Source organism: Photorhabdus sp. RM96S, from assembly GCF_042879335.1.
In the GTDB taxonomy this organism is placed as follows: domain Bacteria; phylum Pseudomonadota; class Gammaproteobacteria; order Enterobacterales; family Enterobacteriaceae; genus Photorhabdus; species Photorhabdus kayaii.
The window spans coordinates 1-57,671 of record NZ_JBHFKT010000011.1 but is presented as its reverse complement, the minus strand read 5'-3'; the positions used below and the strand labels follow the sequence as shown (position 1 = coordinate 57,671).

Below are 57,671 nucleotides of genomic sequence, written 5' to 3'. Positions count from 1 at the left end.
GCTTTCACTTTAATACAAGGTGTTACACTATTTTTAAGTTTAACTTAAATAAAATCGTAAGATTTGAAAAATATTAACATTTGGCATTCTGCTTCTTAATAGAAGATGTATTATCTCGTTAGATTTTTTAATTCCTCAATCTATAATTTATTTTAAACTATGTATAAAAATACAAACCATACAAAAAAAATCAATAAATTAATAATCTAATTTTCAATATCGTGATTCACGTCATAATTAATTAATCACACATAAATACCATAAATTCAAATATGATATTACCAATTAGAATTACACTCCAGACAATATATTTAATCTTAATAATCAATGTTATACATTAAATAATTAGATCTATATACAAAATGCAGTTTTCACGCCCGATGAAAGTCTCTATAACTTTATCTCACATTTCTTCTTATTTTGGAAAAAAATGGTTTTTCGGTTCACTCGCTTGCTTCGAGTTCTAGAACTCAAATTAGCCAGCTCTATACCCTATGGATTTCAAGATGCATTGCGACGACAAGGGAGCGAATCCCCGGGAGCATAGATAACTATGTGACCGGGGTGAGTGAGTGCAGCCGACAAAAAAACAGACCTTGAAATAACAATCATAAAAATACCGTGTGGATCACACTTTAAGTAATAAAGCATCCTTTCCAACGAAAAGTACCAGTCAACCTTCCGAAAATCTATTCAAGAAATGCCGTTCTAAAGCTTCAATTAAGAAACACAAAACAAACATTAAATTAACATCTATGTGCCAATATTGATTATCTTATATCAAGACAGGCGCTTTTTATGACGACTGTGAGGTAGACATGAAACCAGAAGATTTTCGCGCCGACAAAAAACGTCCTTTCACCAGTGAAGAGTACCTGAAAAGCCTTCAAGATGGCCGCGAAATTTACATTTATGGCGAACGCGTAAAAGATGTCACTACACATCCCGCATTCCGCAATTCTGCTGCTTCAATCGGTCAGTTGTACGATGCCCTGCATGCCCCTGAAACCCATGATACCTTGTGCTGGAATACCGATACCGGCAACGGCGGGTACACTCACAAATTCTTCCGCTTTGCTAGCAGTGCGGATGAGCTGCGCCAACAACGTGATGCTATCGCTGAATGGTCACGTCAAACCTATGGCTGGATGGGCCGTTCGCCTGACTATAAAGCGGCCTTCGGTAACGTACTCGGCGCATTTCCTGAATATTATGGTCAGTTTGCTGATAACGCCCGTACCTGGTACAAACGTATTCAGGAAACAGGCGTTTACTTTAACCATGCCATTGTCAATCCACCAATCGATCGCCATAAACCCGCCGATCAGACACGTGATGTCTATATTAAGCTAGAAAAAGAAACTGATGCCGGTATTATCGTCAGCGGCGCAAAAGTGGTAGCAACTAATTCAGCCCTGACTCACTATAACTTTATCGGTTTTGGCTCCGCGCAAGTAATGGGGGATAACCCTGATTTCGCCCTGATGTTTGTCGCGCCAATGGACGCGGAAGGCGTGAAATTGATCTCCCGTGGCTCCTATGAATTGGTAGCAGGCGCAACAGGTTCCCCATTCGATTATCCCTTATCCAGCCGTTTCGATGAAAACGATGCAATTCTGGTGATGGATAAGGTCCTTATCCCTTGGGAAAATGTCCTGATTTACCGCGACTTTGACCGTGCACGCAACTGGGCCGTCCAAGCGGGTTTCACTAGTCTGTTCCCATTACAGGCTTGTGTACGGCTGGCGGTGAAATTGGATTTTATTACCGCTCTGCTACAAAGGAGCTTGGAATGCACTGGCGTGATAGAATTCCGTGGTGTTCAGGCTAACCTGGGTGAAGTGGTTGCCTGGCGTAACCTGTTTTGGTCACTGAGTGATGCAATGTGGGCAGAAGCCAAACCGTGGAAAGGCGGCGCTTATCTGCCAGATACTCAGGCAATACAGACTTATCGCGTTATGGCACCAATGGCCTACACGAAAATTAAAAATATTATTGAAAGTAACGTTACCAGCGGCCTAATTTATTTGCCATCCAGTGTACGTGATATGAATAACCCAGAAATTGATAAATATCTCGCCCGGTATGTTCGGGGTTCCAACGGTATCGATCACGTTGAACGCATTAAGATTTTAAAACTGATGTGGGATGCCATTGGTAGTGAATTTGGTGGTCGTCACGAATTGTACGAAATCAACTATGCCGGAAGTCAGGATGAAATTCGGATGCAATGTCTGCGCCATGCTCATGGCTCTGGCAATATGAAAAAAATGATGGATATGGTTGATCGCTGCCTTGCTGATTATGATCAGCATGGCTGGCGTAGGCCACATTTACACAACAATAGCGATATTAACCAGTTAGATACGCTGCTGAAATAATCGGTAGCAGGAGGCCAATATGTCTGTAGAAAATGAACATCGCCTGCGTTTCAGAGATGCGATGGCGAGCCTATCAGCAGCGGTGAATATCGTCACCACCGATGGTCATGCCGGATGCTGTGGCATCACTGCCACCGCAGTATGCTCAATCACCGATACGCCACCCACGCTGATGGTATGCATTAACCGCAGCAGTGCTATGAATACAGTTTTTCAGGAAAATGGCCGCCTGTGTGTCAATATTTTAAACCATGAACAAGAATTGATGGCACGGCACTTTGCCGGTATGACCGGAGTCAGCATGGAAGAGCGTTTTCGCTGGAATATCTGGCAGACAGGGCCATTAGGCCAACCGGTGTTAACCGGCACCCTCGCCAGCCTTGAAGGTGAAATTGAACAGGTGCAAGAAGTGGGAACGCATAACGTGTATCTGGTTCAGATTAAACATATCACGGTGAGCGAACAGGGCCACGGCCTCATCTATTTCAAGCGTAATTTCCGTCCAGTTATGTTGGAAATTGAAGCCGCCACAGTTTAACTGCTTCTCCATCAGGCAGTGATTGTTCTTCCACTATTCAGGCCCCAAACGGCCTGAATAGCGTTTTTTATCAACACTTCCATTAAGCTTCTGATTATTTTTGATATTCACTTAATGAATATACTATTAAATTCAATACTAATATCTTTATATTAGTGTGATCGCCCACCAAGAACATATTTTAACCATATAATAATCTACTGTCCTCCGATCACTTGAATAAAGTACATAAAAAAACCACTTTAGCGACAGATCATGTCACTGAACGTCACTGTACATTTCCGAGTGTATTTCAACCAATAATGCTAATCAGAGGCAATCAATTATGAATAAACCCGCATCCATCGGTTTATTACAACAACCCAAGCCGTTCTTTATGATTTTCTTCGTCGAGCTTTGGGAACGATTCGGCTACTACGGTGTACAAGGCGTTCTTGCTGTCTATTTTGTACAAAAATTGGGATTTTCCCAGGAACAAGCGTTTATTACCTTCGGTGCATTTGCCGCGTTAGTTTATGGTTTGATCTCGATTGGCGGTTATGTAGGTGACCACTTACTGGGAACCAAACGAACCATTGTGTTGGGTGCCATAGTCCTGGCAATTGGCTACTTTATGACAGGTCTTTCTATCCTACACCCTGATTTAATTTTCTACGCATTGGGAACGATTGCCGTTGGTAACGGCCTGTTCAAAGCTAACCCAGCCAGCCTGCTGTCTAAATGCTATCCACCCAAAGATCCTCGTCTGGATGGCGCTTTTACGCTGTTTTACATGTCAATCAACCTCGGCTCGCTGTTCTCACTCGCTCTCGCTCCTGTTATTGCGGAAAAATTTAGTTATGCCGTTACCTACAATATTTGTGGTATTGGTCTGATTATTGCTTTGTTAGTCTATATTTTCTGTCGCAATACGGTACGTCATATTGGTTCTGAACCTGACCATCAACGAATCAACTATAAAAACCTATCCATGGTATTAGCAGGAAGTGTTGTGATGGTTTACGTCTGTGCATGGCTGATGCACAACGTGAAAATAGCCAATATTGTGCTGATTACTCTATCTGCTATCGTGGTATTTATCTTCTTCCGTGAAGCATTAAAGCAGGATAAAGCTGGCCGTAACAAAATGTTTGTTGCTTTCATTTTGATGCTTCAAGCTATTGTGTTCTTCATTCTGTATGCTCAGATGCCAACTTCTCTCAATTTCTTTGCCATCCATAACGTTCATCATCAGTTGCTTGGTTTTGACATTAATCCGGTCAGTTTCCAGGCGCTTAACCCATTCTGGATCGTTGTTGCCAGCCCGATACTCGCCGCCTTATATACTCACTGGGGTGCTAAAGGTAAAGACCTCACAATGCCAGCTAAGTTTGCAGTTGGTATGTTCCTGTGCTCTTTAGGTTTCCTCACTGCCGCCGCTGCCGGTTTGTGGTTTGCAGATGAACAAGGTTTGACCTCCCCTTGGTTTATTGTTCTGGTTTATTTCTTCCAAAGCATCGGTGAATTGATGATCAGCGCATTGGGCCTGGCAATGATTGCGGCCCTTGTTCCTCAGTACTTGATGGGTTTTATTCTAGGGATGTGGTATTTAACTCAAGCAACTTCCTCCTTACTCGGCGGCTATGTCGCAGCCCTTACCGCCGCACCGAAAGGTATTACTGACCCATTGCAAACATTACCAATTTATACCAGCGTATTTGGCAAAATTGGGATTGCTACCTTCATTGTCGCTATCATCATGTCGGTCACCGTGCCGTGGCTAAACCGTATGATGAATGAAAAACAAAAAATATGATTTGATCCAAAATAAAAAATCTCGCCAAAGGAGAAAATACCGCTCGTGTGATTTGCTCCCACCACTCAATCACCAGTGATAGTGGGGGCATCTTCATGACTGTAGAAAACTGGGCACCCATTATAGGTGGCATATACCCGTCATCTTTCAAGTTGCCTCTTTGTTGGCTGCACTCACTCACCCCGGTCACATCGTTATCTATGCTCCCGGGGACTCGCTCCCTTGCCGTCGCGATACATCTTGAAATCTATAGGGTATAGGTATATTTTGCTGATTTACTTGTTGCTCAATATGCTGCACCACATAGGCGGCATCCTGATCGATCCCCAGAAAACGTCCAGAACCCCATGTATATAACCACGGCAAACCAATAAATGTAACATCAGGATCGATAGTAATACCACGGTCATGTTTGGGATAACCATTGGCTTGAAAAATATCTAAATCAATCCATGAATAATCTGGTTTAAAACCAATACACCAAATCACTGACGTGATATTTTCTTTTACTAAATCAATGTGTGTGATTTCCTGCTCAGGCTGCCAAACAGGTTGATATACCGATGCAGGTTCGTCGGTTGCAATCTTGTTTTTCTCTAAATATTCATCAATCGAGGCATTAATGCGATTATAAGTGGTATCGGCAAGGTCCAGGTTTTCTGATAAATTTGGTTTAAACCAGAATTGACCCTCTTTGAAGTCATCAAAATGTCCAAACAGTTGCATACCTTCTAAGGCAAATTTACGCAGGTCAATATCACGCCCGCCGTCACGCCCTGTGACATAGTGGTTGGTACTGTTACGTACTTTTTCACTATAACGATGATGTTTGACAGTCGTTTCGTAATAACCCATATCAAACAGCCATTTCACTACATCTTTGCCGCGATAGAAGCGAGCACAACGTGGTGCATTGCCTGTCGATAAATAGACTTTTTTGCCTGCCAGATGCAAATCTTCGGCAATCTGTGCACCGGATTGCCCTGACCCGACCACCAGCACCGCACCTTTAGGTAGTTGATCTACATTTAAATATTCTTCCGAATGCAACACTTTCACATGTTTAGGCAAAGAGTCGCTTAGTTTTGGATAAATCGGGGTGTGATACCCGCCTGCTGCAACGACAAGCTGTTTGGCTGTGGTTGTACCGTGATTGGTTTCAATGACAAACTCATGCGCTGCCACTTTTTTCACATGTTTTACCTGAATATTTAAAATGGCGGGAGGATTAATCTTTTCAATAAATTCGTCAAGATATGCCACAATTTCAGGTTTTTTCATAAAGCCATCAGGATCGTTCCCCTGATAAGGATGTTCAGGTAGTAGACACTGCCAGTTCGGTGTCACCAAAGTAAAATTGTCCCAACGTTTATGGCGCCAGCTATGGGTCAACTCGGATTCTTTTTCCAATACCACATGGTCAATGCCCGCTTTTTGCAAATAGTGACTGATACATAAACCAGCCTGACCGCCACCAACAATCACCACATCATAATTTGGCTGTAATATTTGATTTTGGATACTTAACATGGAATATCCCTCTCATTGATTCTTCATTTCAATAACTTCAATTTGATCTTCTGGATTTAACCCGAAGAATTTGGCTTGGCGTTTGATTATCGCCAGATTGTCCACGGCCGAACTACAGAAAAAGCCATAACGTGCCAGTACTCTTTCTGAGGCGGCATGCAGACCATTTTCAACTTGATGCAAGAACTGCATACTTGGGTAACGCTGACCAATGGACAGATATTCATAAATCACCGTTGAGGGGGAGTAATATTGAATCAGCTCCCCATTAGGCCATTTCACAGTAAAATTCACACTGGGCATAACATCGACTCCTGCTGATTTTTAGGTTTAATCTGTACGGATTGAGCCTGTAACTTTTTTAACGCATCGGCATAACAAAAACCGGTAAATACTTGGCGGTTAAAATCCCAAAATATGTCGTGCCGCTGTTGCTGTTGCACGGCAACCACTCCACTGACATTGGTTTCACCAATCACCGCGCAGGCAATGCCCTGACGGTGAAACAGCTCGATTATTTCTTCACATTCATTTGCATCGGCAGTCAGTAAAAAACCAAAACTGGGGAAGATTTGTAGCCATTTAAACCAACCCACATTTTCAGGTTTAGGAATAGCATCTAAGTCGATGTGTGCCCCCAATGCCGTAGCTTCGAGCAGCATCAATAAACTGCCTAAAATGCCGGCATTGCTAATATCACGGGCGGCATGAGCCAGATTTGCCTCCGCCAATTGCGGCAACAAGGCAATTTGTGACTGTAAAATACGGTCAGGCACACGCTCAAAGCATTTCCAATAAGTGGTATTGGGGTGGAATTGCCCTTTTAGATTTAAAGCGATCAGAATTTTTTGTTGTGGTTTGACATGCAACACCGAGAGCAGTTTTCGTGCTATGCCTTGAATCGCAACTGATAAAGTGGGCTGATAAACTACCCCAATACTGGTATGTCCGCCGACCAATAGCACACCATAAGCACGACAAGCATCCTGCATGCCTTGCATTAACAATTGGGCATGTTCGCTACTGGCATGCCAAAAACTGTTCACCACTGACAATGCCCGACCACCCATTGCGGCAATATCACTAATATTCGCCATGACCGCTGACCATCCGGCAAAATAAGGATGATTGGCAACAAAGCTTGGTAACATGCCTTCACAGGCGTGCAATACATATTGACCATTTAGCGATACTGCTGCCGTGTCATCTCCGGGATAGGCATATAAGCTATCCAATGAATCCACATGGCAAGTTGTGTTAATTGAAACATGGTGAGCAATCGCCTGCTTGGACTGCATAGCAGGTGTATGTTTTAACATTTCGAGTAATTGATTGAGTTCCATCATCGCGTCTCCTTTTGCATATAGGCTTGCATGGGGACATGCGGTAATGGATAGTTTTCAATCTGTGCCTGCATCAGCACATGTGGAATGTTGGCAATGGTCAACTGACGTAAACTATCCCAACACAACCGTTGGAAATAGTGTTCATTTTGACTTTGCACGGTGGCTAAAAAAGTACGGCATCCCAAGTTTTTGGCGGTCGATACCGCAGTATTGATTAACGCTTTACCAATGATATGGCGACGTCGATATAAAGGTTCTACGCATAAACGCCCGCCATACCACGTCTGTTCGCCATCCGGGAAAATCCGTACTGCGCCAATCACTCGATCATGCTCACCAAACATTTTCTCAATGGCAACAATGCCTAATGCTTTAACATCGTATTCGTCACGATCTTCTTGCAAGATTTTCTGTTCATCGCGAAAGGTCACTTCACGCAAACGATAATATTGGCGACGCTCCCAATCTTCCGACACAATTTTGATGGCAATGTCATCGCTAACAAATTGTTTCAGCCCTGCATTTAGCTCAAGCAGCCAGGGATAGTGAGAAAGTTCCATATCACATTCTCCTTATTCATACGCTTTCAGCGAAGAGCAAGCGCCACATTTGGCACAGCCGGCTTGAGTATTTTCCGAGTTCAAACCATGTTGCTTGAGTTGTTGTCCAATTTTCGGATAGAGCGACTGCATAAAAGTGTGATCAGGTTTAGGATGGTGCTCTAATGGTGTACCTCGAATCGGCACAAACGGCACCACAAATGGATACACCCCAATTTCAGTCAGTTTGGCGGTCATCTCTACGATTTCCAGTTCGGTATCGCCCAAACCTGCCAAAATGTAGGTGCTGACCTGTCCTCGACCGAACACCGCAACGGCTGTCTCAAATGCCGCAAAATATTTTTCCAATGATACTTCGGCTTTGCCCGGCATCATTTTCTGCCGTACACGCTCGCTTACCGCCTCAAGGTGCATGCCAATCGACACCGCTCCTGCATCTTTTAAACGTTGAAACCAGGCAAAATCATCAGGGGGTTCGCACTGTACCTGTATTGGCAAATCTACTTGCGCCTTAATCGCTTTAACTGAGTCATATAAAATTTTGGCGCCACGATCTCCCGTATTTGGCGTACCTGTGGTGATCACCATTTGTTTGACGCCATCCAGCTCAACGGCTGCTTTCGCTACCTCAGCCAATTGTTCCGGGCGTTTACGGATCAAGGTTCGACCCTCTTTTAAAGACTGATCAATTGAGCAAAATTGGCAGGCAGTTGCTTTGTCCTTCATACGAATGCAATGCTGTAATACCGTTGTCGCCAACACATCACGGCTATGTAAGGTCGCAATTTGTTCATAGGCAATGCCTTCTGCGGTTTTTAAATCATAAAAACGTGGTCGTGCTGGTGCAGTTAAGGTCGCCACGGGAATCCGGTTTTTAAAGACAATTACCTTGTCAGAGTGCGGTTCAGGCTTTGCGGTGTAGGGAGAATCTTGTGCTGCAAGGTTCAGCACAGGAATCATCATGGTCTGCCCGTCAAGGCTCAGTGCCTTATGATCGCTTGGCCCTGCGCCGCCTTTACGGGATAAGCCAAAATTGCCTTCCCATTTCAGACCATTACATTGCAAATCGGTTAATAATTGCAAATTGGTTAATCGTTGTTTGGTTAATCGTTGTATTGCAGACATCTTTAACCCCCTATCGATTGGGTTTACATCAATATGGTTTCGGCATGTTCTTGATTAAATTTTGTGAGCTTTTCGAGATGACTTTGAGCTGATGTTTCAACTTTCAGTTCGTGTAATACATGTGTTGGACGACGATCAATGAATAAGCTGAGTAATTCAGGTCGGCTGTAATGTCCAATCGAGTCCATCATGCGTTTACGTTTATCAATCAGGCTAAAGTCCAGATCGGCGATGCAATAACCTTCACCTTGTGTGATCGGTTCAGCCAGGAGTTTGCCTTCGGGAGAAACGATGGCGGCAAAACATCCTCCTGAAATTGGGCCGATATCACAGCCAGTATCCTGCATAATCTGCTGTTGCTGTTCGGGATGCAGCCATGCGGTGGCATTGATCACAAAGCAGCCAGACTCTAAAGCATGATGTTGAATGGTTGCGCGGATTTGATCGGCAAAGACTTGCCCTACCAATGAACCAGGAAACATGGCAGCATGGATTTGTTCGCCATCTGCCATTAAGGCAAAACGTGCCAACGGGTTGTAATGTTCCCAACATGCCAGCGAACCAATGCGTCCCACCGCAGAATTAATGGCACGTAAACCACTGCCGTCGCCTTGTCCCCATACCATTCGTTCATGGTAAGTTGGGGTAATTTTGCGGCGATGCTGAATGATTGAACCGTCGGCATTAAATAGCAGTTGCGCGTTATAAATCGTACTGCCCGCACGTTCATTAATACCAATCGATACCACCATGTTGGCTTCAAGGCAGGCTTGACCAATCGCTAAGGTTGCTTCGGAAGGTACAACCACCGATTCATTTAATAGCTTTAAATGTTCTTTACCCATAGCAAATGGCGGTTGTACAAAGGAGAAATAAGGGTAATAAGGCACGACGGTTTCAGGAAAGACGGCGAATTGCACTCCCTGTTTTCCAAGCTCTAAAATAATGTCACAGATTTTTTTTACTGTTGCGGCTTGACTGTAAAGCACAGGACTACATTGTACTGCGGCTGCTTTAATTATTCGGTTCATAACCTTATTCCCTCATAGTTTATGTTTACTTAGACAGTCCAGGTATCAATGATCAGGGCATTGTCGCGACGCATCAGTAGTTTTAAATCCATCACATCCAGTGGATTAATTGGACGGATGCCTGGAATGAGCGCTTTTTCGGTTTGCCCATACAACGTTTGTAACGCAAAACGGCAGGCATAGACTTCGCCACCTTCTTCCATAAAGGCTTTCAACTGATTGTTGACGGCTAAATGACCCGGAAAAGCTTCCGCCCCTAAAGTTGGAAAACCGCGTTGTACACCCAACTGCACGCCTGGGCCGTAAAGCAAAATTTTGGTTTCAAAGCCTTTGCGCAACAAACGTTTTGCCTGTAACACATTGATCAAGCCAATTGATCCTTCAAATGCAACAGTATGGAAAGTCACCAATGCCTTTTCACCTGGTTGGGCTTTGACGTCCTCAAACACTTTTTCTTCATAATCAACAAGAAAATCGCCGTCTTTATATTGCTCGATATCAATCTTTGGCATAACCAACTCCTAGTTCAATGTTATTTGGGAATGAACCAACATGTAGTCTAGTCTGACTGTATTAATGCGAGAGCTGTGCCAAGTTATATTTTGGCGTGGAAGTTAATTCTTATCACATTGAAAAATAGCATTTAATTTTTATAAAAATATTTCCTATGGAGATAAATTGAACTATTAGGGAATTAGGATTTTTCGTATTATTATGAAATTTCATAGCTTAAATTATGAAATTTCATATACCCTATGGATTTAAAGATGCATCGCGACGGCCAGGGAGTGAATCCTAGGGAGCATAGGTAACTATGTGACCGGGGTGAGTGAGTGCAGCCAACAAAGAGGCAACTTGAAAGATGACGGGTATAGTATGAATACGACTGACTTTATCTCGGATTGGGTAGTTTATGAAGACTCGATTCGCCCGTTGGTATTTGAACACACGTCACAGGCATTAATTGTGCTAGATCCACATCAAAACCAGTTTATTGATGTGAATATTAGCGCCACCCAATTATTACAATATGAACGTCATGAAATTATTCAAAAAACGGTGACTTCCATTTTTGGTCATTTCAGACAACTGCCGTACCTTGTGGTATTTACCGAGGAAGCTTTGACAAAAGGTCGGGCCTGGAACAATCAGTTGTATATCTTTGATAAAAACGGTGAAAAAATCCAATTGGATATTACTTCTGTTTCATTGTCCTATAAAAATAAAACCTTGCTGATATGGTCGCTGGTGGATGTCAAAGATTTAGAACTGCGCCAACTCAATAAAAATACCGATAAAGCCATTCGTACAGGTTTAAAAGAATCGCAAGCCTTACAAGAGCTATTTATTGACTCTGACACAGGCAAGCATTTATTGCTGAGTTCAGTCGGTGACGGTATTTACAGTATTAACAAACAAGGTTTGTGTACCTTTATTAATCCTGTCGGGGCTAAAATGTTGGGGCTGCAACCTGAAGATGTATTGAGTGACAATATCCATAAGGTTCATCACCATACCCATGAAAATGGCGAACCTTATCCTGAAGAAGAGTGCCCGATTTATGCAGCGGTGCATGACGGTATTGTGCATGAAGGGGTTCAGGAAATTTTTTGGCGTCGTGATGGTAGTTGCTTTCCAGTGGAATTCACCAGTACCCCAGTGATTCGTGACAGTGAAATTATTGGCGCGGTAGTGGTGTTCCGTGATATTACCGATCGGCTGAATACTGAAAGGCAATTGACCCATGCCCTTGAAGAACTACAAGATTTAAAAAGTCGACTGGAACAGCAAAATGAATATCTGCAAGAGGAAATTTTACATGAAAATCAATATGATGAAATTATTGGCAGGAGTGTATCCATTTTACAGATTATTGAAAAAATCAAGGTGGTTGCTTCAACCGATGCCAATGTGATGATTTATGGTGAATCAGGTACAGGCAAGGAGCTGATTGCTCGTGCTATTCACCAATCCAGTCACCGTAAACAGCAACCACTTATTCGGGTCAATTGTGCTGCCATTCCTTCGGAACTGTTTGAAAGTGAATTTTTCGGACATGTTAAAGGTGCATTTACTGGGGCTGTGCGTGACCGTGCCGGGCGTTTTGAATTGGCGGATCAGGGCACACTGTTTTTAGATGAAATTGGTGAAATTCCTATCGAGCTACAAAGTAAATTGCTGCGTGTATTGCAGGAAGGGACCTTTGAACGAGTCGGTGAAGAAAAAACGCGACATGTGGATGTGCGGATTATTGCCGCCACCAACCGCAATTTAAAAGAAGAAGTTAAATACAAACGCTTTCGTGAAGACCTGTATTTCCGTTTAAATGTATTTCCGATTTATTCACCGGCTTTACGTGACCGTAAAGAAGATATTCCACTTTTGGTTACGCATTTTACTAAGTTGATTTGTGACAAGCGTAAAATTAATTATCTCCCATTTTCACAAAGGCATATTTTAGAATTACTGCAATATGACTGGCCTGGCAATATTCGTGAATTGCAAAATGTCATTGAACGCGCCCTAATTATAGCGAAACAAGGCACTGTTTCCTTTAAATACTTGCTAGAACAAGATCAACAGCAAAATGAAACTACGCATCAGAATATTCACAATAAACTTCAACAAATTGAAATCGTGCTGACCATGCAGCAACTGAAAGACTTGGAAATTAAAAACTTCTCTCTTGCCGTTAAACAATGCAAAGGGAAAATTTTTGGTGATGATGGTGCAGCAAAATTATTGGGAATAAACCCAACGACATTGATCTCACGCTTAAAGAAATTGGGTATTGATTATTAAAAAGCTTATCTTGAGTTTGGAAAATACGTTTTATATGTATTAGCACCTTATTTACTAGCGGCAAAAACCCGTAAAAAACTGCGGACTCAATGCGGGCGGGGATATAAGGGGGAGCTAACCCGGTGTTTTCTGTGATTCTACATACGCCTTTAGTGTCTCGATGGTCGCACCGTCTGCACCACAGGCGAAACGAAATAAGAGTGTGATTATAGCCCCCACTATCAGACTGCTTTCGCAGAACGGTTTTTTGAATTTTAAGTGAGAATTTGAATTTTTTTACATTTGTTATGCGCTCGTTGCAAATACTGTTTTACTGAACTGGCAGAAACCTGAAGTTGATCCGCTATTTCGCTATAACGTAGACCTTGTAGCTGTGCCAGCAAAAAAGCGCTTTTTACTTGAACTGGCAATTTATCAAGAGTGATATCGAGTTTTTCAAGCTGTTCAAATGTGGCGATGCTGCTTTCAGCAGAAGGCATAGTCATTTCTGGTGTCGAGTTTATATACTTTAAATAGTTCTCTTCGGTCTTTCTTCGACGGTAATAGTTGGCAACCAGACAGCGGGCCACGGTCGCCAGAAAAGGCCGTGGTTGGCGGATGTCTGACAAATTTGAACTTGACAGAACGTTCAGGAAAGTGTCCTGAGTGAGATCCTCAGCATGGCACGGGCAAGGGATTTTATGACGTAGCCAGTTATATAACCAGTCATGATGTTCAAAATAAAACTGTTGAGCATAATGATTAAATTCAGAATTAAGTTTAGGCATATCTTTGGTGTTGGTATTATGATTTCCAACAATTTGGCTATATGAAAATGATTATTATTTTCATATGACCATCATCTGTCAAGCTGTTGGCCTTAAGTGAGTTCCCTTACGGCATTTTGCCGCAACCGGATGGGTTTTTAAAATCGAGAAAAAGCGCAAGTGTGTCATGAAAAAACAGATAAAACTTTAATCATTAAAGGTAAAAGGCAGTGATTAGGTTTTTTCAAAGCGGGTAGAAAATTCGATATTACACTGAAATTGAGCGAGAAAATTAATAATGTTTTCAACCGGGTAATAAACTTTCCTATAAACCGATTACATCATCAATCATGAAAAATCGGAGTAATAAAATCCGTAAATAAATGATTTAAACGAATATTAATCGGGTTACTTTCAGCGTTGTTATGTCGTGTTTATTATGCAAAACCAACATCTTAAATACGCCGGTTTAAATTTTTCACACTGATTTAATCATTCCAATAGCATTGTTTTTCTACGGTTCGATTTAAACCATTTCTCTTTTATGTTTTTAATATGATTTCATGATAAAATTAACTCATATTGTTGTTTTATAAGCAATTTAATCGTTGTTTTAACATTTAAATATCCGTTTAATCGTTATAACCTTGCTGTCTGATTAATCTGCCAGATTTTTACCATCGTTGATGCAATAAAGCATTTTCATCTATTCCTGTCTAACAACAGCTATCAGCAATTTTTCTTTATAAGGAAATCGACTGATCATCCAGTCGGCAATATTGCTTTATAATTTAATTTAGTGGTCGCCTAAGCAACCACCTTTAAAATGGAATGGCAATTACATAAAATCGTAAATAGTATCTTTTTATCCGTTTTCATGCTGATTACAGTAATCATTTCGTCTATTACCGAACAAGTTGTATATTAGTATTGAGATGTTCGTTGCCAATCCCTATTTTGGAGAAATTCAAACAGACATAAATAATAACCGAACAGCAAATCCGATCAGCACCAGTCCCATCACCCGCTCGAACCAATACCCTTTCCGTATGAATTTATTACGAATCACTATATTAGAAAAAATAACACTGACCAATACAAACCATACCGCATTGACCACACACATCCACACCCCATAAAACATTTGTATTGGGATAGGTGTATTGCTACTCACTACAGTCGTGAAAACTGCCAAAAAGAACAACGTCGCCTTAGGATTAAGGGCGTTTGTCATAAACCCCATCAGAAATGCTTTCCATCTACTCTGTGAAGCTTGAACAATTCCCTCACTCTCTAAGACAGCCACATCGGTAGGCTTACTCCTGATAAATTTGATACCGAGCCATATGATGTAAGTTCCCCCAACAAGTTTTGCTAATTCCATTAACCACGGAGTGGTATGCAGCAATGCACTAACCCCCACTAGTGTATAGATGACGTGTACTGATATTCCCGCTCCGATACCCACTGCCGTACACATCCCAGCCCAGCGACCAAACCTCACACTTTGTCGTATGGTAACCGCGAAATCTGGCCCCGGAGCTACCACTGCCAGAAAATGAATCACCGCCAGTCCTAGAAATTCCCCCCAATAGTTATGCAACATATTAACTCCAGAATGACAGCGGGTTTGCTGCTCCGCGGTAGCCAATAAAACATGACAAACTCAAACGTAGATCGTCTACACCAGCAGTCACGGCGTGCATACATTGAGAGTTAAAGATCAAAAGATCACCCACATCCGGTTGGATTTCTAGTGCTGGTTTACCAAGTTATCACCAGTCAGTACCGGACTGGACAGATAAATGCGTTCCGTCATATTCTATTTTCGGGGTATAGTAAAATATATCTAATGGTATTTGATAAAGATATTAAGTTCAAGCACTAGAGAAATAGGTATTGATTTCTGCGGAATTTATAAAATCTGCTTTTTTGTCGGCGGAAAAAAATAATAACTCTGACAGTGTACACATGGAAATATCAATTAACATTTCTTACTACAAGATATAGAGTAAGAAAAAAATATATATAAATAAGTGTGTTAAAAGGATAGTTAAATCATGTGACGTAAAAAAACCTAAATAAGATGAACCATACGATAAAATAATAAGAGTCTTAATTTAACAGGTATCCATTCTGACGACAACATACCTTTTTCAATTAAAGAAATGACTATTTTATCAATCAAGGTAATTATTGTTAAATAAAACTAATAACTTATTCAACTAAATAAGTGTGATTTTTCAGAAGAGCAGTTAGTCGCGATATTTCAGCGTCAGGGCGAGAAATAAACCTGGAGAGCTGAATGGTCAGCAGTCTGAGTTCCCTCAAACAGAGGGAACTATCAGGTGAGAAATCAGAACTTTTGTGAGACGCTGAATTTAATGTTACGTCCAATCCCGGAAACCGATTCACTGAGATATGGGTGATAATCCCGATTAAACAGGTTATTTACTGTTACACGAGCTTCAAAACCTTGCCAGAAATTGGGTTGCCAACTGGCGAATAAACCATGCAGTGCATAACCTTTGCTTTTGGGTATTGACCAAAGTCTTGCCATTGGATCGCCATCTTTAGGCGATCTGTCTTGTTTACGGACAAAATCTCCGGTCCAGCCTATTGCCATCTGCCATTGAGGGATTTTTATACCTAACATGGCGCGGGCGGAGGTGGGTGGAATTTCCGCAATCCAGGTTTTATTACCCCAAGGATTGCGAGGTGAAGCATCTCTCTGACCACGGATAGTCGAATAAGAAAGTTTTCCGAACAAGGAATTGCTGTCGTAGAAAGTCTCGATTTCCAGTCCTTGAATGGTATATCCCGGTAAATTACGGTAGTTGGATAAAGGCTTTCCGCAATCCGGTGATTTACACACTATTCCGCGACGGGTAAATATTTCATCCTTGCCTCTATTACGGAATAAAGTCGTACGGATTTGCAAACTATCTTGGTCCGCCAGCAGGCTATTGAAATTCAGAATCGCACCGAAGCGTAAACCAGTTATTCTTTCTACATCCAAGTTACGGCTGGTGGCAGTGACACTTGCCTTGGCATATTGCATTTCATACTGTTCATCCACCAACGGAGCGCGCCATGTCCGGCTGATATCTGAAAATAGTGACAGGTTTTGTGTTGCTTTCCACATGATACCAAAATGAGGAGACCAGCCGGTATAGGTGACATTGCTGTAATCATGACCTACATTTGGTGAGTTATCATTGTAGATTGCCGCGATATTGGGTTTGCCAATATTGGTGATATGGTCATAGCGAACACCGGGTGTCACAGTAACACTGCCTATAACCATTGCATCCTGCAAATAGAAACTACTCGTTTTTTGCTCGCCTGAAGGCATATAGGTTGGCTGAAAATAACCATGATTATATTCAGGTTTTTTGTCTTTACTTCTATCATGGATAAGGGTATTACGTTGATTTTTATGCCAACGAACTCCAGCTAATAATGTGTGTTCTATCGGTCCGGTTATAAAAGTACTTTCATTATTTATATCTACTAGGTTATCCACATAGTCGATCCAGCTTTCATTTCCCAATGAGCCAAGAAAACCGCTGTGAGCTTTTTCAGAGCGTTTATCATGCTGTTCTGTTTTCGAATAGGCATAGGTTGCTGTCAGGTTAAGTAACGGATTGTCTTCTGGCGCAATATTCCATTTGGCTGTGTAATTTTGGTCTGTTTGATCACGATAAACCAATTTCCGGCGCCAGGCTTCATTCCAACCATATTTTTCAACATCGGCTTCTGACGGAACGGCTATCTCATCACGTTTTGCTGCCCACGGCTGCCAACCATCAGAATCAGAACGCATAGCGGAAAGTGTCAATGTATTAGCATCGTTCAGGTAAAAATTCGTTTTCAATAAATAGGATGCCTGATCACTTTTAGAGAAAACAAAGCGGGTACCATCCGGTCGTTTAATATTGCCGCCATCTCGTTTGCTCATATATAACAGACCGTCAGCAAAGCCTTCTATTGTCCGGCCATAAACTGCGCTGCTATAAATATTTTGGCGATCATTAGTGTGATAACTGTATTTCAACAATCCACCAAAATCTTCTCCCGGCCGTAATAAATCACTGGCATCTTTGGTGACAACTTTAACTGTTCCGCCAAATCCGCCATTACCATCAAGTAGATTATGTGGGCCTTTATCGACATCGATTCGCTTGATTAATTCGGGCTCAATAAAGATAGAGCCTTGGCGATATTTTTCGAAGCCTTTCGGTGCGTCATCTAAGGTGATTTTAACGTCTTCTGTATCACCCATTCCCCAGATATTCAGAGTTTGGCCGCCTGGACGAGGCGATCCTGACATAGAAACGCCGGGAAGTTGATCGAGCAGCTCGGCAATATTATCTGCTTGGGTACGTTCAATATCCTCTTTTTTCAATACGGAGCTTCCGGCACTGACGCTATTATTCAATCCGCCAATAACAGAAAGTGTAGAAAGTGTGATGACTTTCTCTGATTTTTCCGGTTTTTCTTTTGATTTTTGCTCTTCATTTTCCTGTGCAGCCAGATAACCTGGCAGGCCCGTACTCAGCATAATTATGCTTGATAAAGCATAATGAAGAGGGCGATTAATTGGCTGTGTAGTCGCTGTAGTTGAGGTTTTTTGTTTTTTCATTGTTATAAGCATCCTTGGAATGTCGTTAAATAGAAAAGTTGCACTTATAAGATAGGTCACTTAACGCAAGGAATCGGGCAGTAAAAAGTTAATAACGGTATTAATTATTTTGTTGATCAAGATATTTTCAAATCTGAGCTAAAAGCGTCTGTTAACAGTAACTCTTGATGTTGTTACTAGATTGCTCTTGAGTCTATTTTTATGTATGTTTATACAGTCATTGTTGATAGGCTAAAGCAGAATGCGAAAGATTATTCATATTGATATGGGAACAGTGTACTGAACTGATAGAAAGTTTATATCTGGAATTAGAAAAACGATTGGGTAACGTTAAACCTGATCTGCGGATTGCCCGTCAGGGGGTTAAACTGAAATTTGATGATTTTCAACTCACCACTCAGGAGCATGTTCATCCATTATTGGATAAACAGGATTTACTGCAATTGGCCCAGAAAACATGGATATCTCGCCGGGAAGGGCGTGGCGTTCGTTTAGTGGGTTTGCACGTGACTTTGCAGGACCCAGAAATTGAGCGGCAACTCTTGCTTGAATGGTAATTCCCCTGCCATCACATCGAGGCAGGGGAGAGCTGATTAAGCCTTTTCAGGAATAGCTTTCAGAATTGCAGTCAGCAGTTGCCAATATTGCCCGACACTCTTGATGTGCACTTGTTCGTCAGGAGAGTGAGCGCCCGTAATGGTTGGCCCGATAGATACCATGTCCATATCAGGATAAGGTTTCTTGAATAGGCCACATTCCAGCCCTGCATGGATCACCATAATATTGGGTGTCTTATCGAATAACTGTTGATAAGTTTCACTGACTAAGTGCATTACAGGAGAACTTGCATCTGGCTGCCAGCCGGGATAATCACCTTTAGCGGAAATCTCAGCATTCGACAGTTGAGCTAGTGAAGAGAGCATACCTATGACATAGGACTTGCCGCTGTCGATGAGCGAACGGATTAAGCAAATGATATTCACCTTATCTTGTTCCATTGCAACAACGCCCACGTTTAGCGAAGTTTCTACTACACCTTTGATGACATCACTCAAACGGATAACGCCATTAGGGGTACTGTTTAGCAATGAGATAAAACGGCTTTGGCAGTCATCAGTTAATGCCTGAATGTCGGTTTCGACCTCTTCCAATAATACAGTCAGGTTTTTCTCAACGATGGCATACTCATTTTTCAGTATATCCAAGTACTTATCTTTCAGTTGGATAAGCTGTGCTGCTTTATCGGCGGGGATGGCAACAATAACATGGCCTTCTCGTGGAATGGCATTACGCAGCGTACCGCCTTGGAAGTCGAGCAGTTTTAGCCCCAATTCCTGAGTATGGGCGGCAAGGAAGCGAGCCAGTAGTTTGTTGGCATTACCCAGTCCTAAATGAATATCACAACCGGAATGCCCGCCCTTTAGCCCTTTGATTATCAGTTTTAGTGTCTTGTAGTGAGCCGGAACAGCTTCACGAGTCAATGCTAAAGTGGTGGTAAAATCGATACCTCCAGCACAACCCATGTAGATTTCCCCTTCTTCCTCTGAATCGGTATTGATTAAGATATCAGCTTGAAGCCAGCCCGGTTGCAAGCCAAAAGCACCATCCATTCCGGCTTCTTCCGTCATGGTCAATAAAACTTCTAGCGGGCCATGTTTTACATTGTCATCAGCCAGTACAGCCAACGCTGATGCCAGGCCAATACCGTTATCAGCCCCCAGAGTTGTACCTTGGGCAGTAACCCATTCACCATCAACATAAGGACGGATAGGATCTTTAGTGAAATCGTGCACTGTATCGTTGTTTTTCTGTGGCACCATATCAAGATGTGCTTGCAGAACAACTGCTTTACGATTTTCCAACCCTTTACTGGCTGGCTTTCTGATCAGAATATTGCCAACTTGATCACGTTCAACGTGCAACTCTTTTTCTTGCGCCCATTGAACAATGTGGGTTGCCAGCGCTTCTTCATGGTAAGAAGGGTGAGGAATAGAGCAGATTTTGGCAAAGATGTCCCATAGAGGTTGAGGGGATAATTGTGATAGTTCTGATTGTGATAGTTCTGACACGACGAATCTCCTATGACTGCATCTCAATTAAGTTTCTATATGATGAGCGCTTAACGCCATGATGTTATTGGACTCAGAATACCACTTTACTTTTGTTAAGAATAATACGATTCATCGATTCCCTGTTTCCGCTAGTTTTTACAGACCTAAGTCACTATAATTCGCGCAACTTTTTTTGCGAGATGCTTTTCTAAAGTATTCTTAAGTTATCGGGATCAATTCTTATGAGCGAAAAATATGTCGTAACTTGGGATATGTTGCAAATACATGCCCGTAAATTGGCACAACGTTTACTTCCTGTCGAACAGTGGAAAGGCATCATTGCTGTGAGTCGTGGTGGCCTTGTCCCTGGAGCGCTTCTGGCGCGTGAATTGGGTATCCGTCATGTAGATACAGTCTGTATTTCCAGCTATGACCATAATAATCAACGTGAGCTGAAAGTTCTGAAAAAAGCAGAAGGCGATGGTGAAGGTTTTATCGTTGTGGATGATCTGGTTGATACTGGAGGTACTGCTCAGGCCATCCGTGAAATATATCCAAAAGCCCATTTTGTGACTATTTTTGCAAAGCCGGAAGGCCAACCGCTGGTTGATGATTATATTGTTGATATTCCTCAAGATACTTGGATCGAGCAGCCTTGGGATATGAGTGTAGTATTCGTTCCACCAATTTGTGAAGGTAAATAACATCAGCATTAGTTATGGCAAATCGGAACCTTTCAGAATCACTTTTTAAGCCAAGACAAAAACATCAGGAAACCTCCACGCTGGTAAAGCACCGCGATCCTCGGTTAATTGCGGGTAATTACAGTACGTTGGATGGTAATAGTCATGGTAGCTGGTATCGTATGATTAACCGGCTGATGTGGATTTGGCGAGAAATTGATCCGTTTGAAATAGAAGAAGTGTTGTGCCGGATTGCCATGACAAACGCGCAGCGCAGTGATGATAATTTACTGGATACGGTGATTGGGTATCGTAAAGGTAACTGGGTTTTTGAGTGGTCACATCAGGCGATGTTGTGGCAACAGAGAGCGTTGCAGGCAGAGCAGACCCCAGAAGCTGGCAATTTCTGGTTGAAAGCGGCTAATTTGTATAGCATCGCTGGTTATCCCCATCTTAAGGGTGATGAGTTGTCTCAGCAGGCCGTCATTTTAGCCAATAAAGCTTATGAAAATGCAGCTCGTTGTTCTGGCTATCAGTTGAGAAAAATAGAGTTCAAACTCAAGGAAGGTGGTTGTGTGACTGGCTTCCTTCATCTGCCTCAGCAACTGCAAAGTCCTTCTCCAACTATTTTGGTTTGTGGCAGTTTGGATAATTTGCAAAGCGATTATTATCGGCTATTCCGTGATTATCTGGCGCCGCTTGGATTTGTGATGTTAACTGTAGATATGCCCTCGATTGGTCACTCTTCACGTCTGAGGCTGACACAGGATACTTGTATTCTCCATCAACAAATCATCCATCAACTGGATGAAATTCCCTGGATTGACCACACCAGGATTGGCCTATTTGGTTTTCGCTTTGGTGCCAATATTGCCGTCCGGTTGGCCTATTTGGAATCTAAACGTATCAAGGGTGTTGCAACTCTTGGCGCTATCGTTCATGAGTGGCTCACTAGCGTTGAGCGTCAACAAAATTCACCTTCGATGTATCTTGATATGTTTGCTAGCAGACTGGGTATTTATAATGTGGATGAAAAGGCGTTTCGTCTCGAACTCGGCTGTTATTCCCTTAAAAAACAAGGTTTGTTAGGTCGGCGTTGTTCCGTTCCCATGTTAGCGGGTTATTGGCAGAATGATATTTTCAGCCCGAAAGAAGAATCTAAGCTGATAGCAATGTCATCAATGGATAGTAAATTACTGGCTATTCCGACAACGCCTGTTTATAACAGTTTCAATAAGGCGTTATGGGAGATGAGTCAATGGTTGAAAAATAAAGTCTGTTGATGAAATGTCCGTTACTTGTTGATTATTAACTGCTTTATTTTATAAAGATTTCATGCGCTTTCGGATAAAGTGGACAGCATTAATTTGTTCTAAGCTCCTATATTTTTCAATTTAACATTATGATGCCTGTTGGCATAACGCTTCTCTCCTGTTAAAACTGAGCACTGTTTTTTTAATTTAAATCTAATGGCAAAAATATGATGAATAGCAGCCAAACATTGGTTGTGAAACTGGGGACGAGTGTACTGACAGGCGGCTCTCGTCGCCTGAATCGAGCTCATATTGTAGAACTGGTAAGACAATGTGCTCAGCAACATGAAAAAGGTCATCGCATTATTATTGTGACTTCCGGTGCTATTGCGGCAGGGAGGGAACATTTGGGCTATCCGGATCTACCTGCAACGATTGCATCCAAGCAATTGCTGGCGGCGGTCGGTCAAAGTCGGTTGATTCAGTTGTGGGAGCAGCTCTTTTCTATTTATGGTATCCATGTTGGGCAAATGTTATTGACCCGGGCGGATTTAGAAGATCGCGAACGTTTTTTAAATGCCAGAGATACCTTACAGGCTTTGCTCGATAATCGCATTGTGCCTGTAATTAATGAGAATGATGCCGTTGCGACAGCGGAAATTAAAGTTGGTGATAATGATAATTTATCTGCACTAGTGGCAATTCTGGCGGGAGCCGATAAATTGTTATTGCTGACGGATATTGAAGGGCTATATACCGCTGATCCGCGTAGCAATCCAGACGCAAAACTTATCCCGGAAATTTATGACATCAGCGATGAATTACGTATGGTTGCTGGTGATAGCATTTCCGGTTTAGGGACGGGAGGAATGGCAACTAAGCTTCAAGCTGCGGGGATTGCAGGTCGCGCTGGTATTGATGTCATTATTGCCGCGGGTAATAAACCAGATGTCATCTCTGATGTCATTGAAGGTAATCCAATAGGTACTCGCTTTCATGGGTTGGAAAGCCCGATGGAAAATCGCAAGCGTTGGATTTTTGGCGCACCTCCGGCGGGTGAAATTATTGTAGATCATGGCGCTGAAACAGCAATCTGCGAAAAAGGCAGCTCTTTATTACCGAAAGGGATTAAAAATATTAAAGGTGATTTCTCCCGTGGAGAGGTTATCTGCATTCGTAGTCTGTCTGGTAAAGATTTGGCGCATGGTGTTTGCCGTTATAACAGTGATGCTCTACGTTTAATTGCAGGCCACCATTCACAACAGATAAGCCAAATCCTCGGTTATGAATATGGTGCTGTTGCGGTTCATCGTGACGACATGATCGTAAGTTAAGGATTTATAATGTTAGAACAAATGGGAAAGGCTGCCAGGGAAGCTGCATGGCAACTGGTACAGCTAAGTACAAAACAGAAAAATCAGGCATTAATTCGCATTGCAGATTTACTGGAGCAGGAAAGTGCAATCATTCTTGAAGCTAATCAGCTTGATATGATTCAGGCCCGTGAACAGGGCATGAGCGAAGCATTGTTGGATCGTCTATTATTGACGCCGGAACGTTTGACCGCGATAGCTCACGATGTTCGTCAGGTATGCGGTTTATCTGACCCGGTAGGGGAAGTCATTGATGGCAGTTTGCTTGACAGTGGCTTGAGATTGGAGCGTCGCCGTGTACCGCTGGGTGTGGTCGGGGTGATTTATGAAGCACGTCCTAATGTCACCATCGATGTTGCATCTCTGTGTTTGAAAACCGGTAATGCGGTTATTTTGCGTGGAGGTAAAGAGACACATAACACCAATCAAGCGACAGTGAAAGTCATTCAGCAGGCACTTGAACAGAGTGGATTACCTACCGCAGCCGTGCAGGCGATAGATAAACCGGACCGTGAGTTAGTTATTCAGCTACTAAAAATGGATCGCTATGTGGATATGTTGATTCCACGTGGTGGGGCAGGGTTGCATAAGCTGTGCCGTGAGCAATCGACCATTCCAGTTATTACGGGTGGAATTGGCGTTTGTCATACCTTTGTCGATGAAAGTGCTGATTTTGCTAAGGCATTAACTGTAATCACTAATGCTAAGGTACAACGGCCAAGTGCCTGTAATGCTTTGGAAACATTGTTGGTACATCATAAGATTGCGGCTGATTTTCTGCCTGCATTGAGCAAGAGCATGGAAGAGCAGGGAATTACTCTGCATGCGAGTAAATCAGCAATGGTGTTTTTGAAAGATGGACCTGCTAAGGTCGTGGATGTTACAGAAGCAGATTACCGTGATGAGTGGTTATCTCTGGATATGAATGTGGAAATTGTTAGTGATATGGGGCAGGCAATTGATCATATTCGTACATATGGTACGTCCCATTCTGATGCTATTTTGACTCAATCTTTGCACAATGCTGACTATTTTGTTCGTCAGGTTGATTCTGCCGCAGTTTATGTGAATGCTAGCACTCGTTTTACTGATGGCGGCCAGTTTGGCTTGGGAGCGGAAGTTGCCGTTAGTACGCAAAAACTGCATTCCCGTGGTCCAATGGGATTAGATGCGCTGACTACGTATAAATGGATTGGTTATGGAGATGATTTAATCCGTAAGTAATGTGTTTACTGTTACCCCAGAAGCGTGTCTGGTTATATTGAAGTTTCGGTAAGATCATGCTTTTGGGGTAGCTTTTACCGTATATATTAACTTTTAATTTTACGTTGATGTAAAGTTCTGGTTACTATAGGCGTTAATATATTTTTAACGATGAAATTTATCAAGGATATCAGGCAGTGAACCAAATATTGTTTATTGTAGGTGCACGTGGAGCAGGAAAAACGACGGTTGGAAAATTATTAGCCAATGAATTATCGTACACATTTATTGACACTGATCACTATATCCAACAAACCAGTAACATGACCATTGCGGATATTGTTAACCAGCAAGGATGGCAACAATTTCGGCAATTAGAAAGTCAAGCTTTACAACAAGTTACTCAAAGCAATCGCGTTATTTCTACCGGTGGAGGGATCATTCTTTCCGCTGAAAATCGCCAATATATGCGACAAAATGGCACGGTGATTTATCTTCAAGCTTCAGCGAGCATTTTGGCTGAGCGATTAATTCAGCAACCAGAAAGTACCCAACGTCCTAGTTTGACGGGAAAATCTATTGTTGAAGAAATGGAAGAAGTGCTTGCCGCCAGAGAAAATCTCTATTGTGAATGTGCGAACCATATTATTAATGCGCACCTTTCACCGGAAAAAATTACAACTTATGTGAAAGAGATTATGTTCTCTGGAATAGTTTCCTGACACTATTTTGGTATTTTTTATAGAGAAATAAGAGTATTACAGTGTCGAATAATAAATAGTATCTTCTATTTATTTTTTCAAATGGGTTGAGATACGAATATGTTGTTTAAATTTCTAAGGCTTGTTTTTCGTTTGATGTTTCGTTTAACAGTAGAAGGAGATATTAAACAATTTAACCACCCAAAATGCCTTATCACGCCTAATCATGTCTCTTTTCTTGATGGTGTTTTGCTAACACTTTTTTTGCCGGTTAAGCCAGTATTTGCTGTCTATTCCAACATTGCAAATCGTGGTTTTATGAAACTGGTAAGTCGCTATGTTGAAATAGTTCCCTTAGACCCAATAAATCCAATGGCTGTCAGGATACTGGTTAAGGAAATAGAAAAAGGGCGGCCAATAGTTGTTTTTCCTGAGGGAAGAATTACTGTGACTGGTTCTTTGATGAAAATCTATGATGGGGCAGCTTTTATTGCGGCGATATCCGAAGCCGTTGTGGTTCCTGTTCGTTTTGAAGGGTTAGAAAGAACCCTATTCAGCCGATTAAAGGGTATTTTCAAACTTCACCTTTTTCCGAAGGTGACAATGAAAATCCTGCCTGCGACACAATTGCTGATGCCGAATGCGTCTAGTTCGGAGCAACGACGTCGTTTAGCCGGTGAGCGTTTGCATGAAATAATGATGAATGCCCGAATGGCGACCCGACCGCAAGAAACAATATTTGAATCTTTACTGGTTGCACGAAAACAATTTGGTCGTTTTAAGCCCTGTATTGAAGATGTTTCTTTTAAAGAAGACAGTTATAACAGTCTGCTTAAAAAAGTACTGGCGGCCAGTCGTATTTTGCAGCGTTTTACCTGCCAGGGGGAACGGATTGGTTTTCTTTTACCTAATGCCACTATTATGGTAGCTGCGATATTCGGGGCATCTTTGAGAGGAAGAATACCGGCTTTACTAAACTATACAACCGACAGTCATGGATTGAAGAATGCGCTAGCGGTTGCCAGTATTAAAACTATCGTGACTTCCCGGCAATTTCTGAAAAAGGAGCGATTAACACATTTATCCGAGCAGGTTACCGAGGTTAACTGGGTTTATCTTGAGGATTTGGAAAGTACAGTGACTTTGCTGGATAAATTATGGATCTTGTGGCACCTCTTTTTTCCGAAGCAAGCGATGGTGGCACAAAAACCCGATGATGATGCTTTGGTGCTATTTACGTCCGGTTCAGACGCTGTATCAAAAGGTGTCGTTCACAGTCACGCTAGTTTGTTAGCCAATGTGGAACAGATAAAAACCATTACTGATTTCAATCCACTTGACCGTTTTATGTCTTCTCTACCGCTATTTCATGCATTTGGGTTGACTGTTGGCTTATTCACTCCATTGTTGTCTGGTAGCCGAATATTCCTCTACCCAAATCCATTGCATTATCGGGTAGTACCAGAACTGGTATATGAATGTAACTGTACCGTATTATTGGGTACATCTACTTTCCTGGAGAATTATGCCTATTCTGCTCATCCGTATGACTTTGCGCGTCTTCGTTGTGTTATAGCCGGTGTTGAAAAGCTCACTGAAAATACTAAACAGATTTGGCAAGACAAATTTGGCATTCGCATTTTAGAAGGATATGGCATGACAGAGTGTGCGCCTGTCATTGCATTGAATGTGCCGATGATGGCTAAGGTCGGTACTGTTGGGCGGATTTTGCCGGCAATGGAATCCCGTTTGATTCCGGTAGCAGGAATTAAGACGGGGGGACGTTTGCAACTACGTGGCCCGAATATGATGAAGGGGTATCTGAGAGTTGGAGATCCAAATCATTTAGAACCACCAGCGGCAAAAGATGAGTATGGGAATATTCAGTTTAATTGGTTCGATACTGGAGATATTGTTTCAATTGATGAACAGGGATTTTGTACTATCCTCGGTCAGGGGAAACATTTTGTTAAACAGGAAGAAATCGTGTTATTGGAAAGTGAAGCTGAATAGGAACAATAATCGTGAATGCATCTTCCGTTGCTCAACCGCTATTAACCCGCGGTATGAAAGCTGTATTGGTGTCGCAGTTTTTTTCGGCTTTTGCCGATAATGCGTTGTTGTTTGCGATCCTGGCGCAATTGAAAGCCCAGTTTTATCCTGACTGGAGTCAGCCGATATTACAGATAGTGTTTGTCTTGGCATATATCCTATTGGCGCCTTTTGTGGGACAAATTGCTGATCGTTTCCCGAAAAATCGTGTGATGTTGTTTGCTAATAGCCTAAAGTTGTTGGGCGCGTTTACTATTTGCTTGGGATATGATCCATTTCTGGGTTATGCCTTGGTGGGCGTGGGGGCTGCATCATATTCACCGGCTAAATATGGAATCTTGGTTGAATTGACCGATGGTGATCGTTTAGTAAAGGCTAATGGTTTGATGGAAGCTTCAACGATAATTGCCATTCTTACGGGCTCTGTTGCTGGCGGTTTTTTGTCTGATTGGAATTTGGCTGTCGCACTGCTTGCTTGTGCACTGATGTATGGTATCGCTGTTGTCGCTAATTTCTTTATCCCTCGATTATCGGCGGTGCGTCAGGATAAAGGCTGGAATCTGAAAAAGGTGCTGACAGACTTTGCTTCATCCTGTTGTATTCTTTGGCATAACAAAGGAGCTCGATTTTCTTTAATTGGCACGAGTTTGTTCTGGGGTGCGGGTATAACATTGAGATTCCTATTGGTCTTATGGGTACCGGTTGTTCTGGGAGTTTCTGACAATAGCACGCCGACAATACTTAATGTGATGGTTGCTGTCGGCATTATTATTGGTGCAGGTATTGCTGCCCGTTTCATCACCCTTAAAACAGTCCACCGTTGTATGCCTGCTGGTGTTTTAATCGGCGTGATGGTGGTCATTTTTGCTGTTCAGCAAAGTATTTGGGCTTCCTACGTCTTATTAATCATTCTCGGTATTTTTGGCGGTTTGTTTATTGTTCCACTGAATGCATTATTGCAGGAAAGTGGCAGACAAACGACTGGGGCCGGTTATGCAATTGCAGTCCAGAATTTGGGTGAGAATATCGCCATGTTATTGATGCTTGGCTTGTATTCATTGGTTATTAAAATAGGCGTCCCGGTTGTTACAACAGGGATAGGCTTTGGTACTCTGTTGGCGTTGACAATCACGAGTTTGTGGATTTGGAACCGGTTTCAAAGAAATGGATCTTTTACCGGATAAAGAGAGTGTTATGAGTGAAAAAATTCTGACTCAGCTTAGTATTGAACTGGGGGAGAAGCTGAGACAGCAAAAACTGTGGGTGACCTGTGCTGAATCTTGCACCGGTGGCTGGTTGGCGAAAACAATTTCAGATATTGCCGGTAGCTCTGCTTATTTTGACCGAAGCTTTGTGACATACAGTAATAAAGCTAAGCATCAGATGCTTGGTGTGTCAGAAGCTGTTTTACAGCAACATGGGGCTGTCAGTGAACAGGTTGTGAGAGAAATGGCCGTAGGGGCACTGAAAGCCGCGCAGGCAGATCTGGCGGTTTCGGTCAGTGGCATTGCCGGGCCTGATGGCGGCAGCGAAGAAAAACCTGTTGGTACAGTGTGGTTTGGGTTTGCATATCTAACGGTAAATGGGGTAGAAGTTGTATCCCGCCGTTGTTGTTTTAATGGTGATCGAAATGAAGTACGCCTTCAAGCTGTCATTTATTCTCTGAAAACATTGTTATCAGAGATTATATACCCTATGGATTTCAAGATGGATAGCGACGGCAAGGGAGTGAATCCCCGGGAGCATAGGTAACGATGTGACCGAGGTGAGCGAGTGCAGCCAACAAAGAGGCAACTTGAAAGATAACGGGTATAAAAAATTAACTTGATGCTGTATGATTATACAGTATAATTGTAGGCAACATTTCAGTATTAAAAATTATTCATCGGCAGTGAGAGAGCCCTTTCATTGCTTACGAGGGAGTAAAAATGGCTATTGATGAAAATAAACAAAAAGCACTAGCAGCGGCACTAGGCCAAATTGAAAAACAGTTTGGTAAAGGTTCCATCATGCGTTTGGGCGAAGACCGTTCAATGGACGTTGAAACTATCTCCACGGGTTCATTGTCACTGGATATTGCATTAGGTGCTGGTGGCCTGCCGATGGGGCGTATTGTTGAAATCTATGGCCCGGAATCTTCTGGTAAGACAACGCTGACATTACAGGTGATTGCTGCGGCACAACGTGAAGGTAAAACCTGTGCGTTTATTGATGCTGAACACGCTCTTGATCCTATCTATGCTAAGAAGTTGGGTGTTGATATTGATAACCTGTTGTGTTCTCAACCCGATACGGGGGAACAGGCTCTTGAGATCTGTGATGCGTTGACACGTTCCGGCGCTGTTGATGTCATTATCGTAGACTCCGTTGCTGCCTTAACACCAAAAGCCGAAATTGAAGGGGAAATTGGCGATTCTCATATGGGGCTGGCAGCTCGAATGATGAGTCAGGCAATGCGCAAACTGGCCGGTAACTTGAAAAGCTCCAATACGTTGTTGATCTTTATCAACCAGATTCGTATGAAAATTGGTGTCATGTTTGGTAACCCTGAAACTACCACCGGTGGTAACGCGCTGAAATTCTATGCTTCTGTTCGTCTGGATATTCGCCGCATTGGTTCTGTGAAAAATGGCGAAGAGGTCGTTGGTAGCGAGACCCGTGTTAAGGTGGTAAAAAACAAAGTGGCAGCGCCATTTAAGCAAGCAGAATTCCAGATTATGTATGGCGAAGGCATTAACACTTATGGTGAATTAATCGATTTAGGTGTGAAGCATAAATTGGTGGAAAAAGCAGGCGCATGGTACAGCTATAATGGCGATAAAATTGGTCAAGGCAAAGCGAATGCGACCATCTACCTGAAAGAACATCCTGAAGTTGCTACTGAACTGGATAAAAAATTACGTGAAATGCTGTTGCACAATGCCGGAGAATTCAATAGTGCTGCTTCTGATTATGAAGCCAATGAAAACGAAGAGATGAATAACGAAGAATTCTAATCTAATAATATCGGTAGTCTCTATTCTTGTATTCAAAGCTGTAAAAGTTTTGTCATCAAACTTATACCGCGTTAATAATGACGCGGTTTCTTCTCTCCGAAAGCGAGTATTATCCATATTATGCGATCATGCTTTCAGAAAATACCTAGACGATTTACAATGCTGCCAGCGAATGGATGTATATGGGATTTTATACCTTATGGATTTCAAGATGCATCGCGACGGCAAGGGGGTGAGAGAGTGCAGCCAACAAAGAGGCAACTTGAAAGATAACGGGTATATACCCTATGGATTTCAAGATGCATCGCGGCGGCAAGGGAGCGAATCCCCGGGAGCATAGATAACTATGTGACCGGGGTGAGAGAGTGCAGCCAACAAAGAGGCAACTTGAAAGATGACGGGTATACTTCTAATAGAAGAACTTTTATCTTATCCCCACTTTGTTTATTCGTGAGTTGAAAATAGGTGATGGAATATCCCACCTAACCAATTCATAAATCTGTTTTTTCCAGCTTGATTTTGGGACAATTATGAGCAAAAGCACCGCTGAGATCCGTCAAGCGTTTCTCGACTTTTTTCATACTAAAGGGCATCAAGTCGTACCAAGTAGTTCTTTGGTGCCAAATAATGACCCAACACTGCTGTTTACCAACGCAGGGATGAACCAGTTTAAGGATGTCTTTCTTGGACAGGACAAAAGATCTTACTCCCGAGCAACAACTGCTCAGCGCTGTGTTCGTGCTGGTGGTAAACATAATGATTTAGAAAATGTAGGTTATACCGCACGCCATCATACTTTCTTTGAGATGCTGGGTAATTTTAGTTTTGGCGACTATTTCAAACATGATGCTATTAGTTATGCTTGGGAACTTCTGACGGGTAAAGATTGGTTTAATTTGCCTAAAGAAAAATTATGGGTGACTGTCTATCAGACAGATAATGAAGCCTATGATATCTGGAAGAATGAAGTCGGAATACCAGCAGAAAGAATTATCCGCATTGGTGATAACAAAGGTGCACCTTATGCATCGGATAACTTCTGGCAAATGGGTGATACTGGTCCTTGTGGCCCTTGCACTGAAATTTTTTATGATCATGGTGAGCATATCTGGGGTGGGCCGCCAGGAAGCCCGGAGGAAGATGGTGACAGATATATTGAAATCTGGAATATCGTCTTTATGCAGTTCAATCGTCATGCCGATGGCACGATGGAGCCGTTGCCAAAACCATCCGTAGATACGGGGATGGGGCTGGAGCGTATCACTGCTGTATTGCAGCACGTCAATTCTAATTATGAGATTGATCTGTTCCGTGATTTGATTACAGTTGTTGCTAATGTCACTGGTGCTACAGATGATCTGAGTAATAAATCTCTGCGGGTTATTGCTGATCACATTCGTTCATGTGCATTTTTGATTTGTGATGGTGTTGTTCCTTCTAATGAAAACCGTGGTTATGTTCTGCGTCGTATTATCCGCCGAGCTATCCGTCACGGTAACATGTTGGGGGCTAAAGATACCTTCTTCTATAAACTGGTTGCGCCATTGCTAGAAGTGATGGGCGCGGCGGGAGAAGAGCTTAAACGCCAGCAAGCAGTTGTTGAGCAGATCTTGAAAACAGAAGAAGAGCAGTTTGCTCGTACGCTGGAACGTGGTCTTCAATTATTAGACGATGAACTCGCAAAACTGTCCGGTGATATTCTGGATGGCGAAACGGCTTTCCGTTTGTATGATACCTATGGTTTCCCTGTGGATTTAACCGCTGATGTTTGCCGTGAGCGTAATATTAGCGTTGATGAAGCGGGATTTGCAGTGGCAATGGAAAATCAGCGTCGTCGAGCCCGTGAATCAAGTGGTTTCGGTACTAATTATAATGAATTGATCAAAGTTGATGAACGCAGCGATTTCTCTGGTTACGATCATAACGAACAGCAGGCAACAGTAACTGCTATCTTCCGTAATGGTGAATCAGTGAATCAAATTCAAGCAGGTGAAGAAGCGATTGTTATACTGGATAAGACCGCTTTTTATGCTGAATCCGGTGGACAAGTTGGTGACTCGGGTATTCTGAGTAATACCAATTGTGCTTTTTGTGTTATTGATACACAAAAATATGGTCAGGCTATTGGTCATATTGGTAAGCTTGAAAAAGGTATCTTAAGTGTAAACCATAACATCAATGCGGTTATTGATATTGAACGTCGTGATGCCATTCGTTTGAATCACTCAGCAACCCATCTGTTACATGCTGCATTACGTCAAATTTTGGGTGAGCACGTATCACAGAAAGGCTCTCTGGTTAACGATAAATACCTTCGCTTTGATTTTTCTCACTTTGAAGCGATGAAACCAGAACAGATCCGTCAGGTTGAAGATTTGGTTAATGCCGAAGTTCGTCAAAATTCACCTGTTGTTACTGAATTGATGGATCTGGAAACAGCAAAAGCTAAAGGTGCAATGGCACTGTTTGGTGAAAAATACGAAGAGCAAGTCCGTGTACTGTCAATGGGGGATTTTTCCACTGAATTATGTGGAGGGACTCACGCAAATCGTACCGGCGATATTGGCTTGTTCCGTATTATTGCTGAATCTGGAACGGCTGCGGGTATCCGTAGGATCGAAGCAATTACAGGTAAAAAAGCGTTGGAATCTGTACATCAACAGGTTGATTTACTTCAGGATATTGCTCAATTGGTGAAAAGTGATATTCATAGCCTGAGTGAAAAAGTGCGGGTGACACTGGATAGAACCAAAGCGTTGGAAAAAGAGCTTCAACAGCTTAAAGATCAACAGGCTGCACAAGAGAGCTCTTCTTTAGCAAGCAAAGCGAAAGAAGTGAAGGGTGTGAAGTTGTTGGTCAGTCAGTTAAGCAATACAGAGCCTAAGATGTTGAGAACGATGGTTGATGATCTGAAAAATCAACTAGGTTCAGCAATTATTGTGCTTTCCGCTATAAGTGATGATAAAGTCAGCTTAATTGTTGGGGTCACAAAGGATCTGACGGCTCAAATAAAAGCAGGTGAGTTAATTTCTTCTGTAGCTCAGCAAATCGGTGGTAAAGGCGGTGGTCGCCCTGATATGGCCCAAGCAGGTGGTTCTGATATTGAAGCGTTACCTTCTGCTTTGGATAGCGTGGAAGAGTGGGTAGTATCGCGGCTATAAGCGGTATTACCTGAGTTTAGAGGGCACCATAGAGCTGTTTTTATGGTGCCTTGAAATCTTGTTGTGAAATTGTTAAAAGGTTAAGCGCATATTTATTTATTTTGGCTAAACTATATAGATAGGAAATGCGCTTAAAATTGCTTATACTTTAAGCATATACCATTGTTTTACGTTTTCACGGTGTTTGATGGATAATAGCGGGGAAACCGAAAGACCCGACTCTTTTAAATTTTCAAGGAGCAAAGAATGCTTATTCTGACTCGTCGAGTTGGTGAAACGCTCATGATAGGCGATGAGGTAACAGTTACAGTACTAGGGGTTAAAGGTAACCAAGTTCGTATTGGTGTAAATGCCCCTAAAGAAGTTTCTGTTCACCGTGAAGAAATTTATCAGCGGATTCAGGCCGAAAAATCTCAGCCAACAACTTATTGACTCTAAGTTGGCGTCCTATTTCTGTCGAACCGGGCGCCATTTTTGAGGAATCTCACCTCTGTTGGTATTTTTTGTCGTGCTAATTTCTTAAACTCTTGTCTATTTTCCCATCTTTTTTGTTTTTCTATCGTAAGAACAGAGTGTTCCTACCATGTTATTGTGGCGAATAATGATTTGCATGCACTTTAATTGAAGGTGTAATAGTTTGCTGCTGATAAAGTACACTTTTTGGTTTCAAACTACACATCTTGTGTGTGAAGTGTTCAAACAAACACAGGTTTAGAAAAATTGTTTGACTTATAAGTCTGGGAAAGTAATATGTGCGCCACGCAGTGACGAGGAGCTTAAACGAAAGTTCTGAGTCGCGATTCGAAAGAAAGCGTACGGTGAGATGGCCGAGAGGCTGAAGGCGCTCCCCTGCTAAGGGAGTATGCGGTCAAAAGCTGCATCGAGGGTTCGAATCCCTCTCTCACCGCCATTTAAACCACGCATCCATAGCTCAGCTGGATAGAGTACTCGGCTACGAACCGAGCGGTCGGAGGTTCGAATCCTTCTGGATGCGCCATATTTAACCTTAAGATGAAGTCATCTGAGGTGCTATTTAGGTAATCGAAGCAACTACTGCCTTTTGCCCGAGTGAAAAACTGAACACGCATCCATAGCTCAGCTGGATAGAGTACTCGGCTACGAACCGAGCGGTCGGAGGTTCGAATCCTTCTGGATGCGCCAATTTAACCTTGAGATGAAACCATCCGAGGCAGCATTTAGGTAATCGAAGCAACTGCTATCTTTTACCAGAGTAAAAAACTGAACATGCATCCATAGCTCAGCTGGATAGAGTACTCGGCTACGAACCGAGCGGTCGGAGGTTCGAATCCTTCTGGATGCGCCATACCAAGCCCTGCTTAAACAGCAGGGCTTTTTCTTTTCTACCCTGTATTGCCGGTAACCAACCTGCCCTCGGTATGACGCTGAAATATTTTTGCTTATCTATCTAATCAGCGACAATTTGGCTTGTTTAAGATAAAGTAAACCCTTATAAAAATTCTTCTAAAACACTACGGGAGGTCGAATTGATCCCGGACGTATCAAAGGCTCTATCATGGCTAGAGGCGCATCCGACAATTTTAAAGGGAATTCGTCGCGGTGTTGAACGTGAAACATTGCGTATCACTTCAGATGGTAGTTTAGCCATAACAGAACATCCTAAAACACTTGGTGCAGCGCTTACGCATAAATGGATTACTACTGATTTTGCTGAGTCATTGTTGGAATTCATAACACCAGTTGGTGATGATATAAAATATACGATTTCTTTTCTTGGCGATATTCATCGTCACACGGCGCGTGTGCTGGACAAAGAAAAAATGTGGCCATTAAGTATGCCATGCTTTATTGATGCGGAAGAGAACATCACTTTGGCTCAATATGGTGCATCGAATGTTGGTCGCTATAAGACCTTATACCGTGAAGGTCTGAAAAATCGTTATGGCGCGTTGATGCAGACCATATCCGGGGTTCATTATAATTTTTCATTGCCAATTGAGTTTTGGCGTGCCTGGGCTGGTGTTGAAGATGCAGAGAGTGGTAAAGAACAGATCTCTAATGGTTATTTCCGCTTGATCCGTAACTATTATCGCTTTGGATGGGTGATCCCATATTTGTTTGGTGCTTCTCCGGCAATTTGTTCCTCGTTCTTACGTGGAAGAGAGACTTCTTTTCTTTTTGAACGGACAGAAGATGGAACTTGTTATCTGCCTTATGCGACTTCACTAAGAATGAGTAATTTGGGGTACACCAATAAATCACAGAGCGATCTGAATATTACGTTTAATAACCTACATACTTATATTGAAGGGCTGAAAAAAGCGATTCACAAGCCATCTGACGAGTTTGCTAAGTTGGGCACTAAGCAAGGTGATAAATATATTCAGCTCAATACCAACGTCTTACAAATTGAAAATGAATTGTATGCGCCAATCCGACCTAAGCGTGTCACTAGAGGGAATGAATCGCCTTCTGATGCTTTGTTGCGTGGGGGCGTGGAATATATCGAAGTTCGTTCATTGGATATTAATCCATTTGCTGCGATTGGTGTCAATGAGACACAAATTCGTTTTCTTGACCTATTCTTAATATGGTGTGTGCTTGCCGAAGCGCCGGAAATGGGCAGTGATGAATTAGAGTGTTGCCGTAAGAATTGGGATAGAGTGATCCTTGAAGGGCGTAAACCAGAGCAAAAGATTGGCTTGGGTTGTGGAAGTGTGGAAGAACCGCTAGTAAAAGTTGGCAAAAAGTTATTTAGTGACTTGAAACGGGTTGCCGCAATATTGGATAGTTGTTCTGGCACACAGTATCAAAAGGTTTGCGAAGAATTAATTGCTATGTTTGATGATTCATCACTGACTTTATCGGCCCGTGTGCTGGAAAAAGTGAAGAGCCAGGGCATTGGTGGTTTTGGACTGGAACTAGCAGATGAATACCGCCAGCAACTGATCAATGAGAAATATGAGGTTATTAGCGACGAGCAGTTCGCTATAGAACGCAGGGCCTCCGTAGAGCGACAAGACGCATTGGAACGTGAGGATACGATGAGTTTTGATGAGTATCTGAAACATCTGAAACAACAAATAGGATACTAGAAAAAAATGGCCACAAGTAAAAGTGGCCAAATGGGATTTTCTAGAGAATAGGGATAATAATTACGCGTCTTTCATTCTTTACGACCGGTGGCAGATGAAAAAGTTTCATTTGCTTGAAGAAAAATCTGAATTTTTTGTGGAGATAAAGAAATGCCTTTACTGGATAGTTTTACTGTTGACCATACTCGTATGAATGCGCCAGCCGTAAGAGTTGCTAAGACTATGAAAACGCCTCATGGCGACACCATCACAGTTTTTGACTTACGTTTCTGTATACCCAATAAACAGGTTATGCCTGAAAAGGGTATTCATACACTTGAGCATTTGTTCGCTGGTTTTATGCGCAATCACCTCAATGGTGAGGGTGTTGAAATTATTGATATATCGCCAATGGGATGTCGAACAGGTTTTTATATGAGCTTGATTGGCGCCCCGGCGGAAATACGCGTTGCAGACGCATGGAAAGCGGCTATGGCTGATGTCTTGAAAGTGAAAGATCAGAGCCAGATCCCAGAACTAAATATTTATCAATGTGGTACTTATCACATGCATTCACTGACAGAAGCTCAGGATATTGCCCGTCATATTCTTGATTCAGACGTCCTCGTTAATAAGAATGACGAGTTGGCATTGCCAGAAGAAAAACTGACCGAATTGAAAGTGTAGTTCCATAGCAGTGATAATATTTCGGGTTCCTGAGATGAAGTATTAACAGGAATTTGCCGTTGGAGGTGTGCCTCCAGCGGCGTCAATTTTCCGTCTCGATTTAAAGGGCTTGTGCTTTTTGCTCAGGAAATTGGCTAATGGGAGTGACTCGAACTTGTTTAATGACATTATCGTTGACTGAAAGTACTTCAAAATTATATTTGCCGATTTGCACTTGTACATTAAGTGCGGGTATTTCTCCTAATTCTTCAAGCACCATACCATTAACCGTTCGTGGCCCATCAACAGGCAATGCCCAGTTAAAGGCTTTATTTAATTCGCGGATATTGGCGGTCCCGTCAATCAAAATAGTCCCATCGCTTTGTGGTGAAACTTCTTCTGCCAGAGAAGGAGACATTGATGTGGTAAAATCACCGACAATCTCTTCGAGAATATCTTCAACAGTGACCAGACCTTGAATATCACCGTATTCATCAACGATGAGCCCGGCTTTCTCCTTATTACGTTGGAAATTGACTAACTGGATATTAAGTGGTGTGCTGACGGGGACATAATAGATTTTATCTGCTGCTTTAATCAGGTTTCTTTTGGTGAACTCTTTTTTTTCTGTCATCAGTCGGTAAGCTTCACGCACACGAAGCATGCCAATAGCATCATCAAGTGAATCACGGTAAAGCACGATCCGACCATGAGGTGAATGAGTTAATTGCCGTATGATGGATTTCCAGTCATCATTAATATCAATGCCAATAATTTCATTACGGGGAACCATAATGTCGCCGATTGTGACTTTTTCCAGATCTAAAATTGAAGTTAGCATAGCCTGATTTTGCTGTGATAGCTTGGCATTTGATTCATTCACAATAGTGCGAAGTTCATCTTTACTCATTGCGTGACTAGAGCCAGTAGGTTGTTTGATACCAAGGCAACGCATTAACAATAAAGTAATTTTATTTAGCACCCAGACCAACGGCAGCATGATTTTCTGTAACGGGCGGAGCAAAAAACTACTCGGAAAAGCGACTCTTTCAGGATAGAGGGCGGCTATCGTTTTTGGCATAACTTCAGAAAATATCAGTACGATAAACGTCAGAATACCGGTTGCAATAGCGACTCCGGCATCACCGTAAAGACGCATACCAATGATAGTAGCGAGTGCTGAAGCAAGAATATTAACCAGATTATTGCCGATGAGAATCAGACTGATGAGCTGCTCAGGATGACGAAGTAATGCTTCAACTCTGCGGGCAGAGTGGTTCCCTTGCTTTGCCAGATGACGTAAGCGATAACGATTCATTGTCATCATACCAGTCTCGGAGGCGGAGAAATAAGCTGAGACAATGACCATGATGATTAAAATAATCAGTAATGTGCTTGTTGAGACATGCTCCAAAACAGAATTCCTTCCAAGTATTGATTGAACATCATACTCCTAGTAAATCATGATTTCCTGCAATAATCGATTACCGAAATAGGCGAGTGTCAGGGTAAATGCGCCGATCAGGTTAAACCAGATAACGCGTTTACCGCGCCATCCATCATGGTAGTGACCCCATAATAAAACAATGTAAACAAACCATGCGATAATAGACAAAATTGCTTTATGGATGTTTTCGCTACTGAAAATATTATCCATGTAGAGGATGCCGGTGCAGAGCGTCAACGTTAGCAATATTACGCCAAGCTGAGTGATATGAAACATTTTGCGTTCAATGAACATTAATGGGGGCATATCTGGCGTAAAAGTGAGTTTTTTATTTTTAAGCTGATGATCCAACCACCCAAGCTGTAATGCATATAATGCCGCGATAAGTAAAGTCGCATAACCAAGAAGTGCCAACCCAATATGGATAGATAATTCAAAGCTCGCCTCTAGATGGGTAATGAATTCACCTGGCATAAGACTCGCTAAAACCAAATTTATCATGGAAAAACTGTAAACAATGGGTAGCAGGAACCAAGCACGGCCGTGAGAAGCGACAATTGTCATTATGATACAAGTAAGTAAACTGACGATAGAACCAAGGTTTAGGAGGGTGAGGTTTTGCCCGCTGCTGACGTGGAATATCTGGTGTTTAAGTGCAATAGCATGACAAATTAAAGCGACAATCGAGGAAAGTAATGCCAGCCTGCGGTATCCTTTCGGTTGCCGCAGCAAGCCGGGAATAATCAGTACCAGGCTGAATAAATAAGCGAATGAAGAAATTATAGAAAATACTGGCATAGCATTAGTCGTTTTAGCGATAGTTTTAGGGTGAATTAAAGCTTAAGTATACCGCCAGCAAGGATAGCCTCCAACCGTTGTTAATCATCGGTGTGAATCTCTGTGCAGAGATCCCTTTCCATCGTGTTATAATTTGCGGAATATGCCTTACAGGTAGCCCATTTTTAAAAATTGAGCAGAGACAATGTTTGATAATTTAACCGACAGACTATCGCGCACATTGCGCAATATCAGTGGCCGTGGGCGACTGACCGAAGATAATATTAAAGAGACACTGCGCGAAGTTCGCATGGCTTTACTTGAAGCTGACGTCGCATTACCTGTAGTGCGTGATTTTATTTCATGTGTTAAAGAGCGCGCGGTAGGCCACGAGGTTAATAAAAGCCTGACTCCCGGCCAAGAGTTTGTCAAAATTGTTCAGAATGAACTTGTTAAGGCGATGGGGGAAGTTAACAGTGAACTGAATCTTTCTACTCAGCCGCCTGCTGTCGTATTAATGGCGGGTCTACAAGGTGCAGGTAAAACGACCAGCGTTGCCAAGCTAGGTAGCTTTCTGAAAGGAAAACAGAAGAAAAAAGTTTTGGTGGTATCTGCTGACGTCTATCGTCCAGCGGCTATCAAACAGCTTGAAACCTTGGCGCAGGCAGTTGGTATTGATTTCTACCCTTCTGATGCTCAGGAAAAACCCGTTGATATCGTGACTCAAGCGGTACAGCACGCCAAATTGAAATTCTATGATGTGCTTTTGGTGGATACTGCGGGTCGTCTACATGTTGACGAAGCAATGATGGATGAAATCAAACAGGTTCATAAAGCCATCAATCCAGTAGAAACCCTATTTGTTGTTGATGCAATGACGGGGCAGGATGCGGCTAATACCGCGAAAGCTTTCAATGAAGCATTGCCACTGACGGGTATAGTGTTAACGAAAGTCGATGGTGATGCCCGTGGCGGTGCAGCGCTATCTATTCGTCATATTACTGGGAAGCCGATTAAATTCCTGGGTGTTGGTGAAAAAACGGATGCGTTGGAGCCATTCCATCCGGATCGTATTGCCTCTCGAATCCTTGGAATGGGCGATGTTCTGTCCCTGATTGAAGAGATTGAAAGTAAAGTCGATCGCACCCAGGCTGAAAAGCTGGCTTCTAAACTGAAGAAAGGTGACGGCTTCGATTTAAATGATTTTCTAGATCAGTTAAAGCAGATGCGTAACATGGGGGGAATGGCCAGCATGTTAAGCAAAATGCCGGGGATGTCTCAAGTGCCAGATGCAGTGAAATCCCAGATGGATGATAAAATTCTGGTGAAAATGGAAGCTATTATCAATTCTATGACGCGTAAAGAGCGACAAAAACCAGAAATAATCAAAGGTTCTCGTAAACGTCGTATTGCTAATGGTTCTGGCACTCAGGTCCAAGATGTTAACCGCTTGCTTAAACAATTCGACGAAATGCAGCGCATGATGAAAAAAATGAAGAAAGGCGGCTTGGCAAAAATGATGCGTGGCATGAAAGGCATGATGCCACCCGGATTTATGGGCCGTTAATCGATAAAGTCTCGAAGAATATCCACTTTGGATTGCTTTTTGCGCCAAAGTGAGTAAACTTTTCGGGCTTTTTATCTGATAACCGGACTTCGTTCCTCGATGAAGTCTGGTTGTTTTGTTAACTAATGAGGATGTTATGGTAACAATTCGTTTAGCTCGTGGCGGCGCCAAAAAGCGTCCGTTTTACCAAGTAGTCGTGACCGATAGCCGCAGCCCGCGTGATGGTCGCTTTATCGAGCGCGTTGGCTTCTTCAACCCTATTGCAACAGGGAAAGCAGAAGTATTGCGTTTAGATCTGGACCGTATTGAACATTGGATTGGTCTGGGTGCAACTGTGTCTGATCGTGTTTCTACACTGATCAAAGACGCTAAAAAAGCAGCTTAATCTGTCGCGGTGGTAACTATGAGCAAGCAAACCTGTTTTGAACCGCCTGTAAACCCAATTGTATTGGGAAAATTAGGTTCAACTTATGGTATTCGTGGTTGGCTCAGAGTTTTTTCTTCCACCGAACATGCCGAAGACATTTTTGCGTATCAACCGTGGTTTATTCAACGGGCAGGCCGGTGGCAACACATCGAACTAGAAACCTGGAAACACCACAATCAGGATATGATCATCAAAATTAAAGGTATTGATGATCTGGATGCTGCGAATTTACTGACTAATTGCGAAATTATTGTAGATTCAGAACAACTGCCAGAGCTGGATACGGGTGATTACTACTGGAAAGACTTAATAGGCTGCCAGGTAATCAGCACAGCAGGTTATAACTTGGGGACTGTCAATGACATGATGGAAACCGGTTCTAACGACGTAATGGTAATTAAAGCAAACCTGAAAGATGCATTCGGTATCAAGGAACGGCTAATTCCGTTTCTTGATGGGCAGGTTATCAAGAAAGTCGATCTCGCTACTAAAACCATTGAAGTAGATTGGGATCCTGGTTTTTAAACTCCGGTTATAAGCGGTTGAAATGAGTGGGACGCGATAATGTGGATTGGGGTTATTAGCCTGTTTCCTGAAATGTTCCGCGCAATAACCGATTATGGGGTAACTGGCCGGGCAGTGAAAAATGGCCTGTTAAGTATTGAATGCTGGAATCCACGGGATTTTACCTATGACCGGCATCGTACCGTTGACGATCGACCTTATGGCGGTGGTCCAGGCATGTTGATGATGGTTCAGCCTTTACGGGAAGCCATTCATGCAGCAAAAACTGCGGCAGGCGAAGGTGCAAAAGTGATTTATCTTTCACCTCAGGGACGCAAACTCAACCAACAAGGGGTTTGTGAGCTGGCAACAAATGAAAAACTGATTTTGATTTGTGGCCGCTATGAAGGGATAGATGAGCGAGTGATCCAAACCGAGATTGACGAAGAGTGGTCTATTGGTGATTACGTGCTCAGCGGTGGTGAAATCCCTGCAATGACGATGATTGACTCAGTTTCTCGGTTCATTCCGGGCGTTCTGGGGCATCAGGCATCAGCGGAGGAGGACTCTTTTGCTGATGGATTGCTGGATTGTCCGCACTATACTCGCCCGGAGGTATTAGATGGTATGGAAGTTCCACCAGTGTTGCTGTCTGGAAATCATGCTGAAATTAATCGCTGGCGGATGAAACAATCGCTTGGCCGGACCTGGCTTAGAAGACCTGAACTTCTGGAAAACCTAGCTCTGACTGACGAGCAAAGGATATTGCTAACAGAGTTCCAACGGGAACATCTAACTGAAGCAACTAATTAATCCAGACATATCCCCGAAGGGAATGTCTCTGATATATCAGTTTACCTAGGGTAAGAGAATTATTATGAGCAACATTATTAAACAACTTGAACAAGAGCAGATGAAGCAGGACGTACCTTCATTCCGTCCGGGTGACACCGTGGAAGTTAAGGTATGGGTCGTAGAAGGTGCTAAGAAACGTCTGCAGGCATTCGAGGGCGTGGTTATCGCTATCCGTAACCGCGGTCTGCACTCTGCATTCACTGTTCGCAAAGTTTCTAACGGCGAAGGTGTTGAGCGTGTATTCCAGACTCACTCCCCAGTCGTAGACAGCATTAGCGTTAAACGTCGTGGTGCTGTTCGTAGAGCTAAATTGTACTATCTGCGTGAGCGTTCTGGTAAAGCTGCTCGTATTAAAGAGCGTCTGAACAGTAAATAATACGCTTTCGTTACATCCGAAAGTTATCATTAAAGAGGTCAGCCATTGCTGGCCTCTTTTTTTATCCTCAACTTAAAACCGCATTTTGCGGACGTGGTCATCAATTTGGTTTTGGCTCTCCTGTATTTTTAATTATTGTAATGAAAAGTCAGGCTGAATACGGGCGGGTTTTTAGAATAATTTTAAACATGATTAACTGATTATAAGGATTTGTTTTGAAAACTTTTCAAATACATAACAAAACGATGGCTTACCGAGATGAAGGTGAAGGTTTCCCGTTATTACTTGGGCATAGCTATTTGTTTGATTCTACTATGTGGGAGCCTCAGATCGAGGTCTTAAGTAAAAAATACCGGGTGATTGCTCCTGATCTCTGGGGGCATGGAAACTCGGGAGAGCTACCGGAACAACATAGCACTTTGGCTGATTTAGCTCGGGATTACCTGGCGTTGATGGATCAACTTGGTATTAAAGAATTCGCTATCATTGGTTTATCTGCTGGTGGTATGTGGGGAATTGAGTTGGTGGCTATGGCGCCGGACAGAGTTAAAGCACTGGTTTTGATGGATACCTTTGTCGGATTAGAACCTGAAGTGACTCATACAAAATACTTTGCCATGTTGGATGCGATAGAGCAGGTTGGTGCAATTCCTCAATCTATTTTGCAACAGCAGATAGTGCCAGCCTTCTTTAGCCAGCAACCGGCTCAGCATTTGGTTGATGAATTAACTCAGCGTCTGGTAGCCATTCCTGCGGAAATATTGCGTAATAGTATTATTCCGTTAGGTAGAATAATATTTGGGCGTGAAGATAGAATGCATTTGTTGGAAAAACTGGATATTCCCTCGCTTGTTATGACTGGCGAACAAGATACGCCCCGCCCGCCTCTGGAGGGTTATTTGATGGCTGAAATATTGCACTGTGATCATATTATTATCCAGGATGCAGGGCATATTTCCACATTGGAGCAACCCTATAAAGTTAATCAGGAATTAATTGCTTTTTTACAGCAAGCTTTGTAACAGATATTTTAATAAAGAGGCCGGATTTCCCGGCCTCAGACTGCTGGTATTAGTGTATTGAATTTAAAAGCGTGATCTAAATTTTTTATCTCAATATAACCTACATCATGATCTGATGGCACAGATTCTTTTCATAACAAGTGTTAAGTAATTATTCTACAGTGAGCTGTAGTCATATTATTATTTTCTTAATAAATTAATGAAAAAGCGAGTTGGGCATAGCTTAATATTTTATGGGTGCTATTTGGTAACTTGACGCCTTTTTCATTTATTGTAAATAATATTTTACAGTGTTTTGGTTTTGTTTACACTTTTGGATTGTATTCTTTACGACGCGTGATATGTTATTAGTCAAATGCATAAAAACAAATAAGTACAGAATGATAATTTGAGGAGAAAATCGACATGTTCATGCAAAGAGATGTACTTAATAACGTTCACATCAGTGGTGAGCAAATTCTTATCACTCCAAAAGAATTAAAGCAACAATACCCACTGAGTGATGATGATCTGCATGTTATTGCAAATGCACGTAAAACAATTGCGGATATTATTCAGCTCCGTGATCCCCGTTTGCTGGTAGTGTGTGGTCCTTGCTCTATTCATGACGTGGATGCGGCTCTGGATTATGCTCACCGTTTGGCCGCCCTTTCTGCTGAATTGAGTGATAGCTTGTACATTGTCATGCGTGTCTATTTTGAAAAGCCTCGTACAACAGTGGGTTGGAAAGGTCTTATTAATGATCCATACATGGATGGTTCATTTGATGTGGAAGCTGGCCTGCATATTGCTCGCCGTTTACTACTTAGTTTAGTTAAAATGGGATTGCCTCTTGCAACAGAAGCTTTAGATCCGAATAGTCCACAATATTTAGGGGATTTATTCAGTTGGTCTGCAATTGGTGCGAGAACCACAGAATCCCAGACACACCGGGAAATGGCTTCAGGTTTATCTATGCCTGTTGGTTTCAAAAATGGGACTGATGGTAGCTTGAACACTGCAATTAATGCGATGTGTGCAGCCGCTATGCCACACCGTTTTGTGGGAATAAATCAGTCGGGGCAGGTGTGTTTATTACAAACACAAGGAAACCCGAATGGGCATATTATCTTACGTGGTGGTAAGACGCCTAATTACAGCACCCAACATGTCATGGAATGTGAACAGCAAATGGTTCAATCTGGATTATTACCATCCTTGATGATTGATTGTAGTCATGGTAACTCTAATAAGGATTTTCGTCGGCAAAGTTTGGTTGTAGATTCTGTCGCAGATCAGATCATTTCAGGTAATCAATCTATTACTGGCATTATGTTGGAGAGCCATATTAATGAGGGCAACCAATCTTCTGAGCAACCGCGTAGTGAAATGAAATATGGTGTATCAGTGACTGACGCGTGTATTAGTTGGCAGACGACAGAGGCAATTCTAAGAAAATTACATCAGCAAATTAGCATGCAATTGTTGCAAAGAATGGCAGTATTGAAAAAAGCGGGATAATAAATATGGCGGCTGAATTATCTCAATTGCGGGATAAAATTGATGAAGTGGATAAAGCTTTGCTGGGCTTACTGGCAAAGCGTCTGGAATTGGTTGCAGAGATTGGTGAGGTAAAAAGTCAGAATGGATTGTCAATTTATGCACCTGACAGAGAAATGGCGATGCTTGCTTCACGTCGGCAGGAGGCTGAAGAGTTTGGTGTTCCACCGGATTTAATTGAAGATATTCTGCGCCGTATTATGCGGGAGTCCTACACCAGTGAAAATAACAAAGGGTTTAAAACACTTTGCCCTCAATTGGGGCCGATAGTCATTGTTGGTGGCTTGGGTAAAATGGGGAAACTATTTGGCCGTTTATTAACTTTGTCTGGTTATGAAGTCAGAAATTTGGAACCGCAAGATTGGCCTAACGCGGAACAAATTCTGGCGGGAGTGGGTATGGTGATTATCAGTGTACCGATTCATTTGACAGAAGAGGTTATTCGCCGTTTACCGCCATTACCTGACCATTGCATTTTGGTGGACTTGGCGTCCGTTAAACGGCAGCCATTACAAGCTATGCTTGATGTGCATAAAGGTCCAGTGTTGGGATTACATCCTATGTTTGGGCCGGATGTTGGTAGTTTGGTAAAACAAGTTGTTGTTTACTGTGACGGACGTCAAGAAGAAGCTTATCAATGGTTTTTAGAACAGTTGTTGATTTGGGGGGCTTGCTTGCATCAGATGAGCCCGGAACAGCATGATAAAAACATGAGCTTTATTCAGGCGTTGCGTCATTTCACGACATTTGCTTATGGGCAACATCTCGCACAGGAAGGTGCGGATTTACAACAACTGTTATCAATATCTTCACCTATTTACCGTTTGGAACTGATCATGGTCGGGCGCTTATTTGCCCAAGATCCTCAGCTCTACGCGGATATTATTATGTCATCACCAGAGAATATTGATCTTATACGCCGTTATCATCAAAGTTTTGGGCAAGCGCTAGAGATATTGGAAAACCAAGACAAACGGGCTTTTGTCAGCAGTTTTGAAGATGTTAGTGAATGGTTTGGTGATTATGCACCTCATTTTATGAGAGAGAGCAGGGTATTGCTTCAACAAGCGAATGATAGTCGCCAATAACTATACCTTATGGATTTTCAAGATGGATCGCGACGGCAAGGGAGAGAATCCCCGGGAGCATAGCGAACTATGTGACCGGGGGAAGCGAGTGCAGTCAACAAAGAGGCAACTTTGAAAGATAACGGGTATAAAAAGAACCGGATATGACAATACCCGATTCAATTTGCTGACAAGTTTAATTGTATTAATGAGGATGAAAGGCTTTGCAGATTAATCACATTAAAGACATAAAATAGAGGAATAGTTTAACTTAAACCGTAGAAAACAATGCTATTGGGCGGATTAAAATCGTGTAAATCAAGTTTAAACTGGCGTATTTAAGGTATCGCAGCTTTACATGGTAAATGTGCAATATAATAACGTCGAAAATAACTGAGTGATTATTTGGTTAAATTATTTATTTTCGGGTTTTGTTACGCGGATTTTTTTATCATCGGATTATTTAACTGGTTTAGAAAAAGGTTATTCTCCGGTTGAAAACGTTATTAAAGATGGTTTCTTTTTGGAGGTATATTTTCTGGTAAACGGATAAACTTATTCATATTTTTATTTATCTTTTTTTCCGTTATGCGTAAGCATTAACAAAACCGATTTTTATTTCTTATTTTTTCACTAATGGTTTTATGATGGGCAGTTTTTAAGTTGTTATTAAAAGTCATGGTTTTAGTTTTTTAGTTTAATCAGTATAAGGTTTTAACCGTGTTTTTACCCTTTTTTATTGCATTGTTTTTATAACTTGCTTCGTAAAGTAACGGTGAGAAAATACCTGAATAGTAACTCATTCTAATAATATTCTTCTATGTGCTGATCTCTTTTCAACTCTTTGTTAATAGTTGATGAATTTAGATTCAATAAAATTAACTATCTTACTGAAAAGTTGCATTGATTGAGTTAAATCAGTCTTTTATACAAAAGCATTAATCTTTCTGTATTCGTGTTTTTAAATGGTTATGGCAGGCTGATGAATAAATTAAATATGGCGGGAAGTAGGTTGTTTTTAGATGCCCTTCACCTTTTAAAAATTTGGCATTAATGGGTACCTGTTTTTTTATACTTTTTTGATTAATAACCGAGTTAATCACCCATAAAAAGGCGCTTGCGATCGCCTAAAAAAGCAAATGCAAGCAAAAAAGAAAAGTAAATAGTATTAAACAGATAATAAATCTGTGAGGCTATTTTTATTCCGAAGTTTTTTATTTTTGAATTAAAAATTCATTTAATGAATGGCCTTCATTGAGTAATTTTTGTAAACCTGATGGTTTTTTCCCGTTTCCTGACCAGTATTTAATTTCTCCATTGTCATTAAACTGATACTTAGGTTTTCTCGTCTTTCCTTTTCCTGCATTTGATTTTTTAGGTTTAAAATCAGAGAAGGTAATAGGTATGTTAATAGTATTAGGATTAAGGCCGATTTCTTCAATCATTCTTAATATTTCTAAACGTTTTTGTTCTTTTTGTTCCGCTTCTAAACTCATTAATCTGAAGGTTTCTTTGCTTTCTTGAACGACTACCTCTAATGTTTTGTAAGCCTCTTCTAGCCATTCAACATCTTTTGTTTGAGCAAACCTTCTTAATATGCTTATTCTTGATAAATATCCTGATACAATATCATATTCTTTTTCTGTGGTTAATGTTGTCATTTTGTCACCTTGTTAATAAGTTTAAAATCTATCTTTTCTGATGTTTTCTCTTCCTGCGTCAGTATAACACCGAATTTTTTACTTGCTTTAAAAAAGCTTTAATCATTTATGTTTTACCTTTAATGATTAAAGCTTTTGCCTTCTTTTTCGTGATATGCTTGCGGTTTTTTCCCAAGTTTTAAAACCGTGGTGACAGATAAAACGTGGTTTTTATTAACGCCGGTTTTATCACATTCAGATAAAACGTATTTATACCCGTCATCTTTCAAGTTGCCTCTTTGTTGGCTGCACTCACTCACCCCGGTCACATAGTTATCTATGCTCCCGGGGATTCGCTCCCTTGCCGCCGCGATGCATCTTGAAATCCATAAGGTATAATCTTATGTGAATAAGTGAAAATTTTTTAATCCCTTGTTTTCAGATGGCACGAAAAGCGATAATCCATATTATTTAACCTGAACAAGTCAGGATTTACGGAATAAATAAAGAGCCTTAAACCAAAAGGTTAAAGGCAGTAAAAGTTTTCTCATGGGTAATACAAAATATTAAAAGCCAATAATCTGAACCGGATATTTTAATACCCGGTTCTTTTTAATCAGGAAGGGTTAACCGGTACCACGCTTTCTGTTGGGTAACATCCCAATACCTTTAATGAATGAGTGATTTTCGCCAATGCTTTCAGGACGTGTTGCATATTGATTGAACGAATATTAGCTTGGACATCAATATAAAACATCTCTTCCCACGGATTTCCGTTGATCGGCCGGGATTCCAGTTTACTCATAATAATATTATGTTTTTTCAGCGCCATTAGCGCATCTACCAGTGCGCCTGCCTGCTGTCCGGTTGCCATAATAAATGTCGTTTTAGCCGGTACTTGTTCTGCAACTTCAATAGGTTGACGGGCAACAATAATGAAACGAGTAATATTATGTGATTGATTTGCGAGATTCTGTTCCAGAACCTGTAACTGATAAAGTGCACCGCCCGCTTCACTCCCTAAGGCTGCAATTTCTGGTGAATTCTGTTCGGCGACTTCTTGCATTGCTGCGGCAGTGCTTTCGCAATATTTAATTTTCCAATGTGGGAATTGATTAATATATTGGCTACATTGTTGGAATGGTTGAGGGTGACTGTAAACCGTTTTGATCTCTGATAGCGTTGTGTCTTTTGCAACGAGTAGGCAATGGTCAATAGGAATGGTTATTTCTCCCACAATTGACAAATTGGTATGTTGCAACAAGTCATAAACATCATTGATGGAACCAGAGCTGGTATTTTCAATAGGTAACATTCCGTAATCCGCTTGGCCTGTTTCAACCAGGGAGAAGATATCTTGGAACTTATGGCAGCTACATTCAATTAATTGATTGAAATGGCGTGCGGCATATTGGCGGGCTGCGATATGAGAGTAGGAACCTCTAGGACCGAGGAATGCAATACGCGCTGAATCTTGGGGTGTTTGATTTAGGTGTTGCTGCAATAATGCCTGTTGAGTGAGTACGGAATCTTCAATGATCATCTGAAAGAGACGAGAAATATAAAAGCCATCAAGCCCGTGGTTTTTTCCTTTTTTAATCAGAACATCCAGTAGTTCTCGTTCGCGATCCTTGTCTCTAATAGGGCGATTATCCTGTAACTTAGTTTGGGCAATATCAAAAGCTAATTGGCGACGTTCTGCTAATAGAATCAGTAACTTTAAATCAAGTTCGCTAACTTTTTCTCGTATTTTCAGCAAATTATTTTGATCCATAAATGGGTTCCTAATGGGTTATTCACATTCTGATAATATACCCGTTATCTTTCAAGCTGCCTCTTTGTTGGCTGCACTCGCTCACCCCGGTCACATAGTTTTCTATGCTCCCGGGGATTCACTCCCTTGCCGTCGCGATGCATCTTGAAATCCATAGGGTATAATAGGTTTGCAATAGATAGAAAAAAGCCTCCCGATGGGGAGGCTTGCTGTTCGTCTTCTCGTTATTTTTTCAACGACGAAAGCCTCCCTCAAGGGAAGGTAAAAAAGAAAGAAAAGAAAAACAGGCTTATATTCATCATATTCTCATATTCATAGTTTGGGTGACTGCTCTTTGCCCAATTGGGCGAAGCTTCCCATTTGCTTGCCATTTCATCGGCAGCCGTCCGCATTGGACAAGGGTTACGGTGGTTTTTGTTAATTAACCTTATGTCGTTGTTTCTGTCAACAAAAAACGCGTCCAAATTGGACGCGTCACAGGCAAGTCATTGTTATTTTATTGTGATATTTCTGGTTCTGTTTCTAATTCTAATTCTGTTTCTAGGTTAAGGTTTGATTCTTTAACACTGTTGTCAGTACGGCGTGCTTCTCCCTTATGCTGTACTTTATTCAATTGGCGCTCTAGTTTTGTTAATAATTCATTGATAGCAATATACATATCTTCATGTTTTGCACCGGCAACTAGCATACCATTTGGTATACTTATGGTTGCATCAGCCCTAAAAATTTGAGGCCCTTTTGATAGAATAATATGAGGATTTATCAGATTTACTTGCCATTTATTGAGTTTACTTAGACGTTTTTCTACGTGGTTGCGAATTGCCGGGGTAATCTCCATTTGTTTGCTGGTAATATTTACTATCATATAGTTACCTCTCATTATTGATTATCCACCTTCAATAATTTCAGCATACATTTCTTTTTCATGAAAAAGGTGATCTAAATCACCATTTAACCAGATATGAGGCAACTAGTTGAAGTAATTGTGATTAGTGGTAAAAATATGAAGAATATCTATTGCAGGATTGAAGCTAATGGGACACTATTGACAAGTTGAGTCTTTCTCAACTCTGCTGATAAGTAGTCTTTTTTAGATCTCATATGTAAAAATAAAACAGCGGTACCCACCGCTGTTTTATCATCTGCTTTTTTATACCGGATTAGCAGCAATGAGTTTTGCTACTTTATCTGCCTGGGCTGTTAAACCCAAACGTGTATAAGCTTTTTTCATGTAAGGCAGCGCTTCGAGAGTTGACTGTGTATCAGGGTAATCACGTAACATTTGTTCAATTCGATTTACCACCGCGACATAAGCTCCACGTTTGTTATAATATTCCACAACAGAAAGTTCATATTTTGCCAGGCGCTCTCTGATAAACATTAAACGCTTAATAGCATCGGCAGTATACAGGCTGTTAGGATGATAGCGTACTAATTGACTAAAATCCTTGAATGCTACCCTGGCGTGTTCAGGATCACGATCTGAGCGGTCAATGCCGAAGAAACTTTGCAATAGACTGTTATCCAATGCTTGTGAAGTTAATCCACGCATATACAGAACGTAATCAATGTTGGGGTGAGTTGGGTTCAGGCGTATAAAACGGTCAATAGAAGCGAGAGCCATTGGCAAATCAGAGGATTTATAATAAGCATAAATCAGATCGAGTTGTACTTGCTGCGAATAGGGGCCAAATGGATAGCGATTATCGAGGGTTTCCAATTGCTTGATCGCATCGGAATAGCTACCTTTTTGCAGCTTTTCCTGACCCTTAGAGTAAATTTCCGCAGGTGGGCTGTCGGGGACAGCATTTTTATTACCAGAGCACCCGGAAAGTACCAGGCTCAATGTGGCTGCCGCCACCAGATATTTCATGCGTATCATCACGTGTTGATTATCCTCTGAGTGTTTTTCTGGGAGACTATCCATGAAGCTCCCGGCAAAAGATCGAGTTACAATAGCACACTATATTAAATTAAACGGCTCTGCCGTCAAAACTCAACGTAAGTGTAGAAACAATATATGGCACAACAAATACGACTTAATACAACAGTCGCCGAATCTCAGCTCGGTCAACGTTTAGATCAGGCTTTGGCTGAATTGTTCCCTGATTATTCAAGATCACGTATAAAAGATTGGATCTTGGATGACAGAGTTCAGGTTAATGGCAAATTAATCAATAAGCCAAAAGAAAAAGTACTGGGAGGTGAAGAAATTGCAATTGATGCCATCATTGAAGAAGATGCGCGTTGGGAACCTCAGGATATTGCGTTAAATATTGTCTATGAAGATGATGACATTCTAGTCATAAACAAATCGCGTGATTTGGTCGTCCATCCAGGAGCAGGAAACCCAGATGGTACGGTATTGAATGCACTGTTATATCATTATCCTGAAATTGCCGATGTTCCTCGGGCAGGCATTGTTCACCGTCTTGATAAAGATACGACAGGGCTGATGGTCATTGCTAAAACGGTTCCCGCTCAAACACGTTTAGTCGAATCACTCCAACTACGCGAAATTACCCGTGAATATGAAGCGGTAGCGACAGGTTGTATGACGGCGGGTGGAATTGTTGAAGAGCCAATTTCTCGTCATCCAACAAAACGAACACATATGGCAGTGCATCCAATGGGCAAACCGGCTATTACCCATTATCGAGTAATGGAACATTTTAGGGCACATACTCGTCTACGCCTGAGACTGGAAACCGGCAGAACACACCAGATACGTGTTCACATGGCCCATATTAGTCACCCATTGGTGGGCGATCCTTTGTATGGTGGTCGTCCTCGTCCTTTGAAAGGGGCTTCTGATGAGTTCCGCGAGGTAATGCGTAACTTTGATCGTCAGGCATTGCACGCCACGATGCTGCGTCTTTATCATCCGATAACCGGCATTGAAATGGAATGGCACGCTGAATTACCTGAAGATATGGTGATGCTGATTAAGGCATTAAAAGCAGATGCAGAAGCGTTTAAAGACGAAATGGATTGGTAAATGACGGCGCTTATTTTTCCAAACTGGCAACAACCCACGACAGTAAAAGCCTGTAGTTCTACCCGTTTAGGGGGAATAAGCTTATCACCTTACGATAGCCTGAATCTGGGTAAGCATGTTGGTGATAAACCTGATGTTGTTGAACAAAACAGGCATATTTTAGCGAAAATGGCAGAACTGCCTCAGCAACCAGTCTGGTTAGAACAGGTTCATGGTACGCGTGTTGTGAGACTCAATGGTCAGCCACTGGAAGATAATAGAGCTGATGTTGTTTATACCAATATTCCTGGGCAGGTTTGTGCTGTGATGACAGCAGATTGCCTGCCTGTACTATTTTGCAGTTCTGCGGGTGATGAGGTTGCGGTTGCCCATGCGGGGTGGCGAGGTTTGTGCGCCGGCGTACTGGAAAACACGATCGCTCAATTTAAAGCTAAACCTAATCAGATCCAAGCTTGGTTAGGGCCGGCAATTGGTGCAAAAAAATTTGAAGTTGGTAATGAGGTTTTGGAAGCATTCACAATTCAGCATTCTGATTTGAGTCGAGCTTTTATACCTTTTGGCGAAAAGTATTTAGCGGATATCTATTTGTTGGCAAAGTTAAAATTGCAATCTGTTGGTGTGAAAGCGATTTTTGGCGGGGATGAATGTACTGTCAGTAATAAAGAGAAATTTTTCTCTTATCGTCGTGATGGGATCACCGGACGTATGGCAACTTTAATCTGGCTGATATAACCTATCCCGTAGGGCGATCCATTGGCGCATAAGAGAATATCTCACAATTTGCTTTTCAGAATAACCTTGAATATTTGAGGAATGGCCTCATTTAATCTCCAGTAGCAACATTCTGAATAGTATTGGAGGTGTTATGCGTCTGGATCGTCTTACTAATAAATTCCAGCTTGCTCTCGCTGACGCCCAGTCCTTTGCACTTGGGCATGATAATCAGTTCATCGAACCAATTCACTTAATGAGTTCACTGTTAAAACAAGAGGGTGGCTCTATTCGCCCATTATTAATGTCAATTGGAATCGATGCAGGCCGTTTCAGCAATCAGCTTGAGCTGGCTTTAGAACGTTTGCCGCGAGTACAGGGTATTGGTGGTGATGTACAACCATCCAATGACTTAGTTCGTCATTTAAATCTGTGTGACAAACTAGCACAAAAAGCCGGGGATAATTTTATCTCCTCTGAATTATTTGTTCTGGCAGCATTGGAAGAACGTGGCACATTAAGTGACATATTGAAAGCTGTTGGCGCAACAAAAGAAAAAATCACTAAGGCAATAGAACAAATGCGTGGTGGTGAAAAAGTTGATGATCAGGGAGCGGAAGATCAACGCCAGGCCCTGAAAAAATACACTATTGATCTGACTGAACATGCTGAACAAGGCAAACTTGATCCGGTAATTGGCCGTGATGAAGAAATTCGCCGCACCATTCAGGTATTACAACGCCGTACTAAAAATAACCCGGTCTTAATTGGTGAACCTGGGGTTGGTAAAACAGCCATTGTGGAAGGGCTTGCTCAACGGATCATTAATGGTGAAGTTCCTGAGGGGCTTAAAAATAAGCGAGTTCTTTCCTTGGATATGGGAGCGCTGTTAGCAGGGGCTAAATATCGTGGTGAATTTGAAGAGCGTTTGAAAGGTGTGTTGAACGACCTTGCTAAACAGGAAGGCAATGTCATTCTGTTTATTGACGAATTGCATACTATGGTTGGTGCAGGTAAGGCTGATGGGGCAATGGATGCTGGTAACATGTTAAAACCAGCCTTGGCCCGTGGTGAACTTCACTGTGTTGGTGCAACAACACTGGATGAATATCGTCAATATATTGAGAAAGATGCAGCGCTGGAACGCCGTTTCCAAAAAGTCTATGTTGCAGAACCTTCCGTAGAAGACACTATCGCTATTTTGCGCGGTCTGAAAGAACGTTATGAGTTACATCATCATGTACAAATTACCGACCCTGCAATTGTCGCGGCAGCAACATTATCTCATCGTTATATCTCAGACCGCATGTTGCCAGATAAAGCTATCGACTTGATCGATGAATCGGGTGCCAGTTTACGTATGCAAATGGATTCAAAACCGGAAGCGCTGGACCGTCTGGAACGTCGGGTTATCCAATTGAAGTTGGAACAGCAGGCGCTGAAAAAAGAGTCTGATGATGCCAGTAAAAAACGGCTTGAAATGCTTAATGAAGAGCTGCTCGTAAAAGAACGCGAATATTCTGAACTAGAAGAAGAATGGAAAGCTGAAAAAGCAGTACTTACGGGTACTCAGCACATAAAAGCGGAATTGGAAAATGCCCGTATCAGTTTAGAACAGGCACGCCGCAGTGGTGATTTAGCGAAGATGTCTGAAATTCAGTATGGAAAAATACCTGGATTGGAAAAACAACTTGCCGCAGCCACACAAGCTGAAGGTAAGCATATGAAACTGCTTCGTAACAAAGTTACCGATGCAGAAATTGCAGAAATTCTTGCTCGTTGGACGGGTATTCCTGTTGCCAGAATGCTTGAGAGTGAAAAAGATAAACTGTTGCGCATGGAGCAAGAGCTGCATAAACGTGTTATTGGTCAGGATGAGGCAGTCGATGCAATATCTAATGCGATTCGCCGTAGTCGTGCTGGATTAGCTGATCCAAACCGTCCGATTGGCTCATTCTTGTTCCTTGGTCCAACTGGTGTTGGTAAAACTGAGTTGTGCAAGGCGTTAGCAAATTTCCTGTTTGACAGCGATGATGCAATGGTGCGTATCGATATGTCTGAATTTATGGAAAAACATACCGTATCACGGTTAGTAGGAGCACCGCCGGGATATGTTGGTTATGAAGAAGGTGGTTATCTAACAGAAGCTGTTCGTCGTCGACCTTATTCCGTTATTTTGCTTGATGAAGTGGAAAAAGCGCACCCAGATGTATTCAATATCTTATTGCAGGTGCTGGATGATGGTCGATTGACTGATGGGCAAGGTCGTACTGTCGATTTCCGTAACACGGTTGTAATCATGACTTCTAATCTCGGGTCGGACATGATCCAAGAGCGTTTTGGTAGTCTAAATTATGATGAAATGAAAGATATAGTGATGGGAATTGTTAGCCATAATTTCAGACCTGAATTTATTAACCGTATTGATGAAGCTGTTGTGTTCCACCCATTAGGGCGTCGACATTTATCAGCGATTGCAGATATCCAATTGCAACGTTTGTACAAACGTCTAGAAGAACGTGGTTATCAGGTGACGATTACTCAGCAAGCGTTGGAAATGTTGGCAGAAGTCGGGTTCGATCCTGTTTACGGTGCACGGCCATTGAAGCGAGCTATCCAGCAGGAAATCGAAAATCCATTAGCTCAAAAGATACTTTCCGGCCAACTATTGCCAGGAAAACTAGTTACTCTGGATGTGGAAAATAGCCATATCGTCGCAAAGCAATAACTGTATATTTTAATGAGAGAGTAAAGTTAACGAGAAATGAGGGGCAGGAAACTGCCTCTTTTTTTATCATTTTGCGCATTAAATCGCAATTTAGCACTGTTTTTGCTTAATTGGTGTTCGGATGAATTATTTTTGCAAATAAACGCTTGCCAGCGCCAAAGAACGCCCTATAATGCGCCACCACTGACCGACACAACGCTGATAAACATTGTGAGGTCGGGCAGAGAAAAAGCTAATAAGCGCTTGACTCTGCGGGCGAAAAGCGTAGTATACGCAGCCCGGCTGAACGAGAATATCACGTTTTATTTCAGCCTGCTCTTTAACAATTAATCAGACAATCTGTGTGGGCACTCACAAGACCGTATCACAAAAAAATACGTTTTAAAGTCTTGAAGAGTGAACAACAGTTAATTCATTACGAACTAACGGTAGGATTTTTTGAGCATCAAGCTTTGAATTGAAGAGTTTGATCATGGCTCAGATTGAACGCTGGCGGCAGGCCTAACACATGCAAGTCGAGCGGTAACAGGAAAGTGCTTGCGCTTTTG

At 42.0% G+C, this 57,671-nt stretch carries 48 protein-coding genes, 4 tRNA genes, 1 rRNA gene, 2 pseudogenes and 1 other annotated feature; of the genes and pseudogenes, 36 read left to right on the top strand and 19 right to left on the bottom strand.

Annotated features, from left to right (window positions below):
• Window positions 1-420: 420 nt before the first annotated feature.
• From ACGF49_RS08900 to dtpB, 4 genes are all read left to right on the top strand, one after another.
• Window positions 421-600 (top strand): hypothetical protein, encoded by a 180-nt coding sequence (locus ACGF49_RS08900; RefSeq protein WP_228902438.1) that lies wholly within the window; start codon window positions 421-423, stop codon window positions 598-600.
• Between the two features lie 218 nt (window positions 601-818).
• On the top strand, window positions 819-2,381 hold the full coding sequence (gene hpaB / locus ACGF49_RS08895; RefSeq protein WP_228902439.1) for a 4-hydroxyphenylacetate 3-monooxygenase, oxygenase component: 1,563 nt from the start codon (window positions 819-821) through the stop codon (window positions 2,379-2,381).
• A gap of 19 nt (window positions 2,382-2,400) precedes the next feature.
• Entirely contained in the window at window positions 2,401-2,919 is a 519-nt protein-coding gene (gene hpaC, locus ACGF49_RS08890) for a 4-hydroxyphenylacetate 3-monooxygenase, reductase component (protein ID WP_112876798.1), read from the top strand.
• Between the two features lie 325 nt (window positions 2,920-3,244).
• Entirely contained in the window at window positions 3,245-4,714 is a 1,470-nt protein-coding gene (gene dtpB / locus ACGF49_RS08885; RefSeq protein ID WP_113042079.1) for a dipeptide/tripeptide permease DtpB, read from the top strand.
• Here the strand turns inward: dtpB and ACGF49_RS08880 are convergent.
• From ACGF49_RS08880 to ACGF49_RS08845, 8 genes are read right to left on the bottom strand one after another with little or no spacing between them, the layout of a single operon-like run.
• Complete coding sequence (locus ACGF49_RS08880; protein WP_146748084.1) at window positions 4,665-4,904, bottom strand: hypothetical protein; 240 nt, start codon at window positions 4,902-4,904, stop codon at window positions 4,665-4,667. The genes dtpB and ACGF49_RS08880 overlap by 50 nt on opposite strands.
• An 8-nt stretch (window positions 4,905-4,912) precedes the next feature.
• Window positions 4,913-6,244, bottom strand: a complete 1,332-nt coding sequence (locus ACGF49_RS08875) for an MSMEG_0569 family flavin-dependent oxidoreductase (protein WP_113042078.1) — start codon at window positions 6,242-6,244, stop codon at window positions 4,913-4,915.
• Between the two features lie 12 nt (window positions 6,245-6,256).
• Window positions 6,257-6,547, bottom strand: a complete 291-nt coding sequence (locus ACGF49_RS08870; RefSeq protein ID WP_113042077.1) for an MSMEG_0570 family nitrogen starvation response protein — start codon at window positions 6,545-6,547, stop codon at window positions 6,257-6,259.
• Window positions 6,535-7,590, bottom strand: a complete 1,056-nt coding sequence (locus ACGF49_RS08865) for a sll0787 family AIR synthase-like protein (protein WP_228902442.1) — start codon at window positions 7,588-7,590, stop codon at window positions 6,535-6,537. The genes ACGF49_RS08870 and ACGF49_RS08865 overlap by 13 nt, the downstream gene beginning before the upstream one ends.
• A complete protein-coding gene (locus ACGF49_RS08860; RefSeq protein WP_113042075.1) occupies window positions 7,587-8,150 on the bottom strand; it encodes an MSMEG_0567/Sll0786 family nitrogen starvation N-acetyltransferase in 564 nt (187 codons plus the stop codon). The genes ACGF49_RS08865 and ACGF49_RS08860 overlap by 4 nt, the downstream gene beginning before the upstream one ends.
• A gap of 12 nt (window positions 8,151-8,162) precedes the next feature.
• Window positions 8,163-9,275, bottom strand: coding sequence for an MSMEG_0568 family radical SAM protein (locus ACGF49_RS08855; protein WP_113042074.1), 1,113 nt, complete (start codon window positions 9,273-9,275; stop codon window positions 8,163-8,165).
• A 23-nt stretch (window positions 9,276-9,298) separates the two neighbouring features.
• Window positions 9,299-10,306 carry a Nit6803 family nitrilase gene (locus ACGF49_RS08850; RefSeq protein ID WP_113042073.1) on the bottom strand — a complete coding sequence of 336 codons (1,008 nt, stop codon included), beginning with the start codon at window positions 10,304-10,306 and terminating at the stop codon, window positions 9,299-9,301.
• A 29-nt stretch (window positions 10,307-10,335) separates the two neighbouring features.
• On the bottom strand, window positions 10,336-10,818 hold the full coding sequence (locus ACGF49_RS08845) for an MSMEG_0572/Sll0783 family nitrogen starvation response protein (protein WP_387490592.1): 483 nt from the start codon (window positions 10,816-10,818) through the stop codon (window positions 10,336-10,338).
• A 304-nt stretch (window positions 10,819-11,122) separates the two neighbouring features.
• Between ACGF49_RS08845 and ACGF49_RS08840 the strand changes: the two genes are divergently transcribed.
• Window positions 11,123-13,108: a sigma 54-interacting transcriptional regulator gene (locus ACGF49_RS08840; RefSeq protein WP_228902446.1), complete on the top strand. Its 1,986-nt coding sequence runs from the start codon at window positions 11,123-11,125 to the stop codon at window positions 13,106-13,108.
• A 254-nt stretch (window positions 13,109-13,362) separates the two neighbouring features.
• Here ACGF49_RS08840 and ACGF49_RS08835 read toward each other — a convergent pair whose 3' ends face one another.
• The 3 genes from ACGF49_RS08835 to ACGF49_RS08825 all read right to left on the bottom strand — a co-directional run bounded on the left by ACGF49_RS08835 (window position 13,363) and on the right by ACGF49_RS08825 (window position 18,499).
• On the bottom strand, window positions 13,363-13,875 hold the full coding sequence (locus ACGF49_RS08835) for a sigma-70 family RNA polymerase sigma factor (RefSeq protein ID WP_113043884.1): 513 nt from the start codon (window positions 13,873-13,875) through the stop codon (window positions 13,363-13,365).
• 946 nt (window positions 13,876-14,821) lie between these two features.
• Window positions 14,822-15,460 (bottom strand): LysE family translocator, encoded by a 639-nt coding sequence (locus ACGF49_RS08830; protein WP_228902448.1) that lies wholly within the window; start codon window positions 15,458-15,460, stop codon window positions 14,822-14,824.
• A 750-nt stretch (window positions 15,461-16,210) separates the two neighbouring features.
• The gene (locus ACGF49_RS08825) at window positions 16,211-18,499 is read right to left on the bottom strand and encodes a TonB-dependent hemoglobin/transferrin/lactoferrin family receptor (protein WP_228900472.1); all 2,289 of its coding nucleotides are present in this window, start codon (window positions 18,497-18,499) and stop codon (window positions 16,211-16,213) included.
• Between the two features lie 266 nt (window positions 18,500-18,765).
• On the opposite strand from ACGF49_RS08825, the pseudogene ACGF49_RS08820 reads away from it, so the two are divergent.
• A pseudogene (locus ACGF49_RS08820) lies at window positions 18,766-19,056 on the top strand (DNA polymerase IV); the annotation flags it as partial.
• A gap of 36 nt (window positions 19,057-19,092) precedes the next feature.
• Here the strand turns inward: ACGF49_RS08820 and pepD are convergent.
• The gene (pepD, locus tag ACGF49_RS08815; RefSeq protein ID WP_113043887.1) at window positions 19,093-20,568 is read right to left on the bottom strand and encodes a beta-Ala-His dipeptidase; all 1,476 of its coding nucleotides are present in this window, start codon (window positions 20,566-20,568) and stop codon (window positions 19,093-19,095) included.
• A gap of 224 nt (window positions 20,569-20,792) precedes the next feature.
• Between pepD and gpt the strand changes: the two genes are divergently transcribed.
• The 18 genes and pseudogenes from gpt (at window position 20,793) to luxS (ending at window position 37,712) form a co-directional block, all read left to right on the top strand.
• Window positions 20,793-21,254 carry a xanthine phosphoribosyltransferase gene (gpt, locus tag ACGF49_RS08810; protein WP_113043888.1) on the top strand — a complete coding sequence of 154 codons (462 nt, stop codon included), beginning with the start codon at window positions 20,793-20,795 and terminating at the stop codon, window positions 21,252-21,254.
• A 14-nt stretch (window positions 21,255-21,268) separates the two neighbouring features.
• Window positions 21,269-22,516: an esterase FrsA gene (gene frsA, locus ACGF49_RS08805; RefSeq protein WP_113043889.1), complete on the top strand. Its 1,248-nt coding sequence runs from the start codon at window positions 21,269-21,271 to the stop codon at window positions 22,514-22,516.
• A gap of 200 nt (window positions 22,517-22,716) precedes the next feature.
• Window positions 22,717-23,820, top strand: a complete 1,104-nt coding sequence (gene proB / locus ACGF49_RS08800) for a glutamate 5-kinase (RefSeq protein WP_113043905.1) — start codon at window positions 22,717-22,719, stop codon at window positions 23,818-23,820.
• A gap of 9 nt (window positions 23,821-23,829) precedes the next feature.
• Window positions 23,830-25,083 (top strand): glutamate-5-semialdehyde dehydrogenase, encoded by a 1,254-nt coding sequence (gene proA / locus ACGF49_RS08795; RefSeq protein ID WP_113043890.1) that lies wholly within the window; start codon window positions 23,830-23,832, stop codon window positions 25,081-25,083.
• A 176-nt stretch (window positions 25,084-25,259) separates the two neighbouring features.
• Window positions 25,260-25,784 (top strand): shikimate kinase AroL, encoded by a 525-nt coding sequence (gene aroL / locus ACGF49_RS08790; protein ID WP_271859026.1) that lies wholly within the window; start codon window positions 25,260-25,262, stop codon window positions 25,782-25,784.
• A gap of 99 nt (window positions 25,785-25,883) precedes the next feature.
• Window positions 25,884-27,761: pseudogene (aas, locus tag ACGF49_RS08785) on the top strand (bifunctional acyl-ACP--phospholipid O-acyltransferase/long-chain-fatty-acid--ACP ligase); the annotation flags it as partial.
• A 68-nt stretch (window positions 27,762-27,829) separates the two neighbouring features.
• Complete coding sequence (lplT, locus tag ACGF49_RS08780) at window positions 27,830-28,999, top strand: lysophospholipid transporter LplT (RefSeq protein WP_191214956.1); 1,170 nt, start codon at window positions 27,830-27,832, stop codon at window positions 28,997-28,999.
• A 10-nt stretch (window positions 29,000-29,009) separates the two neighbouring features.
• The gene (gene pncC, locus ACGF49_RS08775) at window positions 29,010-29,567 is read left to right on the top strand and encodes a nicotinamide-nucleotide amidase (RefSeq protein ID WP_271859025.1); all 558 of its coding nucleotides are present in this window, start codon (window positions 29,010-29,012) and stop codon (window positions 29,565-29,567) included.
• Between the two features lie 176 nt (window positions 29,568-29,743).
• On the top strand, window positions 29,744-30,811 hold the full coding sequence (gene recA, locus ACGF49_RS08770) for a recombinase RecA (RefSeq protein ID WP_112878357.1): 1,068 nt from the start codon (window positions 29,744-29,746) through the stop codon (window positions 30,809-30,811).
• Between the two features lie 211 nt (window positions 30,812-31,022).
• On the top strand, window positions 31,023-31,151 hold the full coding sequence (locus tag ACGF49_RS08765; protein ID WP_271859024.1) for a hypothetical protein: 129 nt from the start codon (window positions 31,023-31,025) through the stop codon (window positions 31,149-31,151).
• 190 nt (window positions 31,152-31,341) lie between these two features.
• Window positions 31,342-33,972, top strand: a complete 2,631-nt coding sequence (gene alaS, locus ACGF49_RS08760) for an alanine--tRNA ligase (protein WP_113043894.1) — start codon at window positions 31,342-31,344, stop codon at window positions 33,970-33,972.
• A gap of 246 nt (window positions 33,973-34,218) precedes the next feature.
• A complete protein-coding gene (gene csrA / locus ACGF49_RS08755; protein WP_002209449.1) occupies window positions 34,219-34,404 on the top strand; it encodes a carbon storage regulator CsrA in 186 nt (61 codons plus the stop codon).
• Between the two features lie 385 nt (window positions 34,405-34,789).
• Window positions 34,790-34,882: transfer RNA gene (locus tag ACGF49_RS08750), tRNA-Ser, on the top strand.
• Window positions 34,883-34,892: 10 nt separating this feature from the next.
• Window positions 34,893-34,969: transfer RNA gene (locus ACGF49_RS08745), tRNA-Arg, on the top strand.
• Window positions 34,970-35,056: 87 nt separating this feature from the next.
• Window positions 35,057-35,133 (top strand) — tRNA-Arg (locus ACGF49_RS08740).
• A gap of 86 nt (window positions 35,134-35,219) precedes the next feature.
• Window positions 35,220-35,296 (top strand) — tRNA-Arg (locus ACGF49_RS08735).
• A gap of 181 nt (window positions 35,297-35,477) precedes the next feature.
• The gene (gshA, locus tag ACGF49_RS08730; protein ID WP_113043895.1) at window positions 35,478-37,046 is read left to right on the top strand and encodes a glutamate--cysteine ligase; all 1,569 of its coding nucleotides are present in this window, start codon (window positions 35,478-35,480) and stop codon (window positions 37,044-37,046) included.
• Window positions 37,047-37,196: 150 nt separating this feature from the next.
• Window positions 37,197-37,712 carry an S-ribosylhomocysteine lyase gene (luxS, locus tag ACGF49_RS08725; RefSeq protein WP_036814109.1) on the top strand — a complete coding sequence of 172 codons (516 nt, stop codon included), beginning with the start codon at window positions 37,197-37,199 and terminating at the stop codon, window positions 37,710-37,712.
• Window positions 37,713-37,812: 100 nt separating this feature from the next.
• Here luxS and ACGF49_RS08720 read toward each other — a convergent pair whose 3' ends face one another.
• Window positions 37,813-39,105 carry an HlyC/CorC family transporter gene (locus ACGF49_RS08720; RefSeq protein WP_349010824.1) on the bottom strand — a complete coding sequence of 431 codons (1,293 nt, stop codon included), beginning with the start codon at window positions 39,103-39,105 and terminating at the stop codon, window positions 37,813-37,815.
• 39 nt (window positions 39,106-39,144) lie between these two features.
• Window positions 39,145-39,936 carry an inner membrane protein YpjD gene (locus ACGF49_RS08715; RefSeq protein WP_113043896.1) on the bottom strand — a complete coding sequence of 264 codons (792 nt, stop codon included), beginning with the start codon at window positions 39,934-39,936 and terminating at the stop codon, window positions 39,145-39,147.
• A gap of 184 nt (window positions 39,937-40,120) precedes the next feature.
• Here ACGF49_RS08715 and ffh point away from each other — a divergent pair, with 184 nt between their 5' ends.
• From ffh to tyrA, 8 genes are all read left to right on the top strand, one after another.
• On the top strand, window positions 40,121-41,482 hold the full coding sequence (gene ffh / locus ACGF49_RS08710; protein WP_113043897.1) for a signal recognition particle protein: 1,362 nt from the start codon (window positions 40,121-40,123) through the stop codon (window positions 41,480-41,482).
• 136 nt (window positions 41,483-41,618) lie between these two features.
• Window positions 41,619-41,867 (top strand): 30S ribosomal protein S16, encoded by a 249-nt coding sequence (gene rpsP / locus ACGF49_RS08705; protein WP_015835325.1) that lies wholly within the window; start codon window positions 41,619-41,621, stop codon window positions 41,865-41,867.
• A gap of 18 nt (window positions 41,868-41,885) precedes the next feature.
• Complete coding sequence (rimM, locus tag ACGF49_RS08700) at window positions 41,886-42,434, top strand: ribosome maturation factor RimM (RefSeq protein ID WP_387490582.1); 549 nt, start codon at window positions 41,886-41,888, stop codon at window positions 42,432-42,434.
• Window positions 42,435-42,473: 39 nt separating this feature from the next.
• The gene (gene trmD, locus ACGF49_RS08695) at window positions 42,474-43,226 is read left to right on the top strand and encodes a tRNA (guanosine(37)-N1)-methyltransferase TrmD (RefSeq protein ID WP_011145583.1); all 753 of its coding nucleotides are present in this window, start codon (window positions 42,474-42,476) and stop codon (window positions 43,224-43,226) included.
• 64 nt (window positions 43,227-43,290) lie between these two features.
• Window positions 43,291-43,644 carry a 50S ribosomal protein L19 gene (gene rplS / locus ACGF49_RS08690; RefSeq protein WP_112878363.1) on the top strand — a complete coding sequence of 118 codons (354 nt, stop codon included), beginning with the start codon at window positions 43,291-43,293 and terminating at the stop codon, window positions 43,642-43,644.
• A 215-nt stretch (window positions 43,645-43,859) separates the two neighbouring features.
• Window positions 43,860-44,666: an alpha/beta fold hydrolase gene (locus ACGF49_RS08685; protein WP_113043898.1), complete on the top strand. Its 807-nt coding sequence runs from the start codon at window positions 43,860-43,862 to the stop codon at window positions 44,664-44,666.
• A gap of 405 nt (window positions 44,667-45,071) precedes the next feature.
• Entirely contained in the window at window positions 45,072-46,166 is a 1,095-nt protein-coding gene (locus tag ACGF49_RS08680) for a 3-deoxy-7-phosphoheptulonate synthase (RefSeq protein WP_271859008.1), read from the top strand.
• A gap of 5 nt (window positions 46,167-46,171) precedes the next feature.
• Window positions 46,172-47,293 (top strand): bifunctional chorismate mutase/prephenate dehydrogenase, encoded by a 1,122-nt coding sequence (gene tyrA / locus ACGF49_RS08675; protein ID WP_113043899.1) that lies wholly within the window; start codon window positions 46,172-46,174, stop codon window positions 47,291-47,293.
• A gap of 1,193 nt (window positions 47,294-48,486) precedes the next feature.
• On the opposite strand, the gene ACGF49_RS08670 is transcribed toward tyrA, so the two are convergent.
• The 5 genes from ACGF49_RS08670 to bamD all read right to left on the bottom strand — a co-directional run bounded on the left by ACGF49_RS08670 (window position 48,487) and on the right by bamD (window position 52,568).
• Entirely contained in the window at window positions 48,487-48,933 is a 447-nt protein-coding gene (locus ACGF49_RS08670; protein WP_113043900.1) for an H-NS family nucleoid-associated regulatory protein, read from the bottom strand.
• 119 nt (window positions 48,934-49,052) lie between these two features.
• On the bottom strand, window positions 49,053-49,241 hold the full coding sequence (locus ACGF49_RS08665; RefSeq protein ID WP_349010823.1) for a hypothetical protein: 189 nt from the start codon (window positions 49,239-49,241) through the stop codon (window positions 49,053-49,055).
• Between the two features lie 287 nt (window positions 49,242-49,528).
• Window positions 49,529-50,686, bottom strand: a complete 1,158-nt coding sequence (gene pheA, locus ACGF49_RS08660) for a bifunctional chorismate mutase/prephenate dehydratase (protein ID WP_113043901.1) — start codon at window positions 50,684-50,686, stop codon at window positions 49,529-49,531.
• Window positions 50,687-50,866: 180 nt separating this feature from the next.
• Window positions 50,867-50,986 (bottom strand) — a sequence feature (Phe leader region).
• A gap of 196 nt (window positions 50,987-51,182) precedes the next feature.
• Entirely contained in the window at window positions 51,183-51,551 is a 369-nt protein-coding gene (gene raiA / locus ACGF49_RS08655; RefSeq protein ID WP_113043909.1) for a ribosome-associated translation inhibitor RaiA, read from the bottom strand.
• Window positions 51,552-51,836: 285 nt separating this feature from the next.
• Window positions 51,837-52,568, bottom strand: coding sequence for an outer membrane protein assembly factor BamD (bamD, locus tag ACGF49_RS08650; protein ID WP_113043910.1), 732 nt, complete (start codon window positions 52,566-52,568; stop codon window positions 51,837-51,839).
• A 138-nt stretch (window positions 52,569-52,706) separates the two neighbouring features.
• Here bamD and rluD point away from each other — a divergent pair, with 138 nt between their 5' ends.
• The 4 genes from rluD to ACGF49_RS08630 form a co-directional block, all read left to right on the top strand.
• A complete protein-coding gene (gene rluD, locus ACGF49_RS08645; protein WP_113043902.1) occupies window positions 52,707-53,684 on the top strand; it encodes a 23S rRNA pseudouridine(1911/1915/1917) synthase RluD in 978 nt (325 codons plus the stop codon).
• Window positions 53,685-54,416, top strand: coding sequence for a purine nucleoside phosphorylase YfiH (gene yfiH / locus ACGF49_RS08640; RefSeq protein WP_113043903.1), 732 nt, complete (start codon window positions 53,685-53,687; stop codon window positions 54,414-54,416).
• Window positions 54,417-54,549: 133 nt separating this feature from the next.
• Window positions 54,550-57,123 carry an ATP-dependent chaperone ClpB gene (gene clpB / locus ACGF49_RS08635; protein WP_271859003.1) on the top strand — a complete coding sequence of 858 codons (2,574 nt, stop codon included), beginning with the start codon at window positions 54,550-54,552 and terminating at the stop codon, window positions 57,121-57,123.
• Window positions 57,124-57,577: 454 nt separating this feature from the next.
• Window positions 57,578-57,671 (top strand): 16S ribosomal RNA (locus ACGF49_RS08630); the annotation flags it as partial.

Coding starts and splice junctions, on each gene's coding strand:
- hpaB (WP_228902439.1), top strand. CDS start 819: ATGAAACCAGAAGATTTTCGCGCCGACAAAAAACGTCCTTTCACCAGT.
- recA (WP_112878357.1), top strand. CDS start 29,744: ATGGCTATTGATGAAAATAAACAAAAAGCACTAGCAGCGGCACTAGGC.
- proB (WP_113043905.1), top strand. CDS start 22,717: ATGAATAGCAGCCAAACATTGGTTGTGAAACTGGGGACGAGTGTACTG.
- gpt (WP_113043888.1), top strand. CDS start 20,793: ATGAGCGAAAAATATGTCGTAACTTGGGATATGTTGCAAATACATGCC.
- ACGF49_RS08855 (WP_113042074.1), bottom strand. CDS start 9,275: ATGTCTGCAATACAACGATTAACCAAACAACGATTAACCAATTTGCAA.
- rimM (WP_387490582.1), top strand. CDS start 41,886: ATGAGCAAGCAAACCTGTTTTGAACCGCCTGTAAACCCAATTGTATTG.
- ACGF49_RS08680 (WP_271859008.1), top strand. CDS start 45,072: ATGTTCATGCAAAGAGATGTACTTAATAACGTTCACATCAGTGGTGAG.
- frsA (WP_113043889.1), top strand. CDS start 21,269: ATGGCAAATCGGAACCTTTCAGAATCACTTTTTAAGCCAAGACAAAAA.
- ACGF49_RS08845 (WP_387490592.1), bottom strand. CDS start 10,818: ATGCCAAAGATTGATATCGAGCAATATAAAGACGGCGATTTTCTTGTT.
- raiA (WP_113043909.1), bottom strand. CDS start 51,551: ATGATAGTAAATATTACCAGCAAACAAATGGAGATTACCCCGGCAATT.
- bamD (WP_113043910.1), bottom strand. CDS start 52,568: ATGATACGCATGAAATATCTGGTGGCGGCAGCCACATTGAGCCTGGTA.
- ACGF49_RS08850 (WP_113042073.1), bottom strand. CDS start 10,306: ATGAACCGAATAATTAAAGCAGCCGCAGTACAATGTAGTCCTGTGCTT.
- hpaC (WP_112876798.1), top strand. CDS start 2,401: ATGTCTGTAGAAAATGAACATCGCCTGCGTTTCAGAGATGCGATGGCG.
- alaS (WP_113043894.1), top strand. CDS start 31,342: ATGAGCAAAAGCACCGCTGAGATCCGTCAAGCGTTTCTCGACTTTTTT.
- ACGF49_RS08835 (WP_113043884.1), bottom strand. CDS start 13,875: ATGCCTAAACTTAATTCTGAATTTAATCATTATGCTCAACAGTTTTAT.
- csrA (WP_002209449.1), top strand. CDS start 34,219: ATGCTTATTCTGACTCGTCGAGTTGGTGAAACGCTCATGATAGGCGAT.
- ACGF49_RS08715 (WP_113043896.1), bottom strand. CDS start 39,936: ATGCCAGTATTTTCTATAATTTCTTCATTCGCTTATTTATTCAGCCTG.
- dtpB (WP_113042079.1), top strand. CDS start 3,245: ATGAATAAACCCGCATCCATCGGTTTATTACAACAACCCAAGCCGTTC.
- ACGF49_RS08670 (WP_113043900.1), bottom strand. CDS start 48,933: ATGACAACATTAACCACAGAAAAAGAATATGATATTGTATCAGGATAT.
- rpsP (WP_015835325.1), top strand. CDS start 41,619: ATGGTAACAATTCGTTTAGCTCGTGGCGGCGCCAAAAAGCGTCCGTTT.
- pncC (WP_271859025.1), top strand. CDS start 29,010: ATGAGTGAAAAAATTCTGACTCAGCTTAGTATTGAACTGGGGGAGAAG.
- ACGF49_RS08860 (WP_113042075.1), bottom strand. CDS start 8,150: ATGGAACTTTCTCACTATCCCTGGCTGCTTGAGCTAAATGCAGGGCTG.
- pheA (WP_113043901.1), bottom strand. CDS start 50,686: ATGGATCAAAATAATTTGCTGAAAATACGAGAAAAAGTTAGCGAACTT.
- clpB (WP_271859003.1), top strand. CDS start 54,550: ATGCGTCTGGATCGTCTTACTAATAAATTCCAGCTTGCTCTCGCTGAC.
- ACGF49_RS08875 (WP_113042078.1), bottom strand. CDS start 6,244: ATGTTAAGTATCCAAAATCAAATATTACAGCCAAATTATGATGTGGTG.
- tyrA (WP_113043899.1), top strand. CDS start 46,172: ATGGCGGCTGAATTATCTCAATTGCGGGATAAAATTGATGAAGTGGAT.
- lplT (WP_191214956.1), top strand. CDS start 27,830: ATGAAAGCTGTATTGGTGTCGCAGTTTTTTTCGGCTTTTGCCGATAAT.
- yfiH (WP_113043903.1), top strand. CDS start 53,685: ATGACGGCGCTTATTTTTCCAAACTGGCAACAACCCACGACAGTAAAA.
- ACGF49_RS08825 (WP_228900472.1), bottom strand. CDS start 18,499: ATGAAAAAACAAAAAACCTCAACTACAGCGACTACACAGCCAATTAAT.
- ACGF49_RS08870 (WP_113042077.1), bottom strand. CDS start 6,547: ATGCCCAGTGTGAATTTTACTGTGAAATGGCCTAATGGGGAGCTGATT.
- ffh (WP_113043897.1), top strand. CDS start 40,121: ATGTTTGATAATTTAACCGACAGACTATCGCGCACATTGCGCAATATC.
- trmD (WP_011145583.1), top strand. CDS start 42,474: ATGTGGATTGGGGTTATTAGCCTGTTTCCTGAAATGTTCCGCGCAATA.
- proA (WP_113043890.1), top strand. CDS start 23,830: ATGTTAGAACAAATGGGAAAGGCTGCCAGGGAAGCTGCATGGCAACTG.
- ACGF49_RS08765 (WP_271859024.1), top strand. CDS start 31,023: ATGCATCGCGACGGCAAGGGGGTGAGAGAGTGCAGCCAACAAAGAGGC.
- rluD (WP_113043902.1), top strand. CDS start 52,707: ATGGCACAACAAATACGACTTAATACAACAGTCGCCGAATCTCAGCTC.
- ACGF49_RS08865 (WP_228902442.1), bottom strand. CDS start 7,590: ATGATGGAACTCAATCAATTACTCGAAATGTTAAAACATACACCTGCT.
- rplS (WP_112878363.1), top strand. CDS start 43,291: ATGAGCAACATTATTAAACAACTTGAACAAGAGCAGATGAAGCAGGAC.
- luxS (WP_036814109.1), top strand. CDS start 37,197: ATGCCTTTACTGGATAGTTTTACTGTTGACCATACTCGTATGAATGCG.
- ACGF49_RS08830 (WP_228902448.1), bottom strand. CDS start 15,460: ATGTTGCATAACTATTGGGGGGAATTTCTAGGACTGGCGGTGATTCAT.